The sequence below is a fragment of the Pseudomonas sp. YH-1 genome (assembly GCF_051990045.1).
In the GTDB taxonomy this organism is placed as follows: domain Bacteria; phylum Pseudomonadota; class Gammaproteobacteria; order Pseudomonadales; family Pseudomonadaceae; genus Pseudomonas; species Pseudomonas nicosulfuronedens.
Map to the genome: position 1 here is coordinate 6448321 of NZ_CP178184.1, position 53312 is coordinate 6501632.

At 65.6% G+C, this 53312-nt stretch carries 56 protein-coding genes (2 of these 56 only partly in view); 23 read left to right on the forward strand and 33 right to left on the reverse strand.

Annotated elements, in window-relative coordinates:
- The 5 genes from ACKI1H_RS29880 to ACKI1H_RS29900 form a co-directional block, all read right to left on the reverse strand.
- Positions 1-137, reverse strand: partial view of a DUF3325 domain-containing protein gene (locus tag ACKI1H_RS29880; protein WP_440467208.1) — the 5' end (the start) only. It extends 187 nt beyond the left edge of the window; the window shows 137 of its 324 coding nt (coding positions 1-137); it begins with the start codon at positions 135-137; the stop codon falls past the left edge of the window.
- Positions 137-1660 (reverse strand): PepSY-associated TM helix domain-containing protein, encoded by a 1524-nt coding sequence (locus ACKI1H_RS29885; protein WP_440467209.1) that lies wholly within the window; start codon positions 1658-1660, stop codon positions 137-139. The genes ACKI1H_RS29880 and ACKI1H_RS29885 overlap by 1 nt, the downstream gene beginning before the upstream one ends.
- The gene (locus tag ACKI1H_RS29890) at positions 1657-1944 is read right to left on the reverse strand and encodes a DUF3649 domain-containing protein (RefSeq protein ID WP_138522028.1); all 288 of its coding nucleotides are present in this window, start codon (positions 1942-1944) and stop codon (positions 1657-1659) included. The genes ACKI1H_RS29885 and ACKI1H_RS29890 overlap by 4 nt, the downstream gene beginning before the upstream one ends.
- A 132-nt stretch (positions 1945-2076) precedes the next feature.
- The gene (locus ACKI1H_RS29895) at positions 2077-2664 is read right to left on the reverse strand and encodes a hypothetical protein (protein WP_138522030.1); all 588 of its coding nucleotides are present in this window, start codon (positions 2662-2664) and stop codon (positions 2077-2079) included.
- Positions 2665-2960: 296 nt separating this feature from the next.
- Positions 2961-4358 (reverse strand): aminotransferase-like domain-containing protein, encoded by a 1398-nt coding sequence (locus ACKI1H_RS29900; protein WP_138522032.1) that lies wholly within the window; start codon positions 4356-4358, stop codon positions 2961-2963.
- A 138-nt stretch (positions 4359-4496) separates the two neighbouring features.
- Between ACKI1H_RS29900 and ACKI1H_RS29905 the strand changes: the two genes are divergently transcribed.
- Together ACKI1H_RS29905 and ACKI1H_RS29910 are read left to right on the forward strand one after the other, a co-directional pair.
- A complete protein-coding gene (locus ACKI1H_RS29905) occupies positions 4497-5384 on the forward strand; it encodes a DMT family transporter (protein WP_138522034.1) in 888 nt (295 codons plus the stop codon).
- 441 nt (positions 5385-5825) lie between these two features.
- Positions 5826-7856, forward strand: a complete 2031-nt coding sequence (locus ACKI1H_RS29910; RefSeq protein ID WP_440468928.1) for a DEAD/DEAH box helicase — start codon at positions 5826-5828, stop codon at positions 7854-7856.
- Between the two features lie 376 nt (positions 7857-8232).
- Here ACKI1H_RS29910 and ACKI1H_RS29915 read toward each other — a convergent pair whose 3' ends face one another.
- From ACKI1H_RS29915 to ACKI1H_RS29945, 7 genes are all read right to left on the reverse strand, one after another.
- Complete coding sequence (locus tag ACKI1H_RS29915; protein WP_440467210.1) at positions 8233-9018, reverse strand: 3-hydroxybutyrate dehydrogenase; 786 nt, start codon at positions 9016-9018, stop codon at positions 8233-8235.
- A gap of 42 nt (positions 9019-9060) precedes the next feature.
- Positions 9061-9264, reverse strand: coding sequence for a YceK/YidQ family lipoprotein (locus ACKI1H_RS29920; RefSeq protein WP_440468929.1), 204 nt, complete (start codon positions 9262-9264; stop codon positions 9061-9063).
- Positions 9249-9608, reverse strand: a complete 360-nt coding sequence (locus ACKI1H_RS29925; RefSeq protein WP_440467211.1) for a YceK/YidQ family lipoprotein — start codon at positions 9606-9608, stop codon at positions 9249-9251. The genes ACKI1H_RS29920 and ACKI1H_RS29925 overlap by 16 nt, the downstream gene beginning before the upstream one ends.
- Positions 9609-9642: 34 nt before the next feature.
- Positions 9643-10776 carry an ABC transporter permease gene (locus ACKI1H_RS29930; RefSeq protein ID WP_138522042.1) on the reverse strand — a complete coding sequence of 378 codons (1134 nt, stop codon included), beginning with the start codon at positions 10774-10776 and terminating at the stop codon, positions 9643-9645.
- Between the two features lie 9 nt (positions 10777-10785).
- Complete coding sequence (locus tag ACKI1H_RS29935; protein WP_138522044.1) at positions 10786-11958, reverse strand: ABC transporter permease; 1173 nt, start codon at positions 11956-11958, stop codon at positions 10786-10788.
- Positions 11940-12911 (reverse strand): HlyD family secretion protein, encoded by a 972-nt coding sequence (locus tag ACKI1H_RS29940; protein WP_138522046.1) that lies wholly within the window; start codon positions 12909-12911, stop codon positions 11940-11942. The genes ACKI1H_RS29935 and ACKI1H_RS29940 overlap by 19 nt, the downstream gene beginning before the upstream one ends.
- 85 nt (positions 12912-12996) lie before the next feature.
- Positions 12997-13476 (reverse strand): phosphate-starvation-inducible protein PsiE, encoded by a 480-nt coding sequence (locus tag ACKI1H_RS29945; RefSeq protein ID WP_045210811.1) that lies wholly within the window; start codon positions 13474-13476, stop codon positions 12997-12999.
- Positions 13477-13661: 185 nt separating this feature from the next.
- Here ACKI1H_RS29945 and ACKI1H_RS29950 point away from each other — a divergent pair, with 185 nt between their 5' ends.
- Together ACKI1H_RS29950 and ACKI1H_RS29955 are read left to right on the forward strand one after the other, a co-directional pair.
- Positions 13662-13943 (forward strand): DUF3509 domain-containing protein, encoded by a 282-nt coding sequence (locus tag ACKI1H_RS29950; RefSeq protein ID WP_138522048.1) that lies wholly within the window; start codon positions 13662-13664, stop codon positions 13941-13943.
- A 269-nt stretch (positions 13944-14212) separates the two neighbouring features.
- Positions 14213-14479: a YebG family protein gene (locus tag ACKI1H_RS29955; protein WP_017519065.1), complete on the forward strand. Its 267-nt coding sequence runs from the start codon at positions 14213-14215 to the stop codon at positions 14477-14479.
- 56 nt (positions 14480-14535) lie between these two features.
- Here ACKI1H_RS29955 and ACKI1H_RS29960 read toward each other — a convergent pair whose 3' ends face one another.
- On the reverse strand, positions 14536-15570 hold the full coding sequence (locus ACKI1H_RS29960; RefSeq protein WP_138522050.1) for a Glu/Leu/Phe/Val dehydrogenase family protein: 1035 nt from the start codon (positions 15568-15570) through the stop codon (positions 14536-14538).
- Between the two features lie 155 nt (positions 15571-15725).
- Here ACKI1H_RS29960 and ACKI1H_RS29965 point away from each other — a divergent pair, with 155 nt between their 5' ends.
- Complete coding sequence (locus tag ACKI1H_RS29965) at positions 15726-16535, forward strand: SirB1 family protein (protein WP_440467212.1); 810 nt, start codon at positions 15726-15728, stop codon at positions 16533-16535.
- Positions 16536-16557: 22 nt separating this feature from the next.
- Here ACKI1H_RS29965 and ACKI1H_RS29970 read toward each other — a convergent pair whose 3' ends face one another.
- The 3 genes from ACKI1H_RS29970 to ACKI1H_RS29980 form a co-directional block, all read right to left on the reverse strand.
- Positions 16558-19086: a LuxR C-terminal-related transcriptional regulator gene (locus tag ACKI1H_RS29970; RefSeq protein WP_440467213.1), complete on the reverse strand. Its 2529-nt coding sequence runs from the start codon at positions 19084-19086 to the stop codon at positions 16558-16560.
- Between the two features lie 196 nt (positions 19087-19282).
- Positions 19283-20653 (reverse strand): DUF1329 domain-containing protein, encoded by a 1371-nt coding sequence (locus ACKI1H_RS29975; RefSeq protein ID WP_138522056.1) that lies wholly within the window; start codon positions 20651-20653, stop codon positions 19283-19285.
- Between the two features lie 22 nt (positions 20654-20675).
- On the reverse strand, positions 20676-22484 hold the full coding sequence (locus ACKI1H_RS29980; RefSeq protein ID WP_138522058.1) for a DUF1302 domain-containing protein: 1809 nt from the start codon (positions 22482-22484) through the stop codon (positions 20676-20678).
- 304 nt (positions 22485-22788) lie between these two features.
- On the opposite strand from ACKI1H_RS29980, the gene ACKI1H_RS29985 reads away from it, so the two are divergent.
- The 3 genes from ACKI1H_RS29985 (at position 22789) to ACKI1H_RS29995 (ending at position 25477) form a co-directional block, all read left to right on the forward strand.
- The gene (locus tag ACKI1H_RS29985; RefSeq protein ID WP_440468930.1) at positions 22789-23541 is read left to right on the forward strand and encodes a helix-turn-helix domain-containing protein; all 753 of its coding nucleotides are present in this window, start codon (positions 22789-22791) and stop codon (positions 23539-23541) included.
- Positions 23542-23654: 113 nt separating this feature from the next.
- Complete coding sequence (locus tag ACKI1H_RS29990; RefSeq protein WP_440467214.1) at positions 23655-25076, forward strand: NAD(P)/FAD-dependent oxidoreductase; 1422 nt, start codon at positions 23655-23657, stop codon at positions 25074-25076.
- A 53-nt stretch (positions 25077-25129) separates the two neighbouring features.
- On the forward strand, positions 25130-25477 hold the full coding sequence (locus ACKI1H_RS29995) for a cupin domain-containing protein (RefSeq protein ID WP_253451500.1): 348 nt from the start codon (positions 25130-25132) through the stop codon (positions 25475-25477).
- 205 nt (positions 25478-25682) lie between these two features.
- Here the strand turns inward: ACKI1H_RS29995 and ACKI1H_RS30000 are convergent, their stop codons facing one another.
- The 5 genes from ACKI1H_RS30000 to ACKI1H_RS30020 all read right to left on the reverse strand — a co-directional run bounded on the left by ACKI1H_RS30000 (position 25683) and on the right by ACKI1H_RS30020 (position 29652).
- The gene (locus ACKI1H_RS30000) at positions 25683-26450 is read right to left on the reverse strand and encodes a crotonase/enoyl-CoA hydratase family protein (RefSeq protein ID WP_440467215.1); all 768 of its coding nucleotides are present in this window, start codon (positions 26448-26450) and stop codon (positions 25683-25685) included.
- A gap of 124 nt (positions 26451-26574) precedes the next feature.
- The gene (locus tag ACKI1H_RS30005; protein ID WP_138522068.1) at positions 26575-27486 is read right to left on the reverse strand and encodes an SDR family oxidoreductase; all 912 of its coding nucleotides are present in this window, start codon (positions 27484-27486) and stop codon (positions 26575-26577) included.
- Positions 27487-27598: 112 nt separating this feature from the next.
- Positions 27599-27892 (reverse strand): hypothetical protein, encoded by a 294-nt coding sequence (locus ACKI1H_RS30010; protein ID WP_138522070.1) that lies wholly within the window; start codon positions 27890-27892, stop codon positions 27599-27601.
- 99 nt (positions 27893-27991) lie between these two features.
- Complete coding sequence (locus ACKI1H_RS30015; RefSeq protein WP_138522072.1) at positions 27992-28870, reverse strand: alpha/beta fold hydrolase; 879 nt, start codon at positions 28868-28870, stop codon at positions 27992-27994.
- Positions 28870-29652: a class II aldolase/adducin family protein gene (locus ACKI1H_RS30020; protein WP_440467216.1), complete on the reverse strand. Its 783-nt coding sequence runs from the start codon at positions 29650-29652 to the stop codon at positions 28870-28872. Before ACKI1H_RS30020 ends, ACKI1H_RS30015 begins: the two co-directional genes overlap by 1 nt.
- A gap of 434 nt (positions 29653-30086) precedes the next feature.
- On the opposite strand from ACKI1H_RS30020, the gene ACKI1H_RS30025 reads away from it, so the two are divergent.
- Positions 30087-30800 (forward strand): WbqC family protein, encoded by a 714-nt coding sequence (locus ACKI1H_RS30025; protein WP_440467217.1) that lies wholly within the window; start codon positions 30087-30089, stop codon positions 30798-30800.
- Positions 30801-30803: 3 nt separating this feature from the next.
- Here ACKI1H_RS30025 and ACKI1H_RS30030 read toward each other — a convergent pair whose 3' ends face one another.
- Both ACKI1H_RS30030 and ACKI1H_RS30035 read right to left on the reverse strand, forming a co-directional pair.
- On the reverse strand, positions 30804-31490 hold the full coding sequence (locus tag ACKI1H_RS30030; RefSeq protein WP_064979867.1) for an LrgB family protein: 687 nt from the start codon (positions 31488-31490) through the stop codon (positions 30804-30806).
- Complete coding sequence (locus ACKI1H_RS30035; protein ID WP_138522076.1) at positions 31477-31854, reverse strand: CidA/LrgA family protein; 378 nt, start codon at positions 31852-31854, stop codon at positions 31477-31479. The genes ACKI1H_RS30030 and ACKI1H_RS30035 overlap by 14 nt, the downstream gene beginning before the upstream one ends.
- Before the next feature lie 113 nt (positions 31855-31967).
- Between ACKI1H_RS30035 and ACKI1H_RS30040 the strand changes: the two genes are divergently transcribed.
- Positions 31968-32855, forward strand: a complete 888-nt coding sequence (locus tag ACKI1H_RS30040) for a LysR family transcriptional regulator (protein WP_138522078.1) — start codon at positions 31968-31970, stop codon at positions 32853-32855.
- Between the two features lie 80 nt (positions 32856-32935).
- Here ACKI1H_RS30040 and ACKI1H_RS30045 read toward each other — a convergent pair whose 3' ends face one another.
- Positions 32936-33406 carry a cupin domain-containing protein gene (locus ACKI1H_RS30045; RefSeq protein WP_440467218.1) on the reverse strand — a complete coding sequence of 157 codons (471 nt, stop codon included), beginning with the start codon at positions 33404-33406 and terminating at the stop codon, positions 32936-32938.
- Entirely contained in the window at positions 33406-33861 is a 456-nt protein-coding gene (locus ACKI1H_RS30050) for a flavodoxin (RefSeq protein ID WP_138522082.1), read from the reverse strand. The genes ACKI1H_RS30045 and ACKI1H_RS30050 overlap by 1 nt, the downstream gene beginning before the upstream one ends.
- A 145-nt stretch (positions 33862-34006) precedes the next feature.
- Between ACKI1H_RS30050 and folM the strand changes: the two genes are divergently transcribed.
- The 5 genes from folM to ACKI1H_RS30075 all read left to right on the forward strand — a co-directional run bounded on the left by folM (position 34007) and on the right by ACKI1H_RS30075 (position 36497).
- Positions 34007-34732 carry a dihydromonapterin reductase gene (gene folM, locus ACKI1H_RS30055; protein WP_440467219.1) on the forward strand — a complete coding sequence of 242 codons (726 nt, stop codon included), beginning with the start codon at positions 34007-34009 and terminating at the stop codon, positions 34730-34732.
- A gap of 32 nt (positions 34733-34764) precedes the next feature.
- Positions 34765-35325, forward strand: coding sequence for a GTP cyclohydrolase I FolE (gene folE / locus ACKI1H_RS30060; protein ID WP_138522086.1), 561 nt, complete (start codon positions 34765-34767; stop codon positions 35323-35325).
- Between the two features lies 1 nt (position 35326).
- Positions 35327-35698, forward strand: coding sequence for a dihydroneopterin triphosphate 2'-epimerase (gene folX, locus ACKI1H_RS30065; protein WP_081516251.1), 372 nt, complete (start codon positions 35327-35329; stop codon positions 35696-35698).
- A 136-nt stretch (positions 35699-35834) separates the two neighbouring features.
- Positions 35835-36146 (forward strand): DUF1244 domain-containing protein, encoded by a 312-nt coding sequence (locus ACKI1H_RS30070; RefSeq protein ID WP_138522088.1) that lies wholly within the window; start codon positions 35835-35837, stop codon positions 36144-36146.
- A 12-nt stretch (positions 36147-36158) separates the two neighbouring features.
- Positions 36159-36497 carry a HopJ type III effector protein gene (locus tag ACKI1H_RS30075; protein WP_081516253.1) on the forward strand — a complete coding sequence of 113 codons (339 nt, stop codon included), beginning with the start codon at positions 36159-36161 and terminating at the stop codon, positions 36495-36497.
- A gap of 211 nt (positions 36498-36708) precedes the next feature.
- Here ACKI1H_RS30075 and trxB read toward each other — a convergent pair whose 3' ends face one another.
- Positions 36709-37653: a thioredoxin-disulfide reductase gene (gene trxB / locus ACKI1H_RS30080; RefSeq protein ID WP_440467220.1), complete on the reverse strand. Its 945-nt coding sequence runs from the start codon at positions 37651-37653 to the stop codon at positions 36709-36711.
- A gap of 422 nt (positions 37654-38075) precedes the next feature.
- Between trxB and ACKI1H_RS30085 the strand changes: the two genes are divergently transcribed.
- From ACKI1H_RS30085 to ACKI1H_RS30095, 3 genes are all read left to right on the forward strand, one after another.
- Entirely contained in the window at positions 38076-40007 is a 1932-nt protein-coding gene (locus ACKI1H_RS30085; protein WP_440467221.1) for a diguanylate cyclase domain-containing protein, read from the forward strand.
- A 97-nt stretch (positions 40008-40104) separates the two neighbouring features.
- Positions 40105-40845, forward strand: coding sequence for a sulfate transporter CysZ (gene cysZ, locus ACKI1H_RS30090; RefSeq protein WP_138522094.1), 741 nt, complete (start codon positions 40105-40107; stop codon positions 40843-40845).
- An 83-nt stretch (positions 40846-40928) separates the two neighbouring features.
- Entirely contained in the window at positions 40929-42125 is a 1197-nt protein-coding gene (locus ACKI1H_RS30095) for a glycosyltransferase family 4 protein (RefSeq protein WP_138522096.1), read from the forward strand.
- Between the two features lie 2 nt (positions 42126-42127).
- Here the strand turns inward: ACKI1H_RS30095 and ACKI1H_RS30100 are convergent, their stop codons facing one another.
- The 4 genes from ACKI1H_RS30100 to ACKI1H_RS30115 form a co-directional block, all read right to left on the reverse strand.
- Positions 42128-43087 (reverse strand): DegV family protein, encoded by a 960-nt coding sequence (locus tag ACKI1H_RS30100; protein ID WP_138522098.1) that lies wholly within the window; start codon positions 43085-43087, stop codon positions 42128-42130.
- 478 nt (positions 43088-43565) lie between these two features.
- Positions 43566-44678 carry an NADH:flavin oxidoreductase gene (locus tag ACKI1H_RS30105; protein WP_440467222.1) on the reverse strand — a complete coding sequence of 371 codons (1113 nt, stop codon included), beginning with the start codon at positions 44676-44678 and terminating at the stop codon, positions 43566-43568.
- Between the two features lie 78 nt (positions 44679-44756).
- A complete protein-coding gene (locus ACKI1H_RS30110) occupies positions 44757-45347 on the reverse strand; it encodes a TetR/AcrR family transcriptional regulator (protein WP_440467223.1) in 591 nt (196 codons plus the stop codon).
- A gap of 74 nt (positions 45348-45421) precedes the next feature.
- Positions 45422-46312 (reverse strand): LysR substrate-binding domain-containing protein, encoded by an 891-nt coding sequence (locus tag ACKI1H_RS30115; protein ID WP_440467224.1) that lies wholly within the window; start codon positions 46310-46312, stop codon positions 45422-45424.
- A gap of 107 nt (positions 46313-46419) precedes the next feature.
- Between ACKI1H_RS30115 and ACKI1H_RS30120 the strand changes: the two genes are divergently transcribed.
- Positions 46420-46827 carry a tautomerase family protein gene (locus ACKI1H_RS30120; protein WP_440467225.1) on the forward strand — a complete coding sequence of 136 codons (408 nt, stop codon included), beginning with the start codon at positions 46420-46422 and terminating at the stop codon, positions 46825-46827.
- Here the strand turns inward: ACKI1H_RS30120 and ACKI1H_RS30125 are convergent.
- The 3 genes from ACKI1H_RS30125 to ACKI1H_RS30135 all read right to left on the reverse strand — a co-directional run bounded on the left by ACKI1H_RS30125 (position 46814) and on the right by ACKI1H_RS30135 (position 48856).
- Positions 46814-47554, reverse strand: a complete 741-nt coding sequence (locus tag ACKI1H_RS30125) for a nitroreductase family protein (RefSeq protein WP_440467226.1) — start codon at positions 47552-47554, stop codon at positions 46814-46816. The two genes, ACKI1H_RS30120 and ACKI1H_RS30125, sit on opposite strands and share 14 nt — an antisense overlap.
- 113 nt (positions 47555-47667) lie before the next feature.
- Positions 47668-48153, reverse strand: a complete 486-nt coding sequence (locus ACKI1H_RS30130) for a glutathione peroxidase (protein ID WP_138522109.1) — start codon at positions 48151-48153, stop codon at positions 47668-47670.
- Positions 48154-48370: 217 nt separating this feature from the next.
- Positions 48371-48856 (reverse strand): FKBP-type peptidyl-prolyl cis-trans isomerase, encoded by a 486-nt coding sequence (locus ACKI1H_RS30135; protein WP_017519102.1) that lies wholly within the window; start codon positions 48854-48856, stop codon positions 48371-48373.
- Between ACKI1H_RS30135 and ACKI1H_RS30140 the strand changes: the two genes are divergently transcribed.
- From ACKI1H_RS30140 to ACKI1H_RS30155, 4 genes are all read left to right on the forward strand, one after another.
- Positions 48825-49157: a DUF3565 domain-containing protein gene (locus tag ACKI1H_RS30140; RefSeq protein ID WP_440467227.1), complete on the forward strand. Its 333-nt coding sequence runs from the start codon at positions 48825-48827 to the stop codon at positions 49155-49157. The two genes, ACKI1H_RS30135 and ACKI1H_RS30140, sit on opposite strands and share 32 nt — an antisense overlap.
- Positions 49158-49159: 2 nt before the next feature.
- Positions 49160-50350 carry an acetate kinase gene (locus tag ACKI1H_RS30145; protein WP_440467228.1) on the forward strand — a complete coding sequence of 397 codons (1191 nt, stop codon included), beginning with the start codon at positions 49160-49162 and terminating at the stop codon, positions 50348-50350.
- Positions 50351-50411: 61 nt separating this feature from the next.
- Entirely contained in the window at positions 50412-52538 is a 2127-nt protein-coding gene (gene pta / locus ACKI1H_RS30150) for a phosphate acetyltransferase (protein ID WP_440467229.1), read from the forward strand.
- 82 nt (positions 52539-52620) lie between these two features.
- Positions 52621-53312, forward strand: partial view of an acyltransferase gene (locus ACKI1H_RS30155; RefSeq protein WP_138522129.1) — the 5' portion only. It continues 220 nt past the right edge of the window; the window shows 692 of its 912 coding nt (coding positions 1-692); it begins with the start codon at positions 52621-52623; its stop codon lies off the right edge, out of view.

The following is a 53312-nucleotide window of genomic DNA, read 5'->3' on the forward strand; positions in this document are numbered from 1 at the left end:
TCCACCAACGCGGCGATCCGCAGCAGGCGCACGCGTGACTGCGACGGCGCGCTGCCGAACAGATCACGATGATGGCGGGACAGCGACAGGCAGGCCGCCGCCAGCGCCAGCAGGTTGAGACCGAAGACCAGCAGCATCAGGCGTACTCCTCATTGCGGGCACGACGCGCACGAACGGGCTCGGCGCGCTCCCGCCCCAGTCGCCAGCCGAGGAAGGCGCAAAGACCGCCGATCAGCAGCAGGCCGAGATCGATGCCGACCATCATCCAGTCGCCATTGGCGAGATGCGTCGTCACCCGGCCCGGCTCAGGGCCGAACAGGCTCAGGACTGGCAGCAGAACAGCGAGCGCCGCCAGGGCGACGAACTGCTCGCGGGCCATGACGCGGCTGCCACGGCGCAGCAGCGCGTGGGCCAGCGCCAGCAGCCAGATCACCACGAACGCGGTGGCTTCCCAGCGGGTGCGCTGGAGCAGGTCGGCCGGTAGCAGCCGCGACGCGGCCAGCAGGCCGAGCGAGGCAATCGGCAGCCCGCCGCAGACCGCGCCATTGAGCGTGCGAACCAGCGCCAGGCCTCGGTGCCCTTTCGTCTCGCGCTTGCTGACCCAAACCTGCAAGCCACCGAAGACCATCACGCAACCCACCAGGCCGAGGACGAAATACATGACCCGCAGTAGGTCGTTGCCGAACTGCGCCATGTGCAGGCCGGTCAGCCAGGCATAGGTCTTGTAGCCCGGTTTGTAGGGCTTCTGAACGTGCAACAGCGCACCGCTGCCAGAATCGAAGGACACAGTGCGCTGGTCGTTGACCATGCTCTTGTCCACCGCCTTGCGGATCTGAACCATCGCCGCCGCATCGCCCGGATTCTCGATATTGATCCAGCCGACCTGGCTGTCATCGCCCCAGGCTTCACGGGCCTTGAGGATCATGTTGTCGATGGACTTGGTCGCCTTCGCCGGCTTGCCCAGCGCCTCGCGGTCGAAGGCGCCCTGCACATCATGGAAGAAATGCTCCATGTCGTTCTTGTAGGCCACCTTGATGCCGGCGGTCATATAGAAGGTGATGAAGATCGCCAGCCCGGTGTAAGCCATCAGCAGATGGAACGGCAGGCCAAGCACACCCAGCACATTGTGTGCATCGAGCCAGGCACGCTGCCTGGCGGCCTTCGGGCGCAGGGTGAAGAAGTCCTTGAAGATACGGCGGTGGACGATCACACCACTGACCAGCGCCACCAGCATGAACACGCCGGCCACGCCGACTACATAGAGACCGAGCATGCCGCCGTGCAATTCGTAATGCAGTTCGAGGAAGAAGTTGCCGCCAACGGTCTTGGGCAGCACCGCGCCGCTTTGGGCGTCCACCAGGAATGACTGGAACTCGCTGAAGTCCGCCGGCTCCCAACCCGCCGTCCAGTAGGGCATGCGCTCGGTGGGCGGGTGCATCCAGTAGCCGTGGGCCTTGGGCGCGCGTTCGACGATGAGCTCGCGTACCTGGTCAGCGCCGACCTTGACCTGCTCCAGCTTGTGCAGCTGCGGCGTCATCCAGCGGGTGAGTTCCTTGTCGAACACCGCAACGGTGCCGGAGAACAGCACGACAAAGAGAATCCAGCTGACCAGCAGCCCGGCCCAGGTATGCAGGCCGGACATCGATTGACGCAGGCTCATGGGCGCACCGCGTAGGCAGTGGGCAGGAAGGCCGCCAAGCCCAGCACGACGCTCAACGCCAGCGGCGCCCAGACCGCGCGCCACGGGCTTTTTGCGCCAAAGGCATAAAGGATGGCGGCAACCCAGACAATGAAGCAGGCGAGGCTGGCCAGCGAAACACGGTCCGAACGCGACATCGGCAGATAGACGCTGAAGAAGGCCGTGGCGGTGTAGGCCAGGGCATAGCCACCGACCACGGCGCTGAGAATGCGGGCTGCGATAGTACCGGCCTGGGCTGCGCTCATGCGTCGGCTCTCGGTTGGGTCGGGCGCGGGGAAACGCACATCGAGGTGAATCCTGCGAGGCGGCCCGGGCACAGCCCAAGGCACGCGATTGAAAAGCGGAATTATATGATATTGGTTCTCAATTAAAAGAACTCAGCAGCGCCGTTTGTGAGTATCTGTGTCGAAAATTCGCTGAACGGCATAGGTGGCGGTCACATCCATGGCGCGCAACAGGCTGTTCATCATCCGGTCTGCTTCGGCGGTCAGGCGCGGAGGCGGTTGTTCCTCGAGAATGCGGGAGGCGCCGGGGGTCAGCTCGACCGCAGCCACCACCGAGCCTTTGCCGAACAGGTACTCGTAGATCAGCAGGTAGTCCGTGCCGGGCAGGTCCTTGAAGTCGGCGATACGCCGCAACACATTGATCGAACCGAGTATCCAGTCCCGGCTTTCGGTGAACTCCAGCACGCCGAGGCTCCAGGTCTGGGTCGTCTCGTCGTAATGGTTCCACGCTGGCGAACGCAAGTGCTGGCTCCAGCCCGCCACCCAGGCCGCCGCGGTAGTGCCCTGTCCCAGTTCGCACAGCTCGGCCCAGGTCAGACCGCCTCGTCGGTGGTGATTGCCGTCGAGCCATTGCTCGAGATCCCTGAAACAGGCGGCAGAATCCGCTTCCCTGGAGAGGAAGGCCTCAAGTCGGGGGCGGGTGATGGAAACCTTCAGGTACAGCTGACACGGCTCGGCCATAGGGGTGTCCTCTTTTTCTGATCCAACGATTCACTTCGGATCGCGCATCTCGCTCCGAGGTGCTGAATCGATAATCCTAGAGGTTTGCCCTATGCGCGGTTCGCCCTACCTTTTCGACCGTGGAGTGGTATTTTTCGGATTGAGTTGTACATCTGTTCAACTTTCCGCAGGCTTTTCAGCCGCTTCAGGACTCATTGCCCAACCTGCGTCACTTCCTGCCAGCGCCAGGAGAGGGAAGCGCACCGAGTTCGCACGAAGAAAAAAGAATACTCGACCGGTTCTGAACGAAACTCCTGTCAGCGCACACACGCTTTCCTCATGGCACGCTCAAGCCCTTCGAAAACTCGCGGCGACAGGCATTGGGCAACGTTGAAGCGCAGGTAGCCCGTGGCGCTCTGGCTCAGGCTGAAGACGTTGCCAGGCGCCAGCACCAGATTGTCCGCCAGTGCAGCGCGCGAGACCTCGGCGGCGTCCAGCCCGCCCGGCAGGCAGGCCCAGACGAACACGCCGCCGCGCGGTTCCAGCCACGGCTGGATATCCAGCGTGCGCAGACGCAGCAGCGTCTCGCCCATGGCGTCGGCCAGGCGCCCGCGCAAGCTGTCCAGGTGGCGACGGTAGCTACCCTTGCGCAGCAGTTCGTAGAGCATCTCCGCGCTGAACGGACTGTTGCCAAAGCTGGTGGCCAGCTTCAGGTCCACCAGGCGCTCGCACCACTCGGGTTTGGTGGCGATGTAGCCGCAGCGCACCGAAGCTGACAGCGTCTTGGAAAAACTGCCGACCTGGATCACCCGCTCCAGCCCGTCGAAGGCCGACAGGCGCGGCGCGCTCTCATGCTCGAAGTCGCCGAAGATATCGTCCTCGACGATCAGCAGGTCATGGGCCTCGGCCAGCTTCAGCAGACGATGGGCAACCAGTGGCGAGAGCACCGCGCCGGTGGGGTTATGGAAGGCCGAGTTGGTGATGTACAGGCGCGGGCGATGCTGGTCCAGCAAGGTCGCCATGGCGGCGACGTCCGGCCCGGTCGGTGTGTAGGGCACCCCCACCACCTGCACGCGGTGCGCGCGCAGCAGGGCCTGGAAGTTGAAGTAGCCGGGATCGTCCACCAGCACGCAGTCTCCCGGCTCCAGCAGGAAGCGGCAGACCAGGTCGATGGCCTGGGTGCCGTTGTCGGTGAGTACCAGCTGTTGCGGTCCGACTGGCACGCCATAGTCCGCCAGTCGGCGCGCGAGCTGTTCGCGCAGGCCGGAATGGCCGTAGGGACGGCCGTATTCCAGCAGACTCGATTGCGGCGCGCGGGCGATCTGCCGCAACGCCCGGCGCAACTCCTCCTCCGGCAGCCAGGACGGCGGCAGCCAGCCACAGCCGGGTTTGAGCGAGGTGTCGGCCGCCTCCAGCGATTGTCTGGAAATCCACAGCGGATCGATGCTGCGGTCCAGCGCCGGGCCAACGTCCGCCAGGGACAGCGGCGGCGCATGGCCGGCGACATAGAAGCCGGAGCCCCGGCGCGCGGCGATCACGCCGTCGGCGGCCAGCCGGTCATAGGCTTCCACGACGGTGGTCTTGGACACTGCCAACTGCTCGGCCAACTGGCGAATCGACGGCAGTCGTTCTCCCGGCACCAGCGCCCGCGCGGCCAGTCGCTCGCGCACGTGGTGCATCACCGAATCGACCCGCGTGCTCTTTGGTCTGCCCATGCCGCCCTCGCCTGCCTCTGGGTAATGTGTACCGAGATAATTTACGGACAGTTTGCGAAAATTGTACCTTTCTGTCACTGGCCGCCCGGCGGCTCCGCGCGCATCCTCCAGGCTCGCTCTCCTGCCGGAAGACCCACCATGAACAACACCCACACTCTCGCCACGAACAGCAACCTCGGCGGCTGGCTCAGTGGCTTCCTCGGCGTGCTCATCTTCAGCGGCTCGCTGCCGGCAACGCGGGTAGCGGTGGCCGACTTCGACCCGACCTTCCTCACCCTCGCCCGCGCCAGCATCGCCGGCCTGCTGGCCGCGGCGATCCTCATCCTGTTGCGGCAGAAGCTGCCGGCGCGCAAGGACCTGATTCCCCTGCTGGTGGTCGCCGGCGGCGTGGTGGTGGGCTTCCCGCTGCTCACCGCGCTGGCACTCAAGCATGTCAACTCGGCCCACGCCATCGTCTTCGTCGGCCTGCTGCCACTGGCCACCGCGCTGTTCGGCGTGATCCGCGCCGGCGAACAGCCGCGTCCGGCGTTCTGGATCTGCTCGCTGTTGGGCAGCGCCGTCGTCGCCGGCTTCGCCCTGTCGCAGAGTGGCGCGGGTAACTTCACCGGCGACCTGCTGATGCTGGCCGCCGTCGCGGTCTGCGGCCTGGGCTACGCCGAAGGCGGGCGCATCGCCCGTCACCTGGGCAGTTGGCAGGTGATCTGCTGGGTGCTGGTGCTGTCCCTGCCGTTGATGCTGCCACTGGCCTGGTACACCCAGCCGGCAACCTTCACCGGCGCCAGCTGGCCGGCCTGGATCAGCCTGGGCTACGTGTCGCTGTTCAGCATGCTGATCGGCTTCTTCTTCTGGTACCACGGCCTGGCCACGGGCGGCATCGCAGCGGTTGGCCAACTGCAGCTGCTGCAGCCTTTCTTCGGCCTGGCACTGGCCGGCCTGCTGCTGCACGAGCAGATCAGCCCGCTGATGGCCGGCGCCACTGTCGCCGTGGTGCTATGCGTGGCGGGGGCGAAACGCTTCGCCCGCTGACCGCCGGTTTCCTTCCGCGTCCCGCCCGAGAAAAATCGCGGTATCATCGGGCGTTTGCGTACTCGGCTGGACTGCCGGAAGGACACTCGGATGAAGCCACCCGCCGAATCTCCACTGCCTGCCGTGGAGCGCGACGAACTCGCGCCCCGGCCACGGCTGACCCTGGGCAGCCACGTGCACAGCGGCTTCGACCTGCGCAGCGGGCGCATGCAGAACATCTCCCGCCACCGCGCCGCGCTGGCATTCCTGTATGGCGACATGCCGGTCTCGGGCAGCGTCACGCCGCGCTCGGGCCGCGAGATCCGGGTATTCCGCGACGACCAGATCGTCCGCGTCAGCCGCGAGCTGGAGCTGGAGTACGCCTGGCGCCTGGACCTGCGCGAGCTGGGCTTTAAACCGGCGATGCGCCGCAGCGACGCGCTGGAGGACAGCGCCGGGGAAATGTTCGAACTGCCCGACGACAGCGCCTGGCAGGCGTTCATGCGCGAGGGCCTGCCGCACCTGCGCGAACAGGGCTGGGAAATCGACATCCGCCCCGAATTCGTCTTCGACCTCACGCCGGTAGAGAACTGGTACGCCGAGATCGAGGAAACCGACGACCGCCAATGGTTCGACCTGGAGCTGGGCATCGAAGTGGAAGGCCGGCGCATCAGCCTGCTGCCGGCGCTGATCGAACTGATCCGTCGCATGCCGGCGCTGCTCGACCCGGTCGCCCTCGCCCGCCACGCCGACGATGAACAACTGGTGTTGCGCCTGGATGCCGGGCGCAACCCGATCCACACCTGGCAGACCGCCTCCGACCGCCCGCTGCGCGTCTCGCTGCCCTTCGGCAAGCTCAAGCCGCTGCTGGGCACACTGTCCGAGTTCTATATCGGCGAGCAGCCGCCGGTACGTCGCCTGCGCATGGGCGCGCCGGACGCCGCGCACCTCACCGAACTGGAAGAGCTGCCGCTGACCTGGCAGGGCGGCGAACAGCTGCGCGAGATCGCCCATCGCCTGCGCGACTACCGCGCCCAGCCGGCGCAGATTCCCGACGGCCTCAACGCCGAGTTGCGTGCTTACCAGCACGAAGGCCTGAGCTGGATGCAGACCCTGCGCGAAGTTGGCGCCAGCGGCATCCTCGCGGACGACATGGGCCTGGGCAAGACGTTGCAGTCCCTCGCCCACGTGCTGCTGGAAAAGCAGGCCGGCCGCCTGACCAGCCCGGCCCTGGTGATCATGCCTACCAGCCTGATCCCCAACTGGCTGGACGAGGCCGAGCGCTTCACCCCCGATCTGCGCGTGCTCGCACTGCATGGCGCCGGGCGGCGCAAGGCGTTCGCGAAGATCGCCGAGCACGACCTGATCCTCACCACCTACGCCCTGCTGCCCCGCGATGCCGAGAAGCTCGCCCAGCACGAGTATCACCTGCTGATCCTCGACGAGGCGCAGAACATCAAGAACGCCACCACCAAGGCCGCCCAGGCCGCGCGGCACCTGCGCGCGCGCCACCGGCTGTGCCTGACTGGCACGCCGCTGGAGAATCACCTGGGCGAGCTGTGGTCGCTGTTCCACTTCCTGCTGCCGGGCTGGCTCGGCGATGCCCGGCAGTTCGCCGTGGACTACCGTACGCCCATCGAGCGCCACGGTGACCAGGGCCGCCTGGCGCACCTGGCCGCGCGTATCCGGCCCTTCCTGCTGCGTCGTACCAAGGAGCAGGTCGCCTCGGAACTGCCGCCCAAGAGCGAGTTCATCCAGCACATCGAACTCAGCGAGGCGCAGCGCGACCTCTACGAGACCGTGCGCCTGGCACTGGACCGCAAGGTACGCGACGAGATCGCCCGCAGAGGTCTGGCGCGCAGCCGGATCATCATCCTCGAGGCACTGCTGAAACTGAGGCAGGTCTGCTGCGACATCCGCCTGGTGAACAAGGAAGCCCCGCCTCCCACCGGCAAATCCGCGCGTGCGGTGACTTCGGGCAAGCTGGTCTACCTGCTCGACATGCTCGAAGAGCTGCTCGCCGAAGGCCGCCGCGTGCTGGTGTTCTCGCAGTTCACCTCGATGCTCGCGCTGATCGGCGAGGCTCTGGCCGAGCGCAACCTGGAATACGCCCTGCTGACCGGCGACACCCGTGATCGCCGTGCACCGGTGAAGGATTTCCAGGAAGGCCGCGTACCGCTGTTCCTGATCAGCCTGAAGGCCGGTGGTGTAGGCCTGAACCTCACCGCCGCCGACACCGTGATCCATTACGACCCCTGGTGGAACCCGGCGGCCGAGAACCAGGCCAGTGATCGCGCCTACCGCATCGGCCAGGACAAACCGGTGTTCGTCTACAAGCTGATCGCCCGTGGCACGGTGGAAGAAAAGATCCAGCTGCTGCAGCGCGACAAGGCCGCCCTGGCCGCCGGCATCCTCGAAGGTACCGGCACCGACTGGCAGCTGGATGACGCGGACATCGACGCGCTGTTCGCGCCGCTGCCCAAGGCGGTCTGAGCCGCCGAGAGCGGTTCGCGAGCAAGCTCGCTCCTACCTGGAGCGACCCGGTGCAGACTGTAGGAGCGAGCTTGCTCGCGAACCAGCCCCAGCTCTCCGACGCCCCAGGCTTGCGCCTTCCTGCAGCAGCCAGCCAGGGCGTCGACGCTGCCCTGCTGCCCTACAGAGAAGAACCTTCTGACAACGCAAAAGGGAAACCCACTACATCGAGCCTCCCTTATTTGTAGGAATCTACTCCTGCGCCGAAGCAACGAGCCCGGCCCCGGCAGAGGCAGACGCCCCGAGTGAACCAGGGCTCTTGCCGGCGCGAGCAAGTCGACCCAGTGACCCCGCTCGTCCCCTTACGAGACGGGGTCATTGTTTTTCCGCTGGCGCCTTAGCGCATCCCCCAGCCATGGCTGACCAGCACCGACTGGCCGGTGAGCGCCGCCGAAGGGAAACTGGCCAGGAACAGCACCGTCTGCGCCACGTCCTCCACGGTGGTGAACTCGCCATCCACCGTCCCGCCGAGCATCACCTGCTTCACCACCGCCTCCTCGCTGATGCCCAGTTCCTTTGCCTGTTCGGGAATCTGCTTCTCCACCAGTGGCGTCCGTACGAAACCGGGACACACCACGTGGGAACGCACGCCGTGTGGCCCGCCCTCCTTCGCCAGGGTGCGGGCCAGGCCAAGCAAGCCGTGCTTGGCGGTGACGTAGGCGGATTTGAGCGGCGAGGCTTCATGGGAGTGCACCGAGCCCATGTAGATCACCACGCCTCCGCGCCCGGTCGGGTACAGGTGGCGCAAGGCTGCGCGGGTGGTGAGGAAGGCGCCGTCGAGGTGGATGGCGAGCATCTTCTTCCAGTCGGCGAAGGCATAGTCCTGCAGTGGGTTGACGATCTGGATGCCGGCGTTGGAAACCAGGATGTCGAGCCCGCCGAAAGTGGCGACCACCCGGTCGATACCGCTGTCCACGGCCTGCTCGTCGGTCACGTCCATGGCCACCGCCAGCGCCTTGCCACCGGCGGCTTCGATCTCGGCCACCACGCGCTGGGCGGCGTCCTGCTGCAAGTCGGCGATGGCCACCGCCGCGCCGGCCTGCGCCAGGGTCAGGGCGATCTGTTTGCCGATGCCGCTGGCCGCGCCGGTGACCACTGCGACCTTGCCGTTCAATGCGTTCATCAGAGAGCTCCCGGGGAAGTTGGAACTCTCACTCTAGACGGCTCAGTCGCGCAGCAACTGGATGTCACCGTCGCGATCCTGGCGGTACAGGGTATAGGGCAGCGCGAGCGTGTCGGCCACCGCTGAAAGGCCCATGTCGAAGATTGGCATCGGCGGAACGCGGTAAAGCGCACCGCCACGCCGTTGACCATCGCCATTCATCACGCAACGGCATGTCTGGACTCCTTTTCTCAGTCGCGTCGCAATTCGATGCTACCGTCGCGGCTTTGCCGATAGAGGGTGTAGGGCAAGGCCAGGGTATCGACGACGCCGGAAAGCGCCATATCCAGCACAGGCAGGATCGGTGGACCGAAGATATCGTTGGCCGGTGCGGAGGGCGGCGTATAGCCGGTGTCGGCCGGAGGCTCACCGTACAGCTGACAGGCATCCCAGACCACGCCGCCATAGACGCGCGGAATGGCACCGCAGTAGGTGCCCTTGAGCTTCAGGTCGCTGGCGTCCACCACACTGTCGCTGCGCAGGGTGTGGTAGGACCCACAACCGCTGAGCAACGCGACACCGAGCAGCAGGCAGGAACGGAGCATCGTCATATCGAAACTCCCTCTCGATAGCGAAAGCGGCAGCCTACCAGCCCTTGAGCTGGTCCCAGCGCCAGTTGCGGTACTGGTAGATCAGTGTACCCAACAGTCCATAGGCCGCCGCCATGGCGAAGAGGATGAGAATCCTGTCGGCCACGGCGGAAAGCGGCAGATTCATCTGGTTCATCTCCACCACCGCGCGGATCGCCCAGGTCGAGGGGATCGCGTCGGCCAGCAGCTGCACCCACTGCGGCATGGCCTGGGGCGGCCAGGTGAAGCCGGCCATGTAGAACAGCGGCAGGGTGATGAAGGTCATGGTCAGGTACACCGCCTCTTCCGAGGGCAGCAGCTCGGCGATGAACTCGCTCATGGCGATCACCGCCAGCAGGAACGGCAGCACCAGCCCCATCAGCATGAAGAACGAGGCCGTCTGCCGGTAGCCCATCATCCATGGCCAGATCACGTAGAAGAGCATCGCCAGCACCATCCAGATCAGCAACTGCGCAGCGTAGCGACCGAATCGGGTCGAGGTTGGCTGGCGCAGCGAGCGCGGGGTGCCGCCGCGCAGGTTGAGGTTCACCCGCGTGCAGGAGAGCAGCAGGCTGTGCTGCAGGATCAGCGTCACCAGCCCCGGCAGGACGATGGCGGCGAAGCTGGTACCGGGGTTGAACAGATCGGTCAGTTGGCCGATCGCCGGTTGCAGCAGCACATTCGACTGCTCCTCGGAGAAGCCGCCGCGCATCAGCCGCTCACGGTTGTAGCGCAGCGACAGCTCAGTGTAGGTGGCACTGATGTCCTGCTGGATCTGCCCGTTGGCCATGCGGTTGGTGGCGTCTCCGAAGATCGGCACCGTGACCGATTCGCCTCGCAATACCCGCTTCTCGAAGTCCACGGGTATCACCACGATGCCGAACAGCTCGCGCCAGGCGAGATCGTGCTGGGCTTCCGGCAACTGGTCGTAGGCGCGCGTGGCGATCTTCGGCGCGGCGTCCAGCAGACGGATCAGTTCGCGGGAGACTGCGCTGTGGTCCATGTCGATCACCGCCACCGGCAAGTCGTCCATGGTGCGGTGGGCGTACGGCAGGGTGGTCAGTGCCACGGACAACACCATCAGCAGCCAGAGTGGCTTGCCGAGCATGTTCTTCAGCGACTGGCGGAAGACGTTCCAGAAGTTCTCCATGGCGGCTCCTTACGCCGGGCTCAGGTCGAGGCGCCGGCGCAGGCGCATCTTGGCGATCATGTAGGCGATCAGCGGGTAGAGCAGCAGCTTGCAGCAGGTGTACAGGCCGGATTCGGCCGGCGCCTTGCGCAGGAACTGGTCGAACAGTCCGTGCAGGGTATGGGTCAGCGGCTCGGCCTCGGAGATGATCCGGGCGATCTGCGGCATCGCCAGCTCCGGTAGCAGCACCCCGGAATAAGTCTGCGCCACCCCGATCAGCAGGCCGATCAGCGAGTAGGCGCTGAAGCGGTTGGCGGTGAAGATGAACAACATCAGCCCGACGCTCTGGGCCGCCGCGACATAGCAGACGGTGATCGCCAGCATCCACCAGGGATTGCCGTTGATCCGCGCGCCATTGAGCTCCACCAGCAGGAACAGCTCGACCATCAGCAGCGTGCTGAACAGCAACGTGTAGGGCGCCATCTTGCCCAACAGCCGCGCGCCGAGGGCCTTGGCCCGCAGGATGTGCGGCGAGGACGCCCGCAGCTCAGGCGCTTCGCGCGCCAGTACGTGCACCGTGGCGACGATCACGAACAGTTGCAGCAAGTGCACGATGGCAGCGAACTGCTGGAAGTAGATGTAGTTGCCGCTGGCGTTGAACAGGCTTTCGTAGGACACGCTGATGCTGGCCAGCGCGGGCATCGCGCGGTCCATCCCTGCAGCCAGGCGCGGTCGCAGTTCGGCATTGACCGAGCTCATCAGGCCGCTGAAATCCTGGGTCGAGTAGAAGCCGGCCGAGTAGAACAGCGAGTTGTAGTAGAGCTCGGCAACGGGCTGGCGGCCGGACAAGGCGTCCGCCTCAAAGTCGCGGGGTATATAGAGCAGCGCATAGTCGTCGGCCATCCGCAGCCGACGAAGTCCCTCCTGCAGCCCGCCGCCGAGCACCTCGACCTTGGCATGGGAGCCTGCGTCCAACTCGCGGACGATCCGCCGCGACAGGCTGCTGTGGTCGGCATCGACCACCGCCACCGGCATGTCCAGTAGCGTGCCCGCCTGGTACACGCCGCTGATCACCACGAACAGCAGCAACGGCCAGAGCCAGCCAAGCCAGTGGATGGTCCAGCTGCGCAGGGCGACTCGCGTTTCGCTGCTGAAGGCCTGGGCGAAACGCAGCAGGTTGCGCCTTACTGCTTCCACTGCCACAGCGCACTCATGCCGGGGCGCAGGCCTTGCACCGGCTGGTCCGGATACAGGCGCACCTCGAAGGTCTTCAGATCGAAATCACCCGTGGCGCGGGTGGCGCGCTTGGTGGCGAAGTCACCGAGCGGCGCGATGTAGGCGACCCTGGCCTGCACTTCAGCGCCTTTGAGGGCCGGCACCTGGATGGCCACTTCGTCGCCCTTCTTCACGTCGGCCAGGATGTCTTCGCGCAGGTTGAACACGAAATAGCTGTCGGACAGCCTCACCAGCGTCAGCAGCGGACTGTAGGCGTTGACCAGCTCACCCTGCTCCGCCGGGATCGGCCCGACCTCGCCGTCCACCGGCGCCACCACGTTGAGGTCATCGGTCTGTGCCTGCAGTTCGAGAATCTGCGCATCGGCCCGGCGTACGGCGGCCTCCAGCGCCTGACGGCGCTCTTCGCGGTCACCCTGGGTGCCTTCATCGAGATTGGCCTGGGCCTCGGCGACGCGGTTGCGCGCCACGTCGCGGCCACGGCGGGACAGGTCCAACTGCGCCTGGGAAACGAAGCCGCGCCCGGCCAGTTCTTCGTTGCGCTGGTACTCCAGATCGGCGTTGCGCATCTCGGCCTGGGCCTGGGACAGGCTGGCCTGCAGGGCGCGCAGGGTTTCCTCGCGGGTACCGTGGAGGGATTCGTCGAGATTGGCCTGTACCTGGTTGCGCGCGGCGCGCAGGGAATCCAGTTGGGCCTGCAGCTCCGGGCTGCTGAGGGAGATCAGCACCTGGCCCTGCTTCACGTCGTCGCCGCGCCGCACATGCAGCACCTCGACCCGGCCCTTGGCCTTGGAAGCGACGATGACGTTGGTGGCGTCCGCTTCACCCTGCAGCAGCAGCGGCTGGGTGTGCAGGCGCAGGTAGAGGGTGACGGCAATGATCACCAGGATCAGCAGGGGTGCGAACAGCTTCCATCCCTTCATGGAGTGGTCTTCTCAGGCAGCGGATGCACCGATGGTAGTGCATCCGCTGCCCGAGCGGCGGCTCTGGATCAACGTCGCCGGGCGATCAGCGCTCGTCGTCGCTGATCAGATCGCGTTCGCTGCCGCGCTGCGGTGAACTCGGCGAGGGGAAGCGTGAGGAGGCGTAACGCACCACCAGAATCGCCAGGGCCAGCAGCAACAGCGCCACCGAGACCAGGATGATGCCGTCGTCGGGCACGTGGTTGTGCTGGATGTCGGCAATCATCAGGCGGGTCAGCGCGGTCATCGCCACGTAGATCAGGAAGCGCACCGGCATGTGGTTGGTCTTGAAATAGATACCCACCATGGCGCCCAGCTCGAGGTAGATGAACAGCAGCAGGATGTCATCGATGCTCGCGTGCCCCTTGCCGACCATCTCGCCGAACGCCACCGCCGCCGACCAGAACACCGTGCCGCCGATGGCGAACAGCGCCAGGTAGTGGAAGCCCTCCACCAGCAGATTGCCCAGGGATTCGGCGCAGCCGTGCATCCGCTCGCTCAGGCGCTCGGCCCAGTTCTGTTTCATTCGTCGGTTCTCCGCAATACAAGGCTTTGTTGGCGTGAAGCCTGCAAGTGCTACGCCATTGATCTTGCGCAGTCATGGCACACCCCTCTTATGGCACAAGAGCGCTGCGCGAATATGACTGCGAACTTTTTCGGCCGGCCCCGAGTCCATTCAGGGGCATGCCACAAAACAGGCAGGAACGAGTGATGGAAAGTCCCTTTCAGAAGCTGACCGACGCCTTCCAGGACGAATACCGCGTCAACTTCAGCCTTGAACGGCCAGACGGCAGCATTGTCCTGACCCTCTCCACCGAGGCAGGTGTCGCCGCGCGCCGTCTGATCCGCAATACCCAGCTGCAGGACCCAGAACAGCTGCAGCGCTTCATCCAGAGCATCCGCTTCGGCATCGCCATCGAGCAAGGCGGCACGGCGCCGCAGATGCTGGCTGCCATGACGCGCGGCGAAAACGGCCTGCCGATCGCGTCCTGAAACCACCCTCCGCAAGAACTCCTTCCTACAGAGCCATCTGACTGACGATTCATTGCGCCAGTCACGTGGCGGCAGTGCGCGCGCCTACCGGGCGCGCGCACTGCTTTGGGCCACTGCCGATACTGGCCAGATACAGGCACATCCCTCGCCGACGTCTACGCTGCTGGCAATGATTCGCACAACGGCAGTAGCATTGCGCAATCACTTTACTGTATAAATAAACAGTTATTTCGAACTCCCCAATCAAAGAGAAGGCACAGAGGTGATGAATGGCCGTCGAAGTGGTGTACCGCAGCAGCCGCGATCCGGAGCGCCTGTTCATGGATAAGGCAGAAGCCGACCGGCACGACAAGATGCTGGAGCTGGCGGAAACGCTGGCCGACGTGCTGCAGAAGGCGGTGCCTTCACTGAAGGAGGATCAGGTCGAGGAGATCGGTATCTTCATGGCCAGGAACCGCGACGCCTTCGCCCGCGCCTTCAAGAACCAGCCCGATGCGCTGAGCGAGATATTCAGCGAACCTGCCGCCGAGGAGTAAGCTCGCGCCTCCTCCAGGGGCGCGTCATCCGTGCGCTCCTGCAAGCGGCGAGGGCCTCAGTGCCCCGAGAACTCCCCATAGAGGATCCGCTCCGCCAGCTTGTCGGCCACTCGAGCCGGCGAAAGGTGATCAGCCTGGGCATGGGCATAGACCTCCGTCAGGCGTTCGGCAATGCGCGACAGATGCGCGGTGATGGTCGGCAGGGCTTCACCCTGGTGTTGCAGGGCGACGTAGATCAACCCGCCGGAGTTGATCACGTAATCCGGCGCGTAAAGAATTCCCCTCCCCTCCAGTTCATCGGCGACGTCCGGATGAGCCAGCTGGTTGTTGGCCGCACCCGCCACGGCGGCACAGCGCAGGTGGCCGACCACTTGTGATGACAGCACACCACCCAGCCCGCAGGGCGCAAGAATGTCGCAAGGCGTGGTGAGCAGCGCCTCGTTGGGCACAGGGCGCGCGCTCAGCTGTTCCACCGCCAGCTGCACCTTACCGGCATCGATATCGCTGACCAGCAGTTCAGCGCCCGCCGCCGACAGATGCTCGGCAAGCGCATACCCCACATTGCCCAGCCCCTGAATCGCCACGCGCAAACCATCGAGATCATCACTCCCCAGACGCGCCTGAGCGCTGGCGCGGATGCCGGCGAACACCCCCAGCGCGGTGTGGGGGGAAGGATCCCCGCCACTGGTGGTGCTGGTGACATGACGGGTGAACTGGGCGATGCAGTCCATGTCGGCGCTGGAGGTGCCGCTGTCCACCGCCGTGATGTAGGCGCCGCCCAGGGAATCGATCGCGCGACCGAAAGCTTCGAAGAGCTCGCCACGGTTATTGACATGCGGGGCTCGCAGAATCACCGCCTTGCCGCCACCCTGGCGCAGCCCGGCCAGCGCCGCCTTGTAGCTCATGCCCTGGGCCAGGCGCGCCGCGTCGCGCAGCGCGGCATCATGGCTGGGGTACGGCAGGTAGCGACAGCCACCCAGCGCCGGCCCGAGCCGGGAATTGTGGATGGCGATGATGGCCTTGAGTCCTGTGGCCGGGTCCTGGAAGAGATGCAGCGACTCGAGCCGGGTGGCTTCCATCATGTCGAACATGGCGGCGCTCCCTTGCTGGGGGTGGACGGCAGTCCGTAAGCGAATCCTTCTAAGTATAGGCAGCGCCTGTCACCTGACCGTCACGGGCGACGACCGTGCCACTGGACGAGTGCCCGGCGCTCCGGTTACAACCGCAGGGTCAGCCGGAGAACGCCATGGACCCGCGTCAAGCCTGCCTTGCCTGTCTTGCCCAGGACCCGCCCGCCCTGTTCGAGGCGGCCCTGTGGATCGCCGCCGAGCACGAACCGCACCTGCCGCCGGAACAGGCGCTACGGTTGTTCGACTCGCTCGCGCACCAGGTCGCGGTCGCCCTGCCCCAGGGCACAAGCGCTGCGGAGCGCGCGCAGTTCCTGCTGCGCCGGCTGAGCGAGCTGGGCTTCGCCGAGGACGACGAGTACCCGCTGCACCCGCGCGCCGCCCTGCTCCCCCAGGTACTGCAGCGCCGCCACGGCCAGCCTCTGTCACTGGCGCTGATCGCCCTGGAGATGGCACGGCGCAACGGCATCACCCTGGCCGGGGTGAACTTCCCCGGACGCTTCCTGCTGCGCGTGCCCGGCGCCGACCACCTGCTCGACCCCACCACCGGCCGCCGCCTCTATACCCGCGACTGCCGTGACCTGCTGGCGCGCCAGATGGGCGCCAACGCTGAGCTGTCCGCCGAGCACCTGCGCACCGCCAGCGCCGCCGACATGCTGCAACGTCTATCGCGCAATCTGCGCCAGTTGCACCTGGCCGCCGGAGAACCGCTGGCGGCGCTGAAGGATGCCCAGCGCGTGCTGGAGCTGGGGCCGCCCAGTGCCAGCGATCACCTGGCCCGCGCCGACCTTTATCACACGCTGGATTGCCCGCAGGCCGAACGCTACGACCTGGAGCGGGCGATGCTGCTCAGCGACGATGCCGCCGAGCAGGTGCGCCTGGCCCAGCGACTGGCGGAAATCCACGTGCCGCCCAAGGCGTTGCACTGACGCTTCAGACTTTCAGCAAGCCTCAGACCTTCAACAGACCGAGCTCCTTGGCCCGCGCGACCGCCTGGGTGCGGCGCTCCACGCCGAGCTTGCCGTTGATCCGGCGTGCGTGGGTTTTCACCGTGTGCAGGGAGATGTAAAGCCGCTCGCCGATTTCCAGGTTGGAACAACCCCGGGCGATCAGCTCCAGCACCGAGAGCTCGCGCAGGCTCAGCAGGTTATGCGGCGCCATCTCGCCGGCATGTGGGCGCAGGCCGAACAGGCCGGGCTGGCGGCGCTGGGTGTCGCGCAAGGTTGAGAGCAGCCCGAAGCGCTGGGCCAGGGCGACGCCCTCGTCCAGCGCGCTGCGCGCTTCGTCCAGGCTACCGGCGATGAAGTGAGCCTCGGCCAGCGCCAGCCAGACGTCGCAGGCCAAGGTATTTCGGCCCTGGCGCAGCAGGTCCGGGAGCATTGCCAGCAAGCGCTGCTGGGCGGCATCCACGTCGCCGTCATAAAGCTCGGCCAGTGCCAGATGGTGCTCGACCCGCAGTATCTGATCCGGAGCTGCCGCGGGCGGACTGAGGTGGTCGGTGCGATAACGCGAGGCTACGCGCTGGAGGACTTCTCGCGCCGGCCCTGGGCGATTCTGGCGCAGGTTCAGCGCACCGCTGGCGAGCAACAGCGGGCCGCGGTAGATCGGCTCGGGCACATGTTGCAGCTGCATCAGCCGCTCGACTTCCAGCAGGCGGCTGAACGCACCGTCGGTGTCGCCATCCAGCGCGTCCAGCCAGGCCATGCCGGTGAAGCCGTAGATCGAGCTCGGATCGTGGCTGCGGCGGGTTTCGTTCAACCCGGCGATGAACAGTTCGCGAGCCTCTTCGTCACGCCCCTGGCGCAGACACAGCCAGCCCCGGCGCAGGGCAACACGGCCGGCCATGGCATTGCAGGTGATGCGCATCTCGTCGAGGTATTCCTGCACGCGCGCCAGCAGTGCATCGGCACGCTGCAACTCGCCGCGCTGCTCCAGCCACTGGGCGCGGTCCAGTTCCAGCAGCGCCTCGAAAGTGGTGCTGCCTTGCAGGCGAGCGCGCCGCAGCGCCTCGCGGTTGATCAGCCGTGCCTCGGCCAGGCGTCCCTCGGCCTGGGCCTGCTGGGTCAACGCGGACAGGCAGATCAGGGTCTGTGCCCAGGCGTCCTCGGGCAGGTACGCCAGCGCCTCACGCAGCTGCTCGCGAGAGCCGGCCAGGCCACGAGCATGGGTGAGCATGCCGTTCAACCCCTGCCACTGGGCAATCAGTGCTCGCTGGCGGTGCTCACCGGGCATCGGCAGGAAACGATCAAAGCCGGTCAGCAGTGCTTCCACGTCGTCCAGGCGACCGACGAACAGCAGCGTCCAGGCGTTGAGGATGAGAAGACGTGGCGTACTGCAAAGCAGTTCCTCGGGAAGCGATTCCCGCAGTTGCAGCACACGCTCGACATTGCGCCCGTGCAGCAGTTGCTCCTCGGTCAGGCGCTGCAGCAGGCTGGCGGAAACATCCGGCTGCTCGGCGTATAGCGAGTGCTCGAACGCCGAGTGAATTTCCCCGCACTGGGTGAACCACTGGCAGGCGCGCCGGTGCAGGGTCGCCGCCGGCCAGCGCGACAGGTTCGCCAGCGCCGTCGCGACCATGGGCGCCACCTGGAACCAATGCTGGGTGTTGTCAACCGCTTCGATCAGCACGCCCCATGCCTGCAGGCCGTCCAGGCCAAGGCCGGGTTCGTCGAACAGGTAATCACAGAGTTCGCGATTGAAGCGGGCGATCTGCGCCAGACCGCAAAGGGTTTCCGCCAGCTCCGCCGGCAGGCTCGCCAGCACTTCGCGCTGCAGGTAGTCCTGCAGCAGGCCGTTGCCGGTCTCGGCCACCTGGGTGGCACAGGGTGCGATGGGTTCGTTGCCCAGGCTGAGCAGGCGCAAGCGCACGCCGGCGAACCAGCCGTGGGTGGCATCCTGCAGGGCTTGGCGCTGGGCCTGCGGCCATTCCAGGCCGGCAGTCTGCAGGTAGGCATCCAGCTCGATCTGGGTCAGCGCCAGAGTGCTGGCGCCCAGTTCCAGCAACTCGCCTTCGAGCAACAGGCGGGTGAGGTTGCAGGCCGGGCGACGGCGGCTGGCCAACCACCAGCCGATCTGCGGCGAGGCCACGGCGAGCAAGCGATCGAAACAGTCATCGAGGGCGGGATCGGGTGCACGGGGATAGTCGTCGAGCATCAGCCAGACCGGCTCACTGGCGTTTTCCAGCCAGGCCGCCAGCGCCGCTTCGCCGGACCAGGGCACCCCGAGCGCCTCGCCCAGCCGTTCGCAGAACTGTTCGGGCTCCAGGGCGCGACCGCCCAGCCCGAGCCAGACCAGGCGGGTGCCGGCCGGCGCGAGGCGCGCGCATTCGCTCATCAGCACCGTCTTGCCGCAACCGGGTGGCGCCACCAGCAGGCGCAGGCGGCACTCGGTGGCGCTCAGGCTGGCATGCAGCCGTTCGCGGGGCAGGTGCTGGCGGGGCAGGCGAGGCAGCGCCACGCTGTGCAGGGCGATTGTCGACATGGGCTTCTTCCGGCCATTTGCTGGCCAGACTATGCCGCCGGGCGAAGCGGGCAAAGGACCATCAGCCAGATTCATGGGGCGGTATAGCGCAGGTCGCCCCCAGGCCCGAAATAGAGGCTGCGCAACGTGCAGACGGCGGAAAAAAAGAAACCCGGCATCCACGAGGAATGCCGGGGCCAAGGAGCGGAGTGTTACGTCAGCGAACGCCGGCGTTACGCAGTGCCGCCGGGGTGAAGTCGGCCATGCTGGCCTTCTGGCCGAACTGGTAGCCACGCTTCTCTTCGTTGTTCAGGCCGAAGGTCACGTAGCGGCCGGCGAGGATGTCATACAGCGACTCGGCGGCGTAGCCAGTGGCAAGCTCGGTGTAGAAGGTCATCTCGTGGCCCTCGCCGACGCGCCAGAGTTGCCCGCGACCGTCATACAGCTCGGATACCGCGATCTGCCAGCTGTCCTCGTCGAGGTAGAAGTGGCGCTGGCCGTAGATGTTGCGCTCGCCGGACTTCAGCGTGCCCACCACTTCCCAGACACGGTGCAGTTCGTAACGGGTCAGGTCCTGGTTGATGTGACCCGGCTTGACGATGTCGTCGTACTTGAGCTCCGGCGAATTCAGGCGGTAGCTGTTGTACGGGATGTACATCTCGCGCTTGCCCACCAGTTTCCAGTCGTAACGGTCCGGGGCGCCGGAGAACATGTCGTAGTTGTCCGAGGTACGCATGCCGTCGGAGGCGGTGCCCGGACCGTCGTACGCCACCTGCGGGGCACGGCGCACGCGGCGCTGACCGGCGTTGTAGATCCACGCCAGGCGGGGCTCCTTCACCTGGTCCAGGGTCTCGTGCACCAGCAGGACGTTACCGGCCAGGCGCGCCGGGGCCGTTACCTGCTGCTTGAAGTAGGTGAGGATGTTGCCGGTCTTGCCGGCGTCCTGGTCCGTCATGCTCTGCGGCACCGCAATCGATTCTTCGAAGCGGATCGGCGTGTAGCTGCCATTGGTCTGCGGCACCACCTGCACAACGGTGCGGGAGATATTGCCGCCGTGGTAGCGGGTCAGGTGGTTCCAGAGTGCCTGTACGCCATTCTTGGGCAGCGGGAAGGCGTAGTAGCGGCTCTTCTCGAAGTTCTCCAGGCCGTTACCGTCGTTGATCGGCTGGACAAACTCGGCACTGCGCTTGATCGCGGCGTAGATGTCGTCAGGCAGCGCAAAGGTACGGTGGGTCTTGTAAACCGGGATCTTGTAGCTGTCCGGGTAGCGCTTGAACATCGCCAGCTGGCCGGCGGAAAGCTTGTCCTTGTACTGGTCGGCGTTCTGCGCGGTGATGGTGAACAGCGGTTTCTCACCGGCGAACGGGTCGGAGAGGAAGCCCTTGCTGTCGAGCTTGCCGGCGGTGCGGGAAATGCCGCCGGTCCAGGCCGGAATGCTGCCATCGGCGTTGCCTTCCTTCTGCGAGCCCATGGGCGTCAGCGTCGTGCCGAGCTTGGCCACATCGTCGGCGGACGCCGCCGCCATCACGCCACAGGACAGCAGGCTCAGGGCCAGCGCGCCGCATTGGAGGATTCTTGTCGTTCTCATGTCGATTCCTTGAGCAGGCAGGTCAGAAGTTCACGCCGAAGCTGAGCGAGAGGAAGTCCCGGTCGACGATGGTGTTGTAGTCGCCGCCGAAGAAGTTCGTGTAGTTCAGGCTTGCGGTGTAGGTGTTCTGGTAGTCCGCATCGATGCCGACGCTGGCAGCCTTGCTGCCTTCGTTGAAGACCGGGCCGTAGCCGTTCACGTCATGGGACCAGGCGATGTTCGGCTTGAGGTTCACCCCGGCGAACACGTTGTTGTAGTCCCAGATGGCGCGGGCGCGATAACCCCAGGAAGACGAGGTATAGAAGCCGCCGCTGCCGTACTCCGCATCGGCCGCCGCATTCTCCGGCACGCCGTAGACCGAGTCGCGGCCGTAGCGCTCGCCGACCTTGTTGGTCATGCCGCCGACGTAGGTCACGCCAACCTCGCCGACCAGGGTGAGGCGGTCAGCGCCCATGGTCTGGTCGAAGAAGTGAGTGAACGTGGTCTGGGCCTGGGTCACTTCCTTGCGGATGTAGCCATGGCTGATCTGGTTGGCCTCAGCCAGGGCGCCGGCGACGCCACCGGTGGCGAAGCCACCGGCCACAGTGGTGGCGAGCAGCGGCGTCAGGTCGGTGGTATTGAGCTGCAGCGGCATGTTCGGCCGGTAGCTGATCTCGCCGTTCCACGCGGTCCCGGTGGGCAGGGTGGTGGAGAAGCTCAGGCCGTAGAGACGGATGTCCTCAGGGTATTCGAGGAAGTAATTGCCGCGCCCCAGGAGGATCGGCTGAGCCAGCGCCGAAGCACCCGCACCGATAGCGCGCAGGGCATTGCCAATGTCAGCGGCGCCTGCGTTCTTCATGCTCACGATGGGCGTGCGGCTGTGGTAGTTCATGGCATACGCGCCGTACTCCACATCATCGCCCAGCCAGCGCAGGGCCAGGCCCCACTGACCGGAGTCACGAGCGTCACGGTCAGCGCCGCGCGGCACCATCAGACCCTCGGGGGTGACGGTAACGTTCAGCGAGTTGAGTAGCGCCTTGGTCGCCGGAGCATTCAATGCAGTGACGGTGTTCTTGTCGAGGATGTTGTAGTTGGTCTTGCAACCGTCAGCGGCGACGTCGGTGGTGGAGAAGAAGGTGCCGCAGTTGTCGAGCACCGTCTGGTCCCACTCCAGCTGGTAGAAGCCTTCCACGGACAGGCTGTCGGTGAGGCTCTGCGACAGATAGAGCATGTTCACCGGGATCAGGCCTTCCTTGATCTCCGAACCGGGACGGCGGAAGGCGGACACGTCGATGGGGTTGATGGCATTGATGCTGTTACCGATGAAGGTACTTTCACCCCAGCTCACCACCTGCTTGCCCAGGCGCACGGTGCCCGGCAGTTCGGCGATGGAATAGTTGTAGTAGCCGAAGGCATCGAGCAGCTGTGCACCGGAAGCCTTGGCGCCTTCCTTGCGGCCATCGTCGGACAGGTCCTTGAAGGCCACGCTTTCGTCCTTCAGGCGGAAGTCGTACCAATACTTGCCACGGGTGAACACGCCGAAGTCCCCGTACTTCAGCTCCAGGTCGTGGATACCCTTGAAGATCTTCGAGAAGGTATGGCCCTTGCGGAAGTTCTGCCGGCCATCATCGTTGGTCTGGGTCATCCCGTGACCGCCGTTGGCGGAGCCGATCAGGTCCTCTTTCGGACTCTGCGTACTCCAGCTGGCCCCCACAGACAGGCTGGAATCGAACTGTCCTTCGATCTCCCCGATGTTGAAGTTGATTGCCTGAGCCTGGGTGGCGCATCCCAGGGCGACAGCAGTGGCGAGAAGTTGCGGTTGGAAGAATCCGCGCCTTGTTTTTGTTGTCATGCGGCTCTCCTGACGGTGTCTAGGTGGCCTTACCCTACTGAGCGACCTGGCGGGGAGTAAGCGCTCCAAGGTGGTATTTGGCGTGTCGCCCGAAAGAGTGAATCCCCCCTCTGGGACGGGCTCTGTCGGGCGATATTGGTGCAGGCGATGACGGATCATCGAGACGATGGATAGTGCCTTGCACCCGGCAGGTGCTTTGCCACTACCCGAGAAGCGCCGTCTGGGGCATGCTTAGCCCCCTATGCATGCCATCGACCAACGCCCGACCGACAGCCACCTCACCGAGCAGACCCGCGAGGTGGTGCTGCGCTACCACCAGTGCTGGAAGCTCCGCGACCTCGAAGCGGTGCTCGCGCTGTATCACCCGCAGGTGCAGTACAACGACTTCTTCCAGAACCGCACCCTGGGTTACACCGACCTGCGCGACTATGTGCAGGCGACCATGCCGAGCCGCCCGGAAGAATTTCTCGACCACATCGACCGCATCCGCGTGGATGGCGACACCGCCTTCATCCAGTACCGCATCGCGGTGACGCTGAGCGGGCGCCTGGCGACCTTCCACTCCAGCGAAGCCATCACCGTCCGTGACGGCCTGATCTGGCGCATCAACGAATACGCCTCGGTGGTGCGCGAAGGTGGGGAAAGCCGCCCCCAGACCATCGATCCGCGTCCGGCAACCAGCCGCCTGGGGCTCTCGCCTCGTCAGCTCAGCCAATTGGCCAGCGACCTGGAAGACTATTTCAGCAAGAGCCAGCCGTACCTGGCGCCGGACCTCGACCTCACGCAAGTGGCCACTGCCACCGGCTATACGCGCAACCAGATTTCCTACCTGCTCAACCAGGTGATGGGGCTGAGCTTCTATCAGTACGTCAACCAGACGCGCCTGACCCACCTGCTCAACCAACTGCACCCGCCGCTGCCTTCACGCATCGACGAACTGGCCTTCTCTGCTGGCTTCAACTCGCTCTCGGCCTTCTACCGCTGCTTCCGCCAGCAGACCGGCCAGTCTCCCCGCGAATACCTGAAGCGCCTGCGCGAAGAACAGCAGGGGGCCTGATCCGCCCCTGCCGGCGGGTACGCGAGCAATCCTCGCGTACCCGCGCGCACGACAGAACCCCGCGCCAAATCTAGGCTTGCCGACATTCCCCCTTCTTCCTTTTGGAGTCGTCTATGTCGGCATGGCGTCATATCAGTCTGTGGATGAACCAACTGGACGACGATCTCGTCCCACGGCCATCCCTGCAGGGCACCCTGGACGTCGATGTGGCCATCGCCGGCGCCGGCTATACCGGCTTGTGGACCGCCTACTACCTGAAGCTGCGCGCACCGCAGCTGAAGATCGCCATCGTCGAGGCCGAGACTGCCGGCTTCGGCGCCTCGGGCCGCAACGGCGGCTGGCTGATGGGCAACATGCTCGGCGAAGACCGTCTGCTCGCCGGCCTGTCGCCCGAGCAGCGCCGCGCGTCCTACGACCTGCTGCACGACATCCCCGACGAAGTCGCCCGTGTGCTCGATCGCGAAGGCATCGACTGCGACTACCGCAAGGCCGGCGTGCTCTACACCGCCGCGCGCTATCCGGAACAGGAAACCCGCCTGCGCGAGTACCTCGCCCACTTGCACGCCGAAGGCCTGACCGAAGACGACTACCGCTGGCTGAGCAAGAGTGAGCTGGCCGAGCAACTGCGCATTCCCAGCGCGCTGGGGGCCATCCACACCCCGCACTGCGCCACCATCGATCCAGCCAAGCTGGTCCGTGGCCTGGCCCGCGCCGTGGAGCGCCAGGGCACGTCGATTTTCGAGAAAAGCCGTGTCACCCACTGGGCACCGGGTCTGCTGCGTACCGAACAGGGTGAACTGAAGGCGCAATGGGTGGTGCCGGCCATCGAAGGCTACGCCGCCGACCTGCCGCCGCTGGGCAACTACCAATTGCCGGTGCAGAGCCTGCTGGTGGCCACCGAGCCGCTACCCGAATCGGTGTGGGCGGAGATCGGCCTCGACAAGGGCCAGGCCTTCAGCGAGTTCAGCCGCCAGGTCACCTACGGCCAGCGTACCCCGGACAACCGCCTGGCCTTCGGCGCCCGTGGCGGCTATCGCTTCGGCGGCAAACTGCGCAACGACTTCAGCCTGACCGAAGATGAGGTCGGCCTGCGCCGCTACCTGTTCAGCGAGCTGTTCCCGCAACTCAAGGACGTGCGCATCACCCACACCTGGGGCGGCAACCTGGGCATGTCGCGGCGCTTCCACCCGCACATGCTGGTGGACCGCCGCAACGGCATCGCGCTGGCCGGCGGCTACGGCGGCGAAGGCGTCGGCGCCACCAACCTGGGCGGCCGCACCCTGGCCGACCTGATCCTTGGCCAGGACAGCGCCCTCACCCGCCAGCCGTGGGTCATCAACGACCGCAGCGTGCAGGACGGCCTGCGCGGCTGGGAACCCGAACCCTGCCGCTGGCTCGGTTACAACGCCATCATCCGCAGCTTCGTGCACGAAGACGATGTGCTGGCCAACCCCCACAGCGCGCCCTGGCGCCGCCGTCTGGCGGAGAAAGTCGCCGCCAGCATGGAAAACCTCATGACCTGGAAGGTTGGCTGAGCGCCGGCTCGGCACCTGGACAGAAAGCATAGAAAGCCCACTGGAGCCCCCGTATGAAACTGACCCACCTGAAAGACACCCTGCACGCCCAACTCGGTGAAGCCAACCCGGTAGCCGTGCCCCTGGGCGAGCCGATCTCCGAGACCCGCGTGGAATCCATCGAGCGTACCGACCGCGTGGAAACCGGCATCTGGGAATGCACCCCCGGCCGCTGGCGCCGCCAGATCGTCGAGCAGGAGTTCTGCCACTTCATCGCCGGCCGCGGCACCTTCACCCCGGACGGTGGCGAGCCGATCGCCTTCCAGGCCGGCGACGCCTTCCTGCTGCCGCAGAACAGCCTGGGCATCTGGGACATCCAGGAAACCACGCGCAAGACCTACGTGATCATCGAACGCGATTGATCGGCCGGCGGGGACGTGGCGAAAGTCCGGCGTTCGCACTTTCCCCTCTCCCTAACCCTCTCCCTGAAGGGAGAGGGAACTGTCCGGAGTGAAGCGTCACCCTTTTCTCGCCGAGAAACGCAGTGCGATCCGTTGGCACGGATAGCTCCCTCTCCCTTCAGGGAGAGGGCTGGGGAGAGGGTGCCATCCGACGCACCCAAACTCGTCAGAATTTTCCATGCCGCCCTTCCCCCTCGGCGAAACGCTTCGCCCCATCCACCGTCTCGCCGCTTTCGATCACCGCCATTCCGCCCTGGAATTCGTTGGCCAGCGCCACGTCGAACGACAGGTTCCACTGCGCGAAGACACTGTCACGATCAGCCAGCATGCAGCGCTGCGGAAACTCGGCGATCTCCCGCGCCAGTTCCTCGGCCGTTTCCAGCGCCTGCCCGCTGGGCACCACGCGATTGGCCAGGCCCATGGCGAGAGCTTCCTGCGCGCCCACCGGGCGACCGGTCAGGATCAGGTCCAGCGCCCGCCCCTGGCCGACGATGCGTGGCAAGCGCACGGTGCCGCCGTCGATCAACGGCACGCCGAAGCGCCGGCAGAACACCCCGCAAACCGCGTCTTCGGCCATCACGCGAAGGTCCGCCAGCAGCGCCAGCTCGAGTCCCCCGGCGACGGCATAGCCCTCGATCGCGGCAATCAGCGGCTTGGACAGTTGCATCCGGCTCGGCCCCATGGGCCCGTCACCCTCCATTTCCAGGCGGTTGCGCCGCTCGCCACCTTCGGCCACCGCAGCCAGGTCCGCCCCCGCGCAGAAGGTACCGCCGGCGCCGGTGAGCACGGCGACACGGGCTTCCCCGTCCTGCTCGAATTCTCGCAAGGCATCGGCCAGCGCCTGGGCTGTGGGCAGGTCCACGGCGTTACGCACCGCAGGGCGGGCGATGACCAGGGTGGTCACCGGGCCGTTCTTCTGGATTATCACGCTCATGGCGAACTCCTCGGGCCGGGAAGCGGAAAAGCAAAGGGCCGGCTTTGAGCCAGCCCTTTCACCTTACTGCGTTCGCCGCCGAGGAACAGCCCCGCTGGCCGTTCCGCCGGTCAGGCTGGCCGGATCAACCGGCGTATTTCTGCAGGTTGGCCATCATCTCGCGCAGCGCTTCGACGTTGTCCTTGGGATGCGCAGCGTTCTCGAAGTCGCAGATCTGCGCGAAGTTGGCTGCCACGTCCTCGACGCTGAAGCCCTTGCGCGGGTCAAAGCCCACGCCCAGGCTGCGCTCCCAGCGCACCTTGCCGATCCAGCCGCCGCCGACTTCGAACAGGCCGGAGGTTTCCTGGCACGCTTCGCTGCCCAGGTACACCACCAGCGGGCTGACCAGTTCGGGCTTGAGCGCCTCGAACACCTGCGGCGGGATCAGGCCTTCGGTCATGCGGGTGCCGCCGGTGGGAGCGATGGCGTTGACGAAGATATTGTTCTTGCGGCCCTCGATGGCGAGGTTGCGGGTCAGGCCGTAGAGTCCGAGCTTGGCCATGCCGTAGTTGCTCTGGCCGAAGTTGCCGTAGATGCCGGAGGTGGACGAGGTGAAGATCACCCGGCCATAACCCTGCTCGCGCATGAACGGCCAGGCGGCGCGGGTCACCTTGTAGGCGCCTTCGACGTGCACCTTGTAGACCAGGTCCCAGTCGGCGTCTTCCATCTTGTGGAAGGTCTTGTCACGCAGGATGCCAGCGTTGTTCACCACCACATCGATGCGGCCGAATTCCTCGACGGCCTGGCGGACGATCTTCTCGCCATCGGTCACCGAGTCATGGTTGGCGATGGCGATGCCGCCGGCTTCGCGGATTTCTGCCACCACGCGGTCGGCAGCCGAGGCGTTGGCGCCTTCGCCATGGGTGCTGCCGCCCAGGTCGTTCACCACTACCTTCGCGCCGTACTTGGCGAACAACAGGGCGTGGGCACGGCCGATGCCGCCACCGGCTCCGGTAACGATCACGACTTTTCCGTCGAAGTGCAGGGCATCACTCATGATTGGGGCTCCAGACAGGATGGTTTTTCCCGGAGTGTCCGGCAGTCACGATCCGGTCACAACCAAGACGACCAAGGCTGAATGGTGCCCGATAAGGCCAGGGGATGATCCGTCAGCGCATCGGCAGGTTCAGCTCCGAGCGCGGCCCGAGCTTGAACAGCCACCAGTCGTACTCGCTCCAGAACAGCAGCAGGCCGAAGGCCGGCAGCAGCGCCAGTGCGCCCAGTGCGGCCGGCACCCAGTCCTGCGTGAGCCAGGCGTAGTAGCCGCCAGCCGCGCAGATTGCGACCAGCACCAGCAGCACGGGAATGGCGACGAAGACGAAGTCCCGGCGCAGGTGCAGCAGCGCCCGGTACAGCAGCGAACCCTGCGGCTGGCGGACGGGAATGACGGATCTGAGTGGCATGGCAGCGACCTCCGGCTGGACAAAGCCGGGCAAGCTACCGCTGCCACGCAGGACCGATCTATCAGCCAGTTCCGAATCTACAGCCAGATCGGTCCGTACCTACGGCGCCCTTTCCTGACGGAACGCCAGATAGTGTTGCAGTACCTGCTCCGGCGCCTCGACCTGCGGGTAGTGGCCGATGCCGGGCAACTCGACGGTATCCGGCTGCGGGATCAACTCCCGGTAGCGAACCACCATGTGCGCGCCGGAGATCGGGTCTTCCGGTCCATCGATCAGGCGCAGCGGTACCGAAGTGCGCTGCATTGCGCCCACCCAGCGCTCGCGGTGCTGGCGACGGTCGAGGATGTAATGGATCAGCCGGTGCATGACGCGCGGCCCGTCGTTGTGGCGGATCAGCTCCCAGAAGGCATCGAGCTCCGCCTCCGACGGCTGGGTCTGTGGGCCGAACACCTTGGCGAAGTTCTGCGCCAGGCGCTGGCGGTCGAACAGCCGGCCGAACAGGAAACCGAACGGGCCGAGCAGCAGCTTCTGCGAGAGCACCGCGCGGTGGGTTTCCGGGAACAACCCGCCGTTGAGGAAGGCCAGCGAAGCCAGATTGAAGGCGCCCTCCTCGTGCCGCGCCAGCAACTCCTGGCCGACGCTGTTGCCGTAGTCGTGCACCAGCAGGTGAACCGGCTCGCGCACGCCCAGGTGCTGCAGCAGCGCCTGTTGCAGGTCGGCCTGTTCGAGGATGCGGTAGTCGTGCCCCCTGGGTTTGGCGGAATCGCCGAAACCGAGCATGTCGCAGGCGATCACCCGGTAGCGCTCGGCGAGCGGCTGCCAGAGGTAGTGCCAATCCCAGGAGGCAGTGGGGAAACCGTGGATCAGCAGCAGCGGAGCGCCGCTGCCGGCGCTCCAGTAACGTACTGCATGCCCTCGGAAGGTGAAGTCACAGCCCTGCGCGCGCCAGTCGCGCAGGGCAATGCCGGCCAGGGCCATCAGTCGCGGTAGCCGGGGTTCTGCAGGTCCAGCTTGCGCAGCAGTGCCGGCCACGCCAGCGCACCGCCCATGCCCTGTTTGCTCTTGGTCACGGCGGCGGCCATGGCGCGGGCGCCATCGAGGATCTGCTGCGGGATCAGGATCAGTTCGGCGCCACCGCCCTGGGCCAGCACCTGGATCTCACAGGCGCGCTGCAGGGTGAACATCATCAGGAAGGTATCGGCGATGGTGCCCGAGCAGGTCAGCAGGCCGTGGTTGGGCAGGATCATGAAGTTGGCTTCGCCCAGGTCAGCCTGCAGGCGCGCCTTCTCGTCATGATTGAGCGCCACGCCCTCGTAGCCGTGATAGGCGAGGCTGGATAGTACGAACAGCGACTGCTGGGAAATCGGCAGCAGGCCCTGCTTCTGCGCAGACACCGCAATGCCGGCGGCGGTATGGGTGTGCAGGACGCAGGCAACGTCGTGGCGCACATCATGGATCGCGCTGTGGATGGTGTAGCCGGCCGGGTTGATGTCGTACGGGCTGTCCATCAGCTTCTTGCCCGAAGCATCCACTTTCACCAGGCTCGACGCGGTGATCTCGTGGAACATCATGCCGTAGGGGTTGATCAGGAAGTCCTCGGTGCCGGGGACCTTGGCGGAGATGTGGGTGAAGATCAGGTCGTCCCAGCCCTGCAGGGCGATCAGGCGGTAACAGGCGGCGAGGTCGACGCGGGTCTGCCATTCGGCGGCGGAAACCTGGTCCTTGACGTTCACGGTGGGCAGCGGATGAGCGGCGTGCATGGTCGGTAGCCTCTTCGTTGTTGTTGTTCGAAGGCGCAGTCTAGTCAGCGCAACGGGCCAAGGACTGTCACGGAACTGACAGTTGACTCTGGCAGTGTCTGGCGAATGTTCCCCTATAAGCGCAGGCCGATAACCAGCCTTGCGTCAGCGGTTTCCCCACCTATAGTGGCGGTAGTTGCTGCCCGCGGCGCCTGATCGATTCGACGCCCGGCAACTCCCTCCAAAAGCGCTATCCAGACAGTGCAGCAGCCAGTTCGCACGTCAGGGCTGGCGGAAGCGTGCCCATTGCCAAGACCTGCCAAGACCTGCCAAGACGCCGCAACAGGCGCCCTCGATCCACCTGGAAACATTTCGCAATATCTTTCGCAGTGCCCTTCTCAGGCAGTACCCGGGAGTCGGGAGGAGACTCCAGTTCGGCCAACGAGGCAGCCGACGTGAAACGAACCGCCATCATGCAGCCCTATTTCTTTCCGTACCTGGGCTACTTCAGCCTGATCAAGCACACCGATCTGTTCGTGCTGTTCGATACGGTGCAGTACATCCATCACGGCTGGATCGAGCGCAACCGCATCCTCAAGCAGCAGGACGGCTGGCTGTATATCCGCGTGCCACGGGTCAAGCACCATCGCGAGACACTGATCTGCGACGTGCAGGTCGACAACCGTCAGGACTGGCGGCGCAGCCTGTTCTCCCAGCTGGACGTATACCGCAAGGTAGCGCCTTACTACCGTGACGTGCGCGAGATGATCGCAGCATCCCTCGACCACCCATTCCAGGACATCGTCTCGCTGAACAAGGCCACCCTGGAGGCGACCTGCGCCTACCTGGGCTTCCCTCGGCAGATGCCGGTGCTCTCGCGTATGGACCTGTCGATGGAGCGACCGACCGCGCCGGACGAATGGGCGCTGAACATCTGCAAGGCGCTGGGGGGCGTAGAGGAGTACTGGAACCCGCCGGGTGGGCAGAGCTTCTTCGACCGCAGCAAGTACGACGCCGCCGGACTGACCCTGCGCTTCCAGGAACCCAAGCTGGTGCCCTACGAACAGAAGCGCCCGACCTTCGAGGCGGGCCTGTCGATCATCGACGTGATGATGTTCAACTCCCCCGCCGACGTCTCGCGCATGCTCGATGCCTACGAGCTGAGCTAGGCCTTACAGACACCACGCGAGGACCGGCGCCATCAGCAGGTTGAACAGCCCGGTCAGCACCATCAGCAGCCCTGCCGCCGACCCTTCCTCCCCGCCGAACTCATAAGCCCGGCTGGTGCCCGCACCGTGGGCGCCGACGCCCAGCAGTGCGCCACGGGCCAGGGCGGAGCGCAGGTGCAGCATCTTCATCAGCACCCCGCCGATCAGCGCGCCGAACACCCCGGTGATCATCACGAAGGCCGCGGTCAGCGCCGGCACGCCGCCCAGGTCGTGGGACATTTCCATGGCGAAGGGCGTGGTGATCGAGCGCGGAATCAGCGACAGCGTCACCTGGCCGTCCAGCGCCAGCGCGTGGGCCAGCGCCCAGGAACTGCCGATGGCCATGGTCGAGCCGGCCAGCATACCGGTCAGCAGCGCCGGCCAGTGGCGGGCGAGTAAAGCTCGTTGCTGCCAGATCGGGATGGCGAAGGCCACGGTGGCCGGGCCGAGCAGCGCCACCAGCCAGCTGGTGTCACGGGCGTAGTCGGCATAGCGGGCCTGCATCGGGATCGCCAGGGCGAACAGCAGCACCGGCACGAAGACGATGGGCGACAGCCAGTACTGCTGAAAACGGCGGTAGAGGGTACGGCTGAGCAGGTAACCGCCCAAGGTCACGGCCAACCAGAACAGCGCTTGCTTATCGAGGCTCATGGCGCGAACTCCTGTTGCACATCCATTCCACCGCCAGCGCGGTGGAGAGCATCACCATCACGGTGCTGGCGGTGATCACCAGCAGAATCTTCCAGCCCTCGCTGCGCAGCAGCGGGCCGTAGTCCAGCAGGCTCATCAGTGCGGGGATGAAGAACAGCAGCATCTCCGCCAGCAGCAGGCCGGCGCCGCCCTGCAACAGGGCCGGTCGGATGGCACCGCAGGCGAACAGCACCAGCAGCAGCGCCAGCCCGATCACCCCACCCGGCAGCGGCAGGCCGGTCAGCGTGGCGATCCAGCCGCCCAGCCACCAGAAGGCGACCAGCACGGCGATTTCGAAAATGAGGCGGGCGGCGCGGCGGAACATGGCGGCGATCTCGAAGTGTTGAGCGGATGAAGAAATCGGTTGGGAATGGCGCAAAGCCTACGCCCACGCCTATCATCCCCAAAGCGAATAGATCGGATCGGAGCCATTCCAGAATGGAATTCAAGCAGCTGCGCACCTTCGCCGAAGTCGTGCGCCACGGCAGTTTCACCCAGGCGGCAGTACACCTGAACGCCAGCCAGTCGGCGGTGAGCAAGCAGGTCGCCCAGCTGGAGCAGAGCCTGCGCGTGCAATTGCTGGAACGCAGCGGCCCGCACATCCGCCTGACCGCCGCAGGCGAAGTGGTGCTGCGCCGCGCCGAGGACATGCTGCGTCTGCGCCGCGAGCTGCACACCGAACTGGACGACCTCACCCACCTGCATCGCGGCGAACTGCGCCTCGGCCTGCCACTGCTGGGCGCGGACGCGCTGTTCGCCGGGCGCTTCGCCGAATACCGGCGGCGCTACCCGAACATCGACGTGCACCTGATCGAGGGCGGCAGCAAGACCATGGAGGAGATGGTCTACAGCGGTGAACTGGAGCTGGGCGGCGGTCTGACGCCGGACGACCCCGGCTTCGACTGGCAACCTTTCTGCAATGAGCCCCTGGACATCCTGCTGCCCGACAGCCACCCGCTCGCCGGGCGTGAAAGCCTGGAACTGGCGGAGCTCTCCGACACGCCCTTCCTGCTCTATCAGCAGAGCTTCACCCTCAACGACCGCCTGCTGCGCGCCTGCCGCGAGGCCGGTTTCGAGCCGAAGGAAGGCGGCCGCAGCGGCCAGGCGGATTTCCTGGGTGCGCTGGTCGCCGCCGGGCAAGGCGCGGTGCTGCTGCCGCGCGTGGTGGCGAAGGATCTGGAGCGGCCGGGGCTGGTACGCGTACTGCTGAGCCAACCGGACCTGCGCTGGGACATCAGCTTCATCTGGCGGCGCGACGCCTACCTGTCGAATGCGGCGAAGGCGTGGCTGGGGTTGATGCTGGAGATGCCGTTGCATCCGCAGTGAGGCGGTTCGCGAGCAAGCTCGCTCCTACAGGGTCGGCACGGCTCCGCTCTTCGTAGGAGCGAGCTTGCTCGCGAAGCTTTTCAGATCAGCGCTACAAACTCACCGACCAGCTTCGGCCACTCCCGCTGCGCCTGGCTATCGTCGGCAAGCAGCCTGAACCCGGCGAACTCGAAGGCCGGCGATACGGTACAGCCCACCAGCACGTAGTCGCCCAGGCAGCGCGCAGCCTGCCAGGCGTGGGCCGGCACCGCACGCTGCGGCAAGCTGTCGTCGCCCACCGGCCCCAGAGTCTCGCGTCGTACGTCGGCATCCGGCTGCTCTGCGATCAGCAACTCAAGCGGCGAGCCCTCATGGAAGTGCCAGAGCTCGTCGGCGTCCACACGGTGCCAGCGGCTGACCGTGCCGGCCGGCAGGAGGAACAGGATGGCCGACGACTGTGGCCGGCCATCGGCGCCCAGCAGACCGGACTCGAACACGCGTCGGTAGAACCCGCCCTCGGGGTGCGGGGAGAGCTGCAAAGTATCGATCAGGTAGCGGGCGCGGGGATGCATCAGGCCTTCAGTGCAGCAATGAAGTCGGCCAGCCACGGCTCGGAGTCGGTCTCCTGGTCCACCGTCTCGCTGCCGTCCAGGCGCAGCATCGGCACCACTTCCTGCACGCCCAGTTCGGCGTACAGTTCACGCACCTGCTCGCCGCCACCGCAGTAGGTATCGCCGTAGCTGGAATCGCCCAGCGCCAGCACGGCACCCGGGCGGCCGCGCCAGTCAGCGGGCAGGCGATCGCGGATGGCATGGAACAGCGGCTGGAAACTGTCGGGCAGGTCGCCCATGCCGGTGGTGGCGGTCACCACCAGGAAAGCTTCGGGAGCGAACTCGAGCATGGCGTCCAGGGTGGCACGCGGGTCGTACCAGGCTTCGAAGCCAGCGGCTTCGAGCAGGCGCTTGGCGTGACGCGCGACTTCTTCGGCGGTGCCGTAGACCGAACCGGACACGATGGCGACTTTCATGTTCACTCCCACAAGGCAAGACAAGGCCGCCCATTATGCCCCATCCGTGCCGCACCGCGCCGGGGCTGGTATAGTTTTGCCCTACCCGGCCGCTAGGACATTGTCCGCTGCGGCGCTTCCCAAAGTGGATTTTCGCGAGGCGCGCATGGGCCATACCCCAGCCCCCATCCTGATCACCGGCGCCAGCCAGCGCATCGGCCTGCACTGTGCCAAGCGCTTGCTGCAGGACGGCCAGCCGGTCATCGCGACCTATCGCCAGGAAAAGCCCGGCATTGCCGAACTGCGTGAGCTGGGCGCCACCTGCCTGCACACCGAACTGGGCGACGAAGCCGGCATCCTCGCCTTCATCGACCAACTCAAGTCCCATACCGACCGCCTGCGCGCAATCGTCCACAACGCGTCCGCGTGGATTGCCGAGCAACCCGGCGGCGATGCGCAGGCCTTCGAGACGCTGTTCCGCGTGCACATGCTCGCGCCCTACCTGATCAACCTGCGCTGCAGCGAACTGCTCGAGCGCGACGCCATCGAGCGTGGCGCGCCGGCCGACATCATCCACCTCTCCGACGACGTCGCCCGCAAGGGCAGCGCCAACCGCATCGCCTACTGCGCCAGCAAGGCCGGCCTGGACAACCTCACTCTGTCCTTCGCTGCGAGCCTTGCGCCGCGCATCAAGGTCAACGGCATCGCGCCGGCACTGATCCTGTTCAACGAAGGCGACGACGACGCCTACCGCGCCCGCACCCTGGCCAAATCCGCCATGGGCATCGAGCCCGGCCCGGACGTGATCTACCAGAGCGTGCGCTACCTGCTCGACAGCCCTTATGTGACCGGCACTACCCTGACCGTCAACGGCGGCCGGCACCTCAAATGACCCGCCCTGCGCGGGCGCGAGGAACTCCCACCATGATCGAAGACCTGTCTCACCACTACCGTGAGATTCTCAAAGGGCTCGGCGAAGACCCGACCCGCGAAGGCCTGCTGGACACCCCCAAGCGCGCAGCCAAGGCCATGCAGTACCTCTGCCACGGCTACGAGCAGACGCTGGAAGGGATCGTCAACGGCGCACTGTTCGCCTCGGACAATGACGAAATGGTCATCGTCAAGGACATCGAGCTCTACTCCCTGTGCGAACATCACCTGCTGCCCTTCATCGGCAAGGCCCATGTGGCGTACATTCCCACCGGCAAGGTGCTGGGCCTGTCGAAGGTCGCACGCATCGTCGACATGTTTGCACGTCGCCTGCAGATCCAGGAGAGCCTGACACGGCAGATCGCCGAGGCCGTCCAGCAGGTCACCAACGCCGCCGGTGTAGCGGTGGTGATCGAGGCGCAGCACATGTGCATGATGATGCGCGGGGTGGAAAAGCAGAACTCGGTGATGAACACCTCGGTGATGCTCGGCGCCTTCCGCGCGTCCACCAATACCCGCCAGGAATTCCTGCAACTGATCGGACGGAGCAAGTGAAATGACGCAATTGCAGCCGGGCATGGCGCGAATCCGGGTCAAGGACCTGCGCGTGCGCACCTACATCGGTATCAAGGAGGAGGAAATCCTCAACAAGCAGGATGTGCTGATCAACCTCACCATCCTCTACCCCGCCGGCGATGCGGTGCAGGTCAACGACATCGACCACGCGCTGAACTACCGCACCATCACCAAGGCGATCATCGCCCACGTCGAGGAGAACCGCTTCGCCCTGCTCGAGCGGCTGACCCAGGAACTGCTCGACCTGGTCATGGCCAACCCGGCCGTGCACTACGCCGAAGTGGAAGTGGACAAGCCCCACGCACTGCGCTTCGCCGAGTCGGTGTCGATCGCCCTGGCCGCCCAGCGCTGAGCCGCACAATTTCCCAGCAACTACCCTGCACGCCCGTTCCAGTCGGCCAATGGGCGTTGCTGGCAGATCGCCCGCCTCTTAGAATCTCGCCAGCCCCGCCATGCGCCTCCGATGCGCCCTTGTTGAGAGACCTGCCATGACCGAGCCGATGAACCTGACCGACGAGCAGCGCACCGAACTGGAAGCCGCCGCGTTCCGCACCCTGGTGCAGCACCTGCGTACCCGCAAGGACGTGCAGAACATCGATCTGATGAATCTTGCCGGGTTCTGCCGCAACTGCCTGTCCAAGTGGTACAAGGCCGCGGCGGACGACATGGGCCTGCCTGTCAGCCCGGATCAGGCCCGCGAAGAGATCTACGGCATGCCTTACGCCGAATGGAAGGCCAAGTACCAGACGGAAGCGACCCCTGCCCAGCAGACGGCCTTCGATAACGCGAAGAAACACTAAGAGTTTGCCTTGATGACCCTCACTGATTTCCGCTCGCGCCTGCGCAGCGAGCAGCACCTGTTCACCGACACCCTGGCGTACATCGCCGAGCACTACAGCTACACCCCCAGCGCCTTCACCAACGGCAGCGTGGAAAACCCCGCCGGGCAGAACGAAGGGTCCTGCAAGACCCTGGGTTTCGCCATCCTCGAAGGCCTGAGCCAGGAAGAGTCACTGCTGGCGTTCGGCGAGCACTACCGCGCCGTGCGTGAGCATCCCGAAGGCACCGACCACGCCAACATCCGTGCTCTGCAGACCACCGGCCTGGCCGGCGTCAACTTCGAGCGCCAGCCGCTGTCGCGTCGCGGCTGAGGTTGTCCGGCTCGATGAAAAAGCCCCGCTGATGCGGGGCTTTTTCTTGGGCGAACACCTGGCGTCATCTGGCTACGCTGGCAGCGAAATTGCCGGGCAGGGTGCCAAGCGGTTCGCGAGCAAGCTCGCTCCTACGAAAAGCACGTTCACGCCTTACAGAAAAAGGCCCCGCAAAGCGGGGCCCCTTCCTGCACGCCGGCTCTTCGGGCCGTTACAGAGAATCCAGGTAACGTTCAACGTCCAGCGCGGCCATGCAACCGGCGCCGGCGGAGGTGATGGCCTGGCGGTAGACATGGTCGGCCACATCGCCAGCGGCGAAGACGCCGGGGATGTTGGTGGCGGTGGCGTTGCCATCACGACTGCCGCTGACCACCAGGTAGCCATCCTTCAGGTCGAGCAGGCCTTCGAACAGCGAAGTGTTGGGCGTGTGGCCGATAGCGACGAACAGGCCGTCGACCGTCAGCTCCGAAGCCTCGCCATCGTTATGGCGCAGGCGCACGCCGGTGACGCCCATGTCGTCGCCCAGCACTTCCTCCACCTGGGCGTTCAGGCGCAATTCGATCTTGCCCTCGGCAATACGCGCGCGCAGCTTGTCCTGCAGGATCTTCTCGGCACGGAAGTTTTCGCGGCGGTGTACCAGGGTCACCTTGCTGGCGATGTTGGCCAGGTACAGCGCCTCCTCCACGGCCGTGTTACCGCCACCCACCACCGCCACTTCGCGGTTGCGGTAGAAGAACCCGTCACAGGTGGCACAGGCGGACACGCCCTTGCCCATGAAGCTCTCTTCCGAGGGCAGGCCCAGGTAACGCGCGCTGGCGCCGGTGGCGATGATCAGTGCGTCAGCGGTGTAGGTACCACTGTCGCCCTTGAGCACGAACGGCTTGCCGGCCAGGTCGACGCCGTGGATGTGGTCGAAGACGATCTCGGTCTCGAAGCGCTCGGCATGTTCCTGCATGCGCTGCATCAGCGCCGGCCCGGTCAGGTCATGGGGGTCGCCCGGCCAGTTGTCGACTTCGGTGGTGGTGGTCAGCTGGCCGCCGGCCTGCATCCCGGTGATCAGCAGCGGCTTGAGGTTGGCGCGGGCGGCATACACCGCGGCGCTATAGCCGGCAGGCCCGGAACCCAGAATGATGACGCGCGCATGACGATCGGACATGACAGCCTCCAGTGCTCGGGTGAAGAGCGGGGTGCAAAAGAAAAGGGAGCTGCCAAAGCACCAGGGGGAAGGTTGGGAGGACGGCAGCTCCACGGAAAGGTTTCTTGCGCGGACCGCATGGCCCGGAGACTGTGGGCAATGCGGTGTGACCTGAGTCACGCTTTGCATTGTCCCGCAGAACCCCGGAAAACCCTTGAGATAGGTCAGGGATTTCCGCAGTCGTCCTTCGCCCCTTGAGATAAGTCAGGGAGTGCCGGATCGACCCTCGAACTCGTTCGATTCCAGATGGCGCGCAGCTTACCGCCGCCGCCGCACCCTGCTGAAATGTCCAATCTCAATGCCCTCCATAGGCTTCCCCTATGCAGCGAGCGTCCATTGCCTGGATGGCTAGACTCAAGAAACCAAAGGTCACTCGTATCACCATGAACCTTCGCGCCCGCCTGCTATGGCTGTGCCTGCCCCTGTTCATCGCGAGCCTCGCAGGGGTCTGGCTGCTGTCGGACATGATCCTGCTCGACCGCTTCGACCGCGGGGACCGCCAGCACCTCGCCGACGAGGTGCGCATCGTCCACAACCGCGTCGCCTACGAGAAGCAGCGCAACCTCGACATCGTCCACAGCTACGCCTGGTGGGACGCCAGCTACCAGTTCATGCGCCTGCCGCAGGCGCGCTTCATCGAGGACAACCTGGACCAGGACCTGCTGGGCATCCTCGGCTTCGACTATGTACTGTTCGTCGACCGTGACGGGCACATCCTCGCCCAGCAATGGAAGCTCGATGAACTGTCCGAGCGCCTACCCGGCCAGAAGGTGCCCGACGTCCCTCGGCTGCGCGACGGAATCCTGCGTACCGCGATCGAACTGGGTGCACTGGACATCGACGGCGATCCGCACCACAGTCTCGACCAGTTGCTGCAGATCGAAGGCGTGCCTCAGCTGCTGCTCAGCTACCCCATCAGCAACACCGCCGGAACCGCCGAGCCGGCCGGCGTGGTCATCGCTGGCGTGCTGCTCGACAACGCACGCATGTACAACCTCCAGACCCAGATGGGCGCAAGCCTGCGCCTAGCTCAGGACCCTGTGCAGGGCAAGGACTGGCGCACCCTGAACATCCCCACCGGGCGCGGCGCCACCCTGCTCAGCTCGCGCCGTCTGCTGGACGAGAACAGCCAGCAGATGTCGCTGCTCTATCTCGACTCCCACGGCAAGCCACAGTTGCGCCTGGAGCTCACCAGCGCCCGCCCGCTGTACCAGCAGGGCCAGCAATCCATCCGGCTGTTCCTCTACCTGACCCTGGCGCTGCTGGGTGGCGCCATCCTGCTTGCCTACCTGGCCCTGGAGTTCCGCATCATCCGCCGTGTTACCAGCATGAACCGCGAGGTCGCGGCCATCGGCCAGGACGACACGCCCTCGCGCCTGAGCCCGCAGGGGCAGGATGAACTGGGCCAGCTGGCCAGCGAGATGAACCGCACTCTCGACCGCCTGGAACAGAGCGAGGCGCGCGACCGGGCGATCCTCGACGCGATCCGCGACGGTTACTTCGAAATGGATACCCACGGCCTCATCCGCACCCTCAACCCTGCGCTGTGCCGGATGCTCGGCTATAGCGCCGAACAACTCAGCGGCCAGCACTTCAGCGTCCTGCTGCAGGAGCAGGACCTGCACCGCGCCCAGGGGCTCTATCGGCAGGCCCGCGACGACGAACAGGAGACCACCTTCTCCGCCCCCTTCAAGCGTCGCGACGGCCGGCTGGTCAGCTGTGAGACGCGGCTCTCGGCAATACGCGACGGCCAGGGCGAGTTCCAGGGATTTCGCGGCATCCTGCGCGACATCAGCGACCAGGTGGCCTACCAGAAGCAGCTCATCGACCTGGCCTACCGCGACACCCTCACCGAGCTGGGCAACCGCAAGGCATTCAACGAGCAGTTGCAACAGGCTGTCGTGCACAGCAACCGGGTGGCCCTGCTGTACATCGACCTGGACCGTTTCAAGCAGGTCAACGACCGCTTCGGACATGCCCTTGGCGATGCCCTGCTCAGCACCGTCGGCGAGCGCATGCGCAGCAGCCTGCGCCAGCCTGACCAGGCCTTCCGCCTGGGCGGCGACGAGTTCGCCGTCCTGCTGGAAAACGCCGAGCCGGATCAAGCCGACGCCCTGGGCATGCGCCTGCTGGCTGTGCTGGGCGCCGAGTACCGCCTGAGTGGCCAACTGATCGATTTCGTCACCCCCAGCATCGGCATCGCCTTCTACCCTCAGGATGCTGGCGACGCCGACGCCCTCACCCGCGCCGCCGACATTGCCATGTACCAGGCCAAGCAGGAACGCAACCGCTGCTATCGCTACACGGCCGCCTGAGGGCTGGCCCGCGAACACATACCCGGCAAAACAGACGGCTCGCCGGCCGTTCGCCGGGTCTGCTAAGGTCGCCTACGGTTCACCCCTGGAGAGTCCGATGTCCACCCTGAGCGGCCCGCAATACCTCGGCGAAGGCCTGAAACTGATGATGCGCCCCGGCCTGCGGCTGTTCGTCCTGCTGCCCCTGAGCATCAACATCCTGCTGTTCGTCGGCCTGATCGGCTTCGCCATCAACCAGTTCAGCCACTGGGTCGACTGGCTGATGCCGACCCTACCGGACTGGCTGAGCTTCCTGCAGTTCATCCTCTGGCCGCTGTTCGTGGCGCTGGTGCTGCTGATCGTGTTCTTCACCTTCACCATGATCGCCAACATCATCGCCGCGCCCTTCAACGGCTTCCTCGCGGAGAAGGTCGAGGTGGTGGTGCGCGGCACCGACGACTTCCCCGAGTTCAGCTGGGGCGAACTGATGGCTATGGTGCCGCGCACCATCGGCCGCGAGCTGCGCAAGCTGGGCTACTTCCTGCCGCGTGCCATCGCGCTGTTCATTCTCAGCCTGATCCCCGGCCTGAACCTGATCGCCGCACCGCTCTGGCTGATTTTCGGCGTGTGGATGATGGCCGTGCAGTACATCGACTACCCGGCGGACAACCACAAGCTGGGCTGGAACGAGATGCTCGCCTGGCTGCGCAGCAAGCGCTGGGCCTGCATGGGCTTTGGCGGCATCACCTACCTGGCGCTGCTGATCCCGGTGGTCAACCTGGTCGCCATGCCCGCCGCGGTGGCCGGTGCGGTGTTGTTCTGGGTGCGCGAGGAAGGCGAGAAAGCGCTGGTGAAGTAAGGCACCCCCACTGCCGAGCGGTTGTCACCTATCGATCATCGCATTGTCATCGGCGCGCCACCGCGCGCCGGGACACTGCAAGCATGACCACGACTCCCCTGCGCATCGCACTGATCAGCGAAACCTTTCCGCCGGAAATCAACGGCGTTGCCAACACCCTTGGCCGGCTGGCCTCGGGGCTGTTGCGCCTCGGGCACCAGATCCAGGTCGTGCGCCCACGCCAGCAGGGCGAAGAAGGCCGTCACAGCGATGGCGAACTCGTGCTCACCCGTGGCTGGCCGCTACCCGGCTACCCCGGCCTGCAATGGGGCCAGTCGTGCCTGCACAAGCTGCTGCGGCACTGGAACAACACCCGCCCGGATGTGCTCTATATCGCCACCGAAGGCCCGCTGGGCCTGGCTGCCCTGCGCGCCGCGCGGCGCCTGCGGATTCCCGTGATCAGCGGCTTCCACACCAACTTCCAGCAGTACAGCGCGCACTATGGCTTCAGCCCGCTGATGCGGCTGGTGACGGTGTACCTGCGCTGGTTCCACAACCGCACCCAGCAAACCCTGGTGCCCAGTGCCAGCCAGTCCGTGGAGTTGCAGCGGCGCGGTTTCGAGCGCCTGGCGCAGCTCTCTCGCGGCGTCGACAGCCAGTTGTTCAACCCCGCCCGACGTGATGAAGCACTGCGCCGCGAGTGGGGCCTGGGCGAGCGAGATATCGCCGTGCTGCACGTCGGCCGGCTGGCGGCGGAGAAGAACCTGTCGCTGCTGGGCAGCAGCTTCCACGCGCTGTGCACGGCGCACCCGCACCTCAAGCTCCGGCTGGTGATAGTCGGCGACGGACCGCAGCGCGCGCACCTGCAGAAGGAGCTGCCCGAAGCTGTGTTCTGTGGGCTGCAGCGTGGTGAGGAACTGGCCCGGCACTACGCCAGCGGCGACCTTTTCCTGTTCCCCAGCCTGTCGGAAACCTTCGGAAACGTGGTGCTGGAAGCACTGGCTTCAGGGCTGGCGGTAGTCGCCTTCGACCAGGCTGCGGCAGGCCAGCACATCCGCCACGGGCACAACGGCGTGCTCGGCGTGCCGGGCGAGAACCAGAGCTTCTTCGAAGCAGCGAGCTGGCTACTGGGTGACCCGGAGCGCCTGCGTCGGGTGCGCCTCAACGCGCGTCACCACGCCATCCATCAGGCATGGGACACCGTGATCGAGCGTTTCGAAGGCTATCTGCAGGAGGCCTGCCGCACGGCCCTGCCGGGGAAGAACCCCGGCGGCCTGGGGCATCCTGAAATCCACAAGTAGGATCAGGCGAAGGGCTTGGGCTCGGCGGCGAAGGACAGGCTCATGGCGCCGGCGCCCAGGTTGATGCCGCCGGTGGGGCTGAGCATCGCCAGGTGCACCTGGATGCCTTTCGCTTCGCAGGCATCTTCCAGCGCAGCGAAACCGGGCAGGTCGCGCAGGGCGGAAGGATCGCCGGCATAGCTCAGGCACATCTGCGGCGCCAGCAACTCGCCCGCCTCGACCCGCGCGCGGGCGAAGTTGAGCAGGCGTTCGGCGGATTTCTCGTAGTTCGGCGACACCGACACCGGCTTGTCCTCTCCCTGCACCAGGCTCAGCACCGGTTTCATGTCGAGCATCGAGCCCAGACCAAGGAAGGCGCCACGCAGGCGGTCGCCGATGCTGCTGCGGTCACCCTTCTGGAACCCGCGACGGCGGATGTGCCCCAGGTCGCTGGCGACCAGGAAGGTGTTCATCTGCTGGCTGAGCTGTTCCAGGCGGGTACGCACGGCATTGGGATGCTGGTCTTCGCCGAGCAGGCGTACACCTTCGGCGGCCAACACGGCCAGGCCGGCGAACACGGTCTGGCTGTCGATCACCCGCAATGCGAACGGACCGGCGATACCGGCAGCGGCGCGGCGCTCCTTGTAGCTCTGCAGCAGGCTGAAGGAGGCCTGGGTGGCGTGCTCGAAGATCGGGCTGCGCTGGCTGGTCACGGTCAGGCAGATCACGTAGTCGAAATCGGTGACCAGCTTTTCCAGGAACCAGTCGTGGGTCTGCGCCGGCGTCAGCGGTTCGCTGCCGTCCTCGGGGCCGACCTTGGGCAGGTCCTGCGAATAGAACTTGAGGGTGGTGTCGGGATCGCGATCATCGACGATGCGACGTTCGCCGACACGGATGCCGATGGGCAGCACGCGAATGTTGTTGGCAGCAAGGAATTCCGGGGGAAGGTCGCAGGTTGCATCGACCACCAAGCCGATCCGCATGTCTTACTCCTATGGCCGTCTCCCGGCCTATTGTTGTGTGAACGCGTTCATACTCTGCCCGTTTCGGACTGGGAAGTCAGCATGCGGAAAGGTGGGTCTCGGAAAAGATTTGTAAACGCCTGGGACGGTACTTTCAGACCATTCATAAAGATTATGACTAGACATAATCAGGACATTTTGTAGGAGCGCGTTGTGCGCGCGATCGCGGGCATGGCCCCCTACAAGAGCCCCTCTCCCTAGCCCTCTCCCGCAAGCGGGAGAGGGGACTGTTCGGAGCAGGATGAAACCACGCCATCAGCCGGCACGGACGGCTCCCTCTCCCTTCGGAGCGGGGCGCGCAGCCAGGGTTGGGGAGAGGGAAAAACGTAGGCACGGAATTTCAGAAGAAGGCAGTTGCTCCTACAAGGAAACACCTCGCCCACAAAAAAGCCCCTGGCACCATCGGCGCCAGGGGCTTTGCATTTCACCGGGTCGCGAATCAGGCCAGCGACATCAGCGCATCGCGGCTGAAGGGCTTGATGTCCTCCAGGCGACCGTCACGCACTTTCACTGCCCAGTCCGGGTCGACCAGCAGGGCGCGGCCGACGGCCACCAGGTCGAACTCTTCCTTGTTCAGGCGCTCCAGCAGACCGTCGATGCCCGACGGCTGGGCGACTTCCTCGGTGTTGCCGAAGAAGGCCAGGAACTCGCTGCCGTCCAGGCCGACGTTACCGACGGTGATGGTCGGCTTGCCGGTGAGTTGGCGGGTCCAGCCGGCCAGGTTGAGGTCGGAGCCTTCGAATTCCGGAATCCAGAAGCGGCGGGTGGAGCAGTGGAAGATATCCACACCGGCATCCGACAGCGGCTTGAGGAAGGCCTCCAGCTCTTCGGCGGTCTGCACCAGGCGAGCGCTGTAGTCCTGCTGCTTCCACTGGGAGAAGCGGAAGATGATCGGGTAGTCGGGGCCGACGGCCGCGCGCACAGCCTGGATCAGTTCGATGGCGAAGCGCGAACGGTTGGCGAGGCTGCCGCCGTATTCATCGGTGCGCTTGTTGCTGCCGTCCCAGAAGAACTGGTCGATCAGGTAGCCGTGGGCGCCGTGGATTTCCACGCCGTCCATGCCGATGGACTTGGCGTCGACGGCGGCCTGGGCGAAGGCGGCGATGACTTCCTGGATGTCTTCCTTGGTCATCTCATGGACGAGCACGGTGCCGTCCTTTTCCTTGCCGCTGGGGCCATAGCCCGGAACGCTGGCGTCCGGCTCGGTGCCCAGACGGCGCACGGCGCCGACGTGCCACAGCTGCGGGACGATCTTGCCGCCTTCGGCGTGCACGGCGTCGACCACCTGCTTCCAGCCGGCCAGGGCATCTTCGCCGTAGAAGCGCGGTACGTTCGGGTAGCCGTTGGCAGCCTTGTGGTTGACCGTGGTGCCTTCGGTGACGATCAGGCCGACACCGGCAGCGGCACGGCGGCGGTAGTACTCGACCACCTGGGCGTGAGGTACGCCGCCCGGGGTGAAGTTGCGGGTCATCGGCGCCATCACGATGCGCGTGGGCAATTCCAGGCCGCCCAGTCGGAAGGGCGAGAACAGGGTATCTACGGATGCAGTCATTGAAGTCTCCATGACGGCCAGGCGACCGGTCGTCTCGTTTTTGAGTTGGGCTGGAAAATGAGTGATGACTCAGGCAGATCAGGCCTGGAGCAAGTGCTCCAGGCGCTCGATAAAGCGTTCCACCGGTTTGAGCGAAGCGCTGACTTTCATGCGCGCCAGCACGCCCTGCCAGGCATTGCCGATGAACTCGGCCAGTTGCTCGACGTTCTCCGTGGCGGGCAACTCCCCGGCACGCTGGGCGTCCGCCAGGCAGTCGCGCAGGGTATCGATGGACTGCTGGAGAATGCCGTCGACGCGCTCGGCGATCGGCGGCGACAGCTCGGCCATCTCGAAGCTCAGGCTGCCGATGAAGCAGTGGTATTCGAGCTTCTCCTGGCGGGCGAAGTGCGCGAGCAGTTCGCGATAATAGGTGAGGATGCGCGCCCGCGGGCCCAGTGCCGGGTTGCCCAGCGCCTCGGCGTAGCGGGCCAGGCGCGGCGCGTACAGATGCTCCAGGGCCTGCAGGGCGAAGTCTTCCTTGCTTTCGAAGTAGTGATAGAAGGATCCCTTGGGGATGCCGGCAGCCTGGACGATGTCCTGCACGCCGGTGCCGTGGTAGCCGCTGCGGGTCATCGCCAGGGAGCCCTTGGCGAGGATCAGGTCACGCTTGTCGAGTCGGATGCTGTTCATGGGCGCAAGAATATGACCGGTCGTCTCGCTTTTTCCAGCACCATTGATCGCAGTGATTTTCCCTCAGAAGCGGATCAGCGAATCGCCGGGCTTTCCAGCAGCTCCGCGACGCCCTCCTGCAGCAGCTCGCGCAGGCGCTCCACCACCGCCTCCGGCTCGGCTTCGCTGCGGTGCAGACAAAGGCCCAGTGGCGCCATCATCGGCAGTCCGGCGCGCTCGGCGTCCAGCCGTTCAACGCTGGCTGGCAGGCCGATCGGCGTGCGCAAGCCGACGCCCAGCCCTGCGCCGACCGCCGCCCAGATGCCGGACAACCCGGCGCTGGTGAATGCCACGCGCCAGGCTATACCGGCCCGATCCAGCGCTGCCGTCGCCGCGCTGCGCAGCAGGCACGGCGCCTCCAGCATCACCAGCGGCAACGGTTCCGCGCCGAGGGACGGGACTGCGTCCAGCGCACCGATCCAGCATTGCGCCACCGCGCCGATGCGCTCCATGTGCGGCGTGCGCTCGCCGGTTTCCCAGGCCAGCGCCAGGTCCAGTTCACCGTTGCGGACACCTTCGATGAGCTGCTGATTGCGCGCCGTACGCACCTCGATCCGCACCTTGGGATGAGCCCGGGCGAAACGCGCCAGCACGGCGGGCAGCAGGGTTTCGCCGAAGTCTTCCTGCAGGCCGAGGCGCACTCGGCCTTCCAGCGAACCACCGCGCAAGGCGCCGGCAGCTTCGTCATTCAACTCCAGCAGGCGACGGGCGTAGCCGAGCAGCGTCTCACCCGCCTCGGTCAGCGCCATGCCGCGCCCTTCGCGGCGCAGTACGGGGGTGCCGGCTTGCTCTTCGAGCTTCTTCAACTGCGCGCTGACGGCGGAGGTGGAACGCCCCAGGCGATCTGCGGCGCGGGCGAAGCTGCCCAGTTCGATACCGGTGACGAAGGTGCGCAGCACGTCCAGGTCGAAGTTGATGCGGGCCATGACAACAATCCTGATTAATCGAACTATCGATCAAATATTTACCGATTTTCCGAATCAATCTGCCGAGCTAGCCTGAACTCGTCAATCACTCTTCGAGGAACGGCACCATGCCTACCGTCCGCATCTCCCTGCACAAGGGCAAGCAACCCGACTACCTTCGCGAACTGGCCGACACCGTCTACGACGCCATGCACGAGGCCTTCAACGTGCCGGAGGGCGATCAGTTCGTGATGATCCACCAGCACGAGGCAGGGGAGTTCGTCTTCAACCGCCACTACCTGGGCGGGCCGCGCAGCGATGACTTCGTACTGATCGCCATCACCATCGGCCGTCCGCGAGACTCGCAGACCAAGCAGGCGTTCTACCGCCGGCTGAACGTTTTGCTGGGCGAGCGACTGGGAATCGCCAGCGAGGACGTGATGGTGCAGATCACCACCAGCGAGGCGGACGACTGGTCCTTTGGTGGTGGGCGCATGGGGGTGCTGACACGGCCCGATGAGGTCAGTGCCAGCTGACGCGCTCCTCCAGCGGGAAGCGCAGGCGCGGGTTGTAGACGCCGTTGTCGGCAGCCCGCCCAGCCGCCAGCAGCATGATCGGTACCGCGCGCCGGGGAATCTGCAGCACCTGGCGCAGCCGCACCTCGTCGAAGCCCTCCAGGGGGCAAGTCGCGTAGCCGTGGCTCTGCAGGGCCAGCATCAGGTTCTGCGCCGCCAACGCGGTGGACTTCACCGCCCACAGGCGCATCTCGGCGTGGCTGTTGGGCTGGCGCATCAACGCGCGGCGCAGACCGACCACGCCGTAAAGGGCCCGCTTGAACAGGCCGCGCAGGCCAAAGGTTCCCTGGTTGTACTGGAATGGCGCGGTGCGCTCATAGAAGTGCCGGACCTTCTCCGGCACTTGCGGCTCGGGCCACTGATCGAGGACAGCCGCACAGGACTCGCGCCAGGTATCCGGCCGCGCCAGCACGGCGATCAGCACCGGCGCCGTGCGCGCCGCATTCTGGCCCAGGCACACCGGTACCAGTCGACGTCGCAACTCGGCATCGCGGATCACCTGGAAGCTCCACGGCTGCAGGTTGCAGGCATTGGGCGCCAGCACGGCCTGTTCCAGGCAGTCTCGCAGCACGGCATCCGGCACCGGTTCTTCGAGGAAACGGCGTACTGCGCGGCGCTGTTCGATGAGCGCGCGCAAGGCGTCGGGCGTGGCGGGCAGGCAGGAGGACTCGGCAGCGAAACGGCTCATGGCGGGCTCCGGAAGCAGGTCGCCCGATTAAGCCGCCACACCTGGCGTGGAACAAGACGGAGGGGAGAAATGCCGGCGGGATTGGCGCATGCGCCCTCTCCCGCCGGGGAGGATCAGGCGCCCAGCGCCTTCTCGATGGCCTGGATCAGCGCCGGATCATCCGGCGTGGTGCGCGGGCTGAAGCGGGCCAGCACGCGGCCATCCGGGCCGAGGAGGAACTTCTCGAAGTTCCAGGTGATGTCGCCGGGGAACTCGGCGCCCTCGCCCGCCAGCAGGCGGTACAGCGGGTGGCGCTCGGAGCCGTTGACCTCGAGCTTGCCCGACATGGGGAAGCTCACCCCGTAGTTCAGCGAGCAGAACGACTGGATCTCGGATTCGCTGCCCGGCTCCTGCCCGGCAAACTGGTTGCACGGCAGGCCCAGGACCACGAACCCTTGGTCCTTGTATTGCTGGTAGAGGTTTTCCAGAGCGGCGTACTGCGGGGTCAGGCCGCATTTCGAGGCGACGTTGACCACCAGCACGACCTTGCCCTTGAGCGGCGCCAGCGGCAGATCCTGGCCGTCGAGACCGTGCAGCGTCAGATCGTGAAAAGCGCTCATTGCTTGCTCCTTGAAGAAGTAGGCACGAAGTGCCCGCGCAGGGAGCGGACAATCTGTCCGTCGTGCTGCGCAATCCCAGTCGATGCGGGAAAAATGCCCTGGCCTTGTTGCAGTAGATCAGGCTGCATGAGAAAGGCGCCCGAAGGCGCCTTTCACGATTGAGCGTAGCAGCTCAATGATGGCTTCACCCGGTCGATAGCCGACCGGATGACAGCAATCAGTGGTGGTGACCACCTTCGCCATGGACGTGGCCATGGGCGACTTCTTCGGCGGAAGCGTCGCGGATGTCGACCACTTTCACCTTGAAGTTCAGGCGCTGACCGGCCAGCGGGTGGTTGCCGTCGACGATCACGTCATCGCCTTCGATGTCGCGGATGGTGACGATCTGCATGCCGCCGTCCGGAGCGGAAGCGTGGAACTGCATGCCGACTTCCAGCTCGTCCACGCCTTCGAACATTTCACGGGTCAGGGTGGCAACCAGCTCGGCGCTGTATTCGCCGTAGGCATCGGCCGGCTCGACGGTCACGTCCAGCTCGTCACCGACCTGCTTGCCTTCCAGGGCCTTTTCCAGGCCACCGATGATGTTGTGGGCACCGTGCAGGTAGACCAGCGGAGCGCCGCCGGCGGAGCTGTCGATGACCTCACCCGCGTCGTTGGTCAGGGTATAGTCGATGGAAACCGCCTTGTTGGCCGCGATCTGCATGGTTCGAAACCTATCTGATATAGAAGTTGAGCGCGTAAGTTTACGCGGCGACGCCCCCGAATGCGACCCGAAGACGGACGGACGGGACAACGCGGCCCCGCCGCGCCTGCTTGACTTTCATCAGGACGAAGACGGCCACTGGGTGGCAGTCTTGTCCTGCGGCCACACCCAGCACCTGCGCCACCAGCCGCCCTGGCAGTCGCGGCCCTGGGTGCTGGACCCGCAGCAGCGCATGGCGCAGATCGGCCGCTGGTTCCCCTGCGGCTGGTGCGCCAAGGAATCCGTCAGCAACAAGGAGTAGGCATGCCGGCTCGCAATATCCTGGTGATCAACTGCGGCAGTTCGTCGATCAAGTTCGCTCTGGTTCGAGAGGGGCGCGACGACTTCATTCTCCACGGCCTGGCCGAACGTCTTGGCGCCAACGGCGCCAGCCTGCGCTGGCAGGGCGAGACCGACGAGCAACCGCAGACCCTGGAGCTGCCGGGCGCCGACCACAAGGCCGCCCTCGCCCGCCTGTTGCCGCTGGTGGCCCAGGCCGCACAGGGAGAACTGCACGCCATCGGCCACCGCGTGGTACACGGCGGCGAGCGCTTCACCCAGGCCTCGCGCCTGACCGATGAAGTGCTCAGCGCCATCCGCGAGACCTCCCCGCTGGCGCCGCTGCACAACCCGGCGAACCTGGTCGGCATCGACGCCGCCATGGCGCTCTACCCGGACCTGCCGCACATCGCCGTGTTCGACACCGCCTTCCACCAGAGCCTGCCCGAGCGCGCCTACCGCTACGCCATCCCGGAACCGCTGTACCGCGAGCAACACGTGCGCCGCTACGGCTTCCATGGCACCAGCCATCGCTACGTCAGCCACAAGGCGGCAGAAATGAGTGGGCTGGCCGTGGGCGACAGCTACTGGCTGTCCGCGCACCTGGGCAACGGCAGCTCCACCTGCGCTATTGCCAACGGCCAGAGCCGCGACACCAGCATGGGCCTGACCCCGCTGGAAGGCCTGATGATGGGTACCCGCTCGGGCGACGTCGACCCGAACCTGCACAGCCACCTGGCGCGCACCCTGGGCTGGAGCCTGGAGAAGATCGACCATATGCTCAACCACGACAGCGGCCTGCTCGGCCTGTCGGGACTGTCCAACGACATGCGTACCCTGGAGCACGCCCGCGAGCAGGGCCACGCCAATGCCGCGCTGGCCATCGAAGTATTCTGTTACCGATTGGCCAAGTCGCTGGCCTCGCTGACCTGTGCGCTGCCACGGCTGGACGGCATCATCTTCACCGGCGGCATCGGCGAGAACTCCGCGCTGGTGCGCAACCTGACGGTCAAGCACCTGCACGTGCTCAATCTCGAACTCGACGGCGAAGCCAACGCCCGCTGCGTGCGCGGCGTCGGCGGGCCGATCCACCTCGCCGGACATCCCCGCGTGCTGGTGATCCCGACCAACGAAGAGAAACAGATCGCACTCGACACCCTGGCTGTCCTCGACTGAAGATTCATCGGTTGCGCCCCACAAGGGCACAAACCACCCCTGCACGGCTTAAGGAGCCCGGATGCACACCTTCTTCCTCGCACCGACCGGTTTCGGTGTCGGCCTGACGTCCACCAGCCTGGGCCTGATCCGCGCCCTGCAACGCGCCGGCCTGAAAGTCGGCTTCTTCAAGCCCATCGCCCAACCCCACGCCGGGGACGACGGTCCGGAACGCTCCAGCGAACTGGTTGCACGCACCCATGGCCTCAACGCACCCACCCCGCTGTCGCTGGCCAAGGTCGAGCGCATGCTCGGCGACGGCCTGCTCGACGAGCTGCTCGAGGACATCGTCGGCATGTACAACAGCGCCGCCGTGGACAAGGACGTGATGATCGTCGAAGGCATGGTGCCGACCAAGCACGCCAGCTATGCCGCGCGCATCAACGCGCACCTGGCGCGCAGCGTGGACGCCGAGGTGATCCTCGTCTCCGCGCCCGACAACGAGACGGTGAGTGAACTGTCCGACCGCATCGAGATCCTCGCCCAGCTGTTCGGCGGCCCACGCGACCCGCATCTGGCCGGCCTGATCGTGAACAAGGTGCGCGGCGGCGAAAGCGACGACATGCCGCGTGACGCCGAAGAAGCCGCACGGCTGTTCGGCGAACGCCTGAAGGAACATTCCCCGCTGCTGCGCGATGGCGATGTGCGCCTGCTCGGCTGCATTCCCTGGCAGGACGAGATGAACGCCCCGCGCACCCGCGACGTGGCTGACCTGCTGGACGCCAGCGTGCTCAATGCCGGCGACTACGAGCAACGTCGAGTGCAGAAGATCATCCTCTGCGCGCCCTCGGCGCCGAACACCGTGCACCTGCTCAAGCCCGGCGTGCTGGTGGTGGTACCGGGCGACCGTGACGACATCATCCTCGCCGCGTGCCTGGCCGCCATGAACGGCGTGCCGCTGGCCGGCCTGCTGCTGTGTTCGGGCCTGGCGCCGGACGCTCGGATCATGGAGCTGTGCCGCAGCGCGCTACAGAGCGGCCTGCCGGTGCTGACGGTGAAGACCGGTTCCTTCGACACCGCCGGCGACCTGTCGCGGATGAACAAGGAAATCCCGGTGGATGACCGCGAACGCGCCGAGCGCGTCACCGAGTTCGTCGCCGAGCACATCGACTTCGGATGGCTCAAGGACCGCTGCGGCTCCCCCCACGAGCTGCGCCTGTCGCCGCCAGTGTTCCGCTACCAGCTGACCCAGCGCGCCAACCGTGCCGGCAAGCGCATCGTCCTGCCCGAGGGCAGCGAGCCGCGCACCGTGCAGGCCGCCGCCATCTGCCATGCCCGCGGCATCGCCCGCTGCGTGCTGCTGGCCAAGCCCGACGACGTGCAGGCGGTGGCGCAGATGCTGGGCATCGTACTGCCCGAGGACCTGGAAGTGGTCGACCCGGACCTGGTTCGCAGCCGCTACGTCGAACCCATGGTGGAGCTGCGCAAGGGCAAGAGCCTGAACGCGCCGATGGCCGAGCAGCAGCTGGAGGACAACGTAGTGCTGGGCACCATGATGCTCGCCCTGGACGAAGTGGACGGGCTGGTCTCCGGCGCCATCCATACCACCGCCAACACCATCCGGCCGGCCCTGCAGCTGATCAAGACGGCGCCCGGCTACAACCTGGTGTCCTCGGTGTTCTTCATGCTGCTGCCCGACCAGGTGGTGGTCTACGGCGATTGCGCGGTGAATCCCGATCCTTCGGCCAGTGACCTGGCGGAAATCGCGCTGCAGAGTGCCGCCTCGGCGCAGTCCTTCGGCATCACTCCGCGAGTGGCGATGATCAGCTACTCCACCGGCGAGTCCGGAACCGGCGCAGATGTCGAGAAAGTCCGCGAAGCTACACGCATCGCGCGGGAAAAACGCCCCGATCTGTTGATTGACGGCCCCTTGCAGTATGATGCCGCCGCCATCGCCAGCGTGGGCCGCCAGAAGGCGCCCGATAGCCCGGTGGCCGGACGCGCCAACGTGTACGTGTTCCCCGACCTGAACACCGGGAACACCACCTACAAGGCGGTCCAGCGCAGCGCCGACTGCGTCAGCATCGGGCCGATGCTGCAGGGCCTGCGCAAACCGGTGAACGACCTGTCGCGTGGCGCGCTGGTGGACGACATCGTCTACACCATCGCGCTGACGGCGATCCAGGCGCACAACGGCAAGGACGGCTGATAACCCAAGGCACGAGGGATGTGCCCAAGAACGCATCACGCGCCCGGCCGACCGGGCGCCTACGTACAAGGACCATTCCTCGATGTTGAGTTTCCTCCCGCACACCCTGCGCGGCATCCTCGCCACCCTGATCCTGGTGACGAGCACGCTGTGCTGGTGCATTCCGCTGCTGGGCATGTCGATCATCAAGCTGCTGCTGCCCTTCAACGCCGCCCAACTGGCGCTGAGCAAAATCATGAGCGTGATCGCCGAAAGCTGGATCACCTGCAACAAGGGCTGGATGAACCTCGTCCGCAGCACCGGCTGGAACGTACAGGGCCTGCAAGGGCTGCACTACGACCATTCCTACCTGGTCACCAGCAACCACCAGAGCTGGGTGGACATCCTCGTCCTGCAGTACCAGCTCAACCGCCGCATTCCCCTGCTGCGCTTCTTCCTCAAGCAGGAGCTGATCTGGGTCCCGGTGATCGGCCTGTGCTGGTGGGCGCTCGATTTCCCCTTCATGAAGCGCTACACCAAGGCCTACCTGGCCAAGCACCCGGAAAAGAAAGGCAAGGACCTGGAAACCACCCGCAAGGCGTGCGCCAAGTTCAGCCGCATCCCGGTGGCGATCTTCAACTTCCTCGAAGGCACCCGCTTCACCCAGGCCAAGCATGACGAGCAGAACTCGCCGTTCCAGCACCTGCTCAAGCCCAAGGCCGGCGGCATCGCCTTCGTTCTCGACGCCATGGGCGAGCAGCTGCGCACCCTGGTCAACGTCACCATTCACTATCC

What these genes read in the sequence shown, in the direction of transcription:
- ACKI1H_RS30125 (WP_440467226.1), bottom strand. Translation starts at nt 47,554, where the DNA reads ATGAGCCGTTTCGCTGCCGAGTCCTCCTGCCTGCCCGCCACGCCCGAC.
- ACKI1H_RS30110 (WP_440467223.1), bottom strand. Translation starts at nt 45,347, where the DNA reads ATGAACAGCATCCGACTCGACAAGCGTGACCTGATCCTCGCCAAGGGC.
- trxB (WP_440467220.1), bottom strand. Translation starts at nt 37,653, where the DNA reads ATGTCCGATCGTCATGCGCGCGTCATCATTCTGGGTTCCGGGCCTGCC.
- ACKI1H_RS30120 (WP_440467225.1), top strand. Translation starts at nt 46,420, where the DNA reads ATGCCTACCGTCCGCATCTCCCTGCACAAGGGCAAGCAACCCGACTAC.
- ACKI1H_RS29900 (WP_138522032.1), bottom strand. Translation starts at nt 4,358, where the DNA reads ATGGGCAGACCAAAGAGCACGCGGGTCGATTCGGTGATGCACCACGTG.
- ACKI1H_RS30015 (WP_138522072.1), bottom strand. Translation starts at nt 28,870, where the DNA reads ATGGCCCTGGCCGGCATTGCCCTGCGCGACTGGCGCGCGCAGGGCTGT.
- ACKI1H_RS29930 (WP_138522042.1), bottom strand. Translation starts at nt 10,776, where the DNA reads ATGGAGAACTTCTGGAACGTCTTCCGCCAGTCGCTGAAGAACATGCTC.
- ACKI1H_RS29980 (WP_138522058.1), bottom strand. Translation starts at nt 22,484, where the DNA reads ATGACAACAAAAACAAGGCGCGGATTCTTCCAACCGCAACTTCTCGCC.
- ACKI1H_RS30085 (WP_440467221.1), top strand. Translation starts at nt 38,076, where the DNA reads ATGAACCTTCGCGCCCGCCTGCTATGGCTGTGCCTGCCCCTGTTCATC.
- ACKI1H_RS29885 (WP_440467209.1), bottom strand. Translation starts at nt 1,660, where the DNA reads ATGAGCCTGCGTCAATCGATGTCCGGCCTGCATACCTGGGCCGGGCTG.
- ACKI1H_RS30045 (WP_440467218.1), bottom strand. Translation starts at nt 33,406, where the DNA reads ATGCATCCCCGCGCCCGCTACCTGATCGATACTTTGCAGCTCTCCCCG.
- pta (WP_440467229.1), top strand. Translation starts at nt 50,412, where the DNA reads ATGCACACCTTCTTCCTCGCACCGACCGGTTTCGGTGTCGGCCTGACG.
- ACKI1H_RS29905 (WP_138522034.1), top strand. Translation starts at nt 4,497, where the DNA reads ATGAACAACACCCACACTCTCGCCACGAACAGCAACCTCGGCGGCTGG.
- ACKI1H_RS30075 (WP_081516253.1), top strand. Translation starts at nt 36,159, where the DNA reads ATGACCCTCACTGATTTCCGCTCGCGCCTGCGCAGCGAGCAGCACCTG.
- ACKI1H_RS29895 (WP_138522030.1), bottom strand. Translation starts at nt 2,664, where the DNA reads ATGGCCGAGCCGTGTCAGCTGTACCTGAAGGTTTCCATCACCCGCCCC.
- ACKI1H_RS30095 (WP_138522096.1), top strand. Translation starts at nt 40,929, where the DNA reads ATGACCACGACTCCCCTGCGCATCGCACTGATCAGCGAAACCTTTCCG.
- ACKI1H_RS29890 (WP_138522028.1), bottom strand. Translation starts at nt 1,944, where the DNA reads ATGAGCGCAGCCCAGGCCGGTACTATCGCAGCCCGCATTCTCAGCGCC.
- ACKI1H_RS30140 (WP_440467227.1), top strand. Translation starts at nt 48,825, where the DNA reads ATGGAAACCGCCTTGTTGGCCGCGATCTGCATGGTTCGAAACCTATCT.
- ACKI1H_RS30105 (WP_440467222.1), bottom strand. Translation starts at nt 44,678, where the DNA reads ATGACTGCATCCGTAGATACCCTGTTCTCGCCCTTCCGACTGGGCGGC.
- ACKI1H_RS30115 (WP_440467224.1), bottom strand. Translation starts at nt 46,312, where the DNA reads ATGGCCCGCATCAACTTCGACCTGGACGTGCTGCGCACCTTCGTCACC.
- ACKI1H_RS30130 (WP_138522109.1), bottom strand. Translation starts at nt 48,153, where the DNA reads ATGAGCGCTTTTCACGATCTGACGCTGCACGGTCTCGACGGCCAGGAT.
- ACKI1H_RS29910 (WP_440468928.1), top strand. Translation starts at nt 5,826, where the DNA reads ATGTTCGAACTGCCCGACGACAGCGCCTGGCAGGCGTTCATGCGCGAG.
- ACKI1H_RS30020 (WP_440467216.1), bottom strand. Translation starts at nt 29,652, where the DNA reads ATGCACGCCGCTCATCCGCTGCCCACCGTGAACGTCAAGGACCAGGTT.
- folM (WP_440467219.1), top strand. Translation starts at nt 34,007, where the DNA reads ATGGGCCATACCCCAGCCCCCATCCTGATCACCGGCGCCAGCCAGCGC.
- ACKI1H_RS29925 (WP_440467211.1), bottom strand. Translation starts at nt 9,608, where the DNA reads ATGACGATGCTCCGTTCCTGCCTGCTGCTCGGTGTCGCGTTGCTCAGC.
- ACKI1H_RS30100 (WP_138522098.1), bottom strand. Translation starts at nt 43,087, where the DNA reads ATGCGGATCGGCTTGGTGGTCGATGCAACCTGCGACCTTCCCCCGGAA.
- ACKI1H_RS29955 (WP_017519065.1), top strand. Translation starts at nt 14,213, where the DNA reads ATGGCCGTCGAAGTGGTGTACCGCAGCAGCCGCGATCCGGAGCGCCTG.
- ACKI1H_RS29940 (WP_138522046.1), bottom strand. Translation starts at nt 12,911, where the DNA reads ATGAAGGGATGGAAGCTGTTCGCACCCCTGCTGATCCTGGTGATCATT.
- ACKI1H_RS30030 (WP_064979867.1), bottom strand. Translation starts at nt 31,490, where the DNA reads ATGAGCCTCGATAAGCAAGCGCTGTTCTGGTTGGCCGTGACCTTGGGC.
- folE (WP_138522086.1), top strand. Translation starts at nt 34,765, where the DNA reads ATGATCGAAGACCTGTCTCACCACTACCGTGAGATTCTCAAAGGGCTC.
- ACKI1H_RS30070 (WP_138522088.1), top strand. Translation starts at nt 35,835, where the DNA reads ATGACCGAGCCGATGAACCTGACCGACGAGCAGCGCACCGAACTGGAA.
- ACKI1H_RS29915 (WP_440467210.1), bottom strand. Translation starts at nt 9,018, where the DNA reads ATGAACGCATTGAACGGCAAGGTCGCAGTGGTCACCGGCGCGGCCAGC.
- ACKI1H_RS30010 (WP_138522070.1), bottom strand. Translation starts at nt 27,892, where the DNA reads ATGCCACTCAGATCCGTCATTCCCGTCCGCCAGCCGCAGGGTTCGCTG.
- ACKI1H_RS30040 (WP_138522078.1), top strand. Translation starts at nt 31,968, where the DNA reads ATGGAATTCAAGCAGCTGCGCACCTTCGCCGAAGTCGTGCGCCACGGC.
- ACKI1H_RS29965 (WP_440467212.1), top strand. Translation starts at nt 15,726, where the DNA reads ATGGACCCGCGTCAAGCCTGCCTTGCCTGTCTTGCCCAGGACCCGCCC.
- cysZ (WP_138522094.1), top strand. Translation starts at nt 40,105, where the DNA reads ATGTCCACCCTGAGCGGCCCGCAATACCTCGGCGAAGGCCTGAAACTG.
- folX (WP_081516251.1), top strand. Translation starts at nt 35,327, where the DNA reads ATGACGCAATTGCAGCCGGGCATGGCGCGAATCCGGGTCAAGGACCTG.
- ACKI1H_RS29960 (WP_138522050.1), bottom strand. Translation starts at nt 15,570, where the DNA reads ATGTTCGACATGATGGAAGCCACCCGGCTCGAGTCGCTGCATCTCTTC.
- ACKI1H_RS30005 (WP_138522068.1), bottom strand. Translation starts at nt 27,486, where the DNA reads ATGAGTGATGCCCTGCACTTCGACGGAAAAGTCGTGATCGTTACCGGA.
- ACKI1H_RS29970 (WP_440467213.1), bottom strand. Translation starts at nt 19,086, where the DNA reads ATGTCGACAATCGCCCTGCACAGCGTGGCGCTGCCTCGCCTGCCCCGC.
- ACKI1H_RS30145 (WP_440467228.1), top strand. Translation starts at nt 49,160, where the DNA reads ATGCCGGCTCGCAATATCCTGGTGATCAACTGCGGCAGTTCGTCGATC.
- ACKI1H_RS30135 (WP_017519102.1), bottom strand. Translation starts at nt 48,856, where the DNA reads ATGCAGATCGCGGCCAACAAGGCGGTTTCCATCGACTATACCCTGACC.
- ACKI1H_RS29945 (WP_045210811.1), bottom strand. Translation starts at nt 13,476, where the DNA reads ATGAAACAGAACTGGGCCGAGCGCCTGAGCGAGCGGATGCACGGCTGC.
- ACKI1H_RS29950 (WP_138522048.1), top strand. Translation starts at nt 13,662, where the DNA reads ATGGAAAGTCCCTTTCAGAAGCTGACCGACGCCTTCCAGGACGAATAC.
- ACKI1H_RS30050 (WP_138522082.1), bottom strand. Translation starts at nt 33,861, where the DNA reads ATGAAAGTCGCCATCGTGTCCGGTTCGGTCTACGGCACCGCCGAAGAA.
- ACKI1H_RS30000 (WP_440467215.1), bottom strand. Translation starts at nt 26,450, where the DNA reads ATGAGCGTGATAATCCAGAAGAACGGCCCGGTGACCACCCTGGTCATC.
- ACKI1H_RS30035 (WP_138522076.1), bottom strand. Translation starts at nt 31,854, where the DNA reads ATGTTCCGCCGCGCCGCCCGCCTCATTTTCGAAATCGCCGTGCTGGTC.
- ACKI1H_RS29990 (WP_440467214.1), top strand. Translation starts at nt 23,655, where the DNA reads ATGTCGGCATGGCGTCATATCAGTCTGTGGATGAACCAACTGGACGAC.
- ACKI1H_RS29995 (WP_253451500.1), top strand. Translation starts at nt 25,130, where the DNA reads ATGAAACTGACCCACCTGAAAGACACCCTGCACGCCCAACTCGGTGAA.
- ACKI1H_RS29975 (WP_138522056.1), bottom strand. Translation starts at nt 20,653, where the DNA reads ATGAGAACGACAAGAATCCTCCAATGCGGCGCGCTGGCCCTGAGCCTG.